The sequence below is a fragment of the Saccharothrix deserti genome, assembly GCF_009769385.1.
Classification (GTDB): Bacteria; Actinomycetota; Actinomycetes; order Mycobacteriales; family Pseudonocardiaceae; genus Actinosynnema; species Actinosynnema deserti.
Map to the genome: position 1 here is coordinate 504,025 of NZ_ML775959.1, position 51,774 is coordinate 555,798.

Annotated in this window: 59 protein-coding genes; 32 read left to right on the top strand and 27 right to left on the bottom strand. The window is 70.6% G+C overall.

What is annotated here, in order from left to right; genetic code table 11:
- Positions 1–35: 35 nt before the first annotated feature.
- Complete coding sequence (locus FM051_RS01845; protein ID WP_158839903.1) at positions 36–2,174, bottom strand: cellulose binding domain-containing protein; 2,139 nt, start codon at positions 2,172–2,174, stop codon at positions 36–38.
- 212 nt (positions 2,175–2,386) lie between these two features.
- On the opposite strand from FM051_RS01845, the gene FM051_RS01850 reads away from it, so the two are divergent.
- Both FM051_RS01850 and FM051_RS01855 read left to right on the top strand, forming a co-directional pair.
- Positions 2,387–2,983, top strand: coding sequence for a peptidoglycan-binding protein (locus tag FM051_RS01850; protein WP_158839905.1), 597 nt, complete (start codon positions 2,387–2,389; stop codon positions 2,981–2,983).
- Positions 2,984–3,138: 155 nt separating this feature from the next.
- A complete protein-coding gene (locus tag FM051_RS01855) occupies positions 3,139–4,446 on the top strand; it encodes a protein kinase domain-containing protein (RefSeq protein ID WP_158839907.1) in 1,308 nt (435 codons plus the stop codon).
- 51 nt (positions 4,447–4,497) lie between these two features.
- Here the strand turns inward: FM051_RS01855 and FM051_RS01860 are convergent, their stop codons facing one another.
- Positions 4,498–4,776, bottom strand: a complete 279-nt coding sequence (locus FM051_RS01860; protein WP_158839909.1) for a hypothetical protein — start codon at positions 4,774–4,776, stop codon at positions 4,498–4,500.
- A 161-nt stretch (positions 4,777–4,937) separates the two neighbouring features.
- Between FM051_RS01860 and FM051_RS01865 the strand changes: the two genes are divergently transcribed.
- Complete coding sequence (locus FM051_RS01865; RefSeq protein ID WP_158839911.1) at positions 4,938–5,330, top strand: hypothetical protein; 393 nt, start codon at positions 4,938–4,940, stop codon at positions 5,328–5,330.
- A gap of 36 nt (positions 5,331–5,366) precedes the next feature.
- Here the strand turns inward: FM051_RS01865 and FM051_RS01870 are convergent, their stop codons facing one another.
- Positions 5,367–5,921: a helix-turn-helix transcriptional regulator gene (locus FM051_RS01870; RefSeq protein WP_158839913.1), complete on the bottom strand. Its 555-nt coding sequence runs from the start codon at positions 5,919–5,921 to the stop codon at positions 5,367–5,369.
- Positions 5,922–6,035: 114 nt separating this feature from the next.
- Here FM051_RS01870 and FM051_RS01875 point away from each other — a divergent pair, with 114 nt between their 5' ends.
- From FM051_RS01875 to FM051_RS01895, 5 genes are all read left to right on the top strand, one after another.
- Positions 6,036–8,531: an AfsR/SARP family transcriptional regulator gene (locus FM051_RS01875; RefSeq protein ID WP_158839915.1), complete on the top strand. Its 2,496-nt coding sequence runs from the start codon at positions 6,036–6,038 to the stop codon at positions 8,529–8,531.
- Complete coding sequence (locus tag FM051_RS01880; protein WP_158839917.1) at positions 8,494–8,973, top strand: WD40 repeat domain-containing protein; 480 nt, start codon at positions 8,494–8,496, stop codon at positions 8,971–8,973. The genes FM051_RS01875 and FM051_RS01880 overlap by 38 nt, the downstream gene beginning before the upstream one ends.
- 371 nt (positions 8,974–9,344) lie before the next feature.
- Positions 9,345–9,833, top strand: coding sequence for a hypothetical protein (locus FM051_RS01885; protein ID WP_158839919.1), 489 nt, complete (start codon positions 9,345–9,347; stop codon positions 9,831–9,833).
- Between the two features lie 298 nt (positions 9,834–10,131).
- Positions 10,132–10,320 (top strand): hypothetical protein, encoded by a 189-nt coding sequence (locus tag FM051_RS01890; protein ID WP_158839921.1) that lies wholly within the window; start codon positions 10,132–10,134, stop codon positions 10,318–10,320.
- 65 nt (positions 10,321–10,385) lie between these two features.
- On the top strand, positions 10,386–11,321 hold the full coding sequence (locus FM051_RS01895; protein WP_158839923.1) for a hypothetical protein: 936 nt from the start codon (positions 10,386–10,388) through the stop codon (positions 11,319–11,321).
- Positions 11,322–11,532: 211 nt separating this feature from the next.
- Here the strand turns inward: FM051_RS01895 and FM051_RS01900 are convergent, their stop codons facing one another.
- Positions 11,533–11,982 carry an SgcJ/EcaC family oxidoreductase gene (locus FM051_RS01900; protein ID WP_158839925.1) on the bottom strand — a complete coding sequence of 150 codons (450 nt, stop codon included), beginning with the start codon at positions 11,980–11,982 and terminating at the stop codon, positions 11,533–11,535.
- A gap of 198 nt (positions 11,983–12,180) precedes the next feature.
- On the opposite strand from FM051_RS01900, the gene FM051_RS01905 reads away from it, so the two are divergent.
- Positions 12,181–13,491, top strand: coding sequence for an MFS transporter (locus FM051_RS01905; protein WP_158839927.1), 1,311 nt, complete (start codon positions 12,181–12,183; stop codon positions 13,489–13,491).
- 83 nt (positions 13,492–13,574) lie between these two features.
- On the opposite strand, the gene dmpG is transcribed toward FM051_RS01905, so the two are convergent.
- The 5 genes from dmpG to FM051_RS01930 are packed head-to-tail and all read right to left on the bottom strand — an operon-like array spanning position 13,575 to position 18,262.
- On the bottom strand, positions 13,575–14,588 hold the full coding sequence (dmpG, locus tag FM051_RS01910; RefSeq protein ID WP_158839929.1) for a 4-hydroxy-2-oxovalerate aldolase: 1,014 nt from the start codon (positions 14,586–14,588) through the stop codon (positions 13,575–13,577).
- A complete protein-coding gene (locus FM051_RS01915) occupies positions 14,585–15,526 on the bottom strand; it encodes an acetaldehyde dehydrogenase (acetylating) (protein WP_158839931.1) in 942 nt (313 codons plus the stop codon). Before FM051_RS01915 ends, dmpG begins: the two co-directional genes overlap by 4 nt.
- The gene (locus FM051_RS01920; RefSeq protein ID WP_158839933.1) at positions 15,523–16,320 is read right to left on the bottom strand and encodes a 2-keto-4-pentenoate hydratase; all 798 of its coding nucleotides are present in this window, start codon (positions 16,318–16,320) and stop codon (positions 15,523–15,525) included. The genes FM051_RS01915 and FM051_RS01920 overlap by 4 nt, the downstream gene beginning before the upstream one ends.
- A complete protein-coding gene (locus tag FM051_RS01925; protein ID WP_158839935.1) occupies positions 16,317–17,255 on the bottom strand; it encodes a 3-carboxyethylcatechol 2,3-dioxygenase in 939 nt (312 codons plus the stop codon). The genes FM051_RS01920 and FM051_RS01925 overlap by 4 nt, the downstream gene beginning before the upstream one ends.
- An 8-nt stretch (positions 17,256–17,263) precedes the next feature.
- Positions 17,264–18,262, bottom strand: a complete 999-nt coding sequence (locus FM051_RS01930) for a zinc-binding dehydrogenase (protein WP_158839937.1) — start codon at positions 18,260–18,262, stop codon at positions 17,264–17,266.
- A gap of 101 nt (positions 18,263–18,363) precedes the next feature.
- On the opposite strand from FM051_RS01930, the gene FM051_RS01935 reads away from it, so the two are divergent.
- The 8 genes from FM051_RS01935 to FM051_RS01970 are packed head-to-tail and all read left to right on the top strand — an operon-like array spanning position 18,364 to position 25,556.
- Complete coding sequence (locus FM051_RS01935; RefSeq protein WP_158839939.1) at positions 18,364–19,716, top strand: aromatic ring-hydroxylating dioxygenase subunit alpha; 1,353 nt, start codon at positions 18,364–18,366, stop codon at positions 19,714–19,716.
- The gene (locus tag FM051_RS01940; RefSeq protein WP_158839941.1) at positions 19,713–20,048 is read left to right on the top strand and encodes a non-heme iron oxygenase ferredoxin subunit; all 336 of its coding nucleotides are present in this window, start codon (positions 19,713–19,715) and stop codon (positions 20,046–20,048) included. The genes FM051_RS01935 and FM051_RS01940 overlap by 4 nt, the downstream gene beginning before the upstream one ends.
- Entirely contained in the window at positions 20,048–21,250 is a 1,203-nt protein-coding gene (locus FM051_RS01945) for an NAD(P)/FAD-dependent oxidoreductase (protein ID WP_158839943.1), read from the top strand. Before FM051_RS01940 ends, FM051_RS01945 begins: the two co-directional genes overlap by 1 nt.
- A gap of 13 nt (positions 21,251–21,263) precedes the next feature.
- A complete protein-coding gene (locus tag FM051_RS01950) occupies positions 21,264–21,830 on the top strand; it encodes a 3-phenylpropionate/cinnamic acid dioxygenase subunit beta (RefSeq protein WP_158839945.1) in 567 nt (188 codons plus the stop codon).
- A 17-nt stretch (positions 21,831–21,847) separates the two neighbouring features.
- Positions 21,848–22,711, top strand: a complete 864-nt coding sequence (locus FM051_RS01955) for an alpha/beta fold hydrolase (RefSeq protein WP_202918627.1) — start codon at positions 21,848–21,850, stop codon at positions 22,709–22,711.
- The gene (locus tag FM051_RS01960; protein ID WP_158839947.1) at positions 22,708–23,541 is read left to right on the top strand and encodes an SDR family NAD(P)-dependent oxidoreductase; all 834 of its coding nucleotides are present in this window, start codon (positions 22,708–22,710) and stop codon (positions 23,539–23,541) included. Before FM051_RS01955 ends, FM051_RS01960 begins: the two co-directional genes overlap by 4 nt.
- Before the next feature lie 13 nt (positions 23,542–23,554).
- On the top strand, positions 23,555–25,198 hold the full coding sequence (locus FM051_RS01965) for an acyl-CoA synthetase (RefSeq protein WP_158839949.1): 1,644 nt from the start codon (positions 23,555–23,557) through the stop codon (positions 25,196–25,198).
- A gap of 13 nt (positions 25,199–25,211) precedes the next feature.
- Positions 25,212–25,556 (top strand): hypothetical protein, encoded by a 345-nt coding sequence (locus tag FM051_RS01970; RefSeq protein ID WP_158839951.1) that lies wholly within the window; start codon positions 25,212–25,214, stop codon positions 25,554–25,556.
- A 149-nt stretch (positions 25,557–25,705) separates the two neighbouring features.
- On the opposite strand, the gene FM051_RS01975 is transcribed toward FM051_RS01970, so the two are convergent.
- Positions 25,706–26,512: an IclR family transcriptional regulator gene (locus FM051_RS01975; RefSeq protein WP_158839953.1), complete on the bottom strand. Its 807-nt coding sequence runs from the start codon at positions 26,510–26,512 to the stop codon at positions 25,706–25,708.
- A gap of 147 nt (positions 26,513–26,659) precedes the next feature.
- Here FM051_RS01975 and FM051_RS01980 point away from each other — a divergent pair, with 147 nt between their 5' ends.
- Entirely contained in the window at positions 26,660–27,256 is a 597-nt protein-coding gene (locus tag FM051_RS01980; RefSeq protein WP_158839955.1) for a helix-turn-helix domain-containing protein, read from the top strand.
- A gap of 145 nt (positions 27,257–27,401) precedes the next feature.
- On the opposite strand, the gene FM051_RS01985 is transcribed toward FM051_RS01980, so the two are convergent.
- Positions 27,402–29,078 (bottom strand): ribonuclease J, encoded by a 1,677-nt coding sequence (locus FM051_RS01985; protein ID WP_158839957.1) that lies wholly within the window; start codon positions 29,076–29,078, stop codon positions 27,402–27,404.
- A gap of 301 nt (positions 29,079–29,379) precedes the next feature.
- On the opposite strand from FM051_RS01985, the gene FM051_RS01990 reads away from it, so the two are divergent.
- Positions 29,380–29,574 carry a hypothetical protein gene (locus tag FM051_RS01990; RefSeq protein ID WP_158839959.1) on the top strand — a complete coding sequence of 65 codons (195 nt, stop codon included), beginning with the start codon at positions 29,380–29,382 and terminating at the stop codon, positions 29,572–29,574.
- A gap of 8 nt (positions 29,575–29,582) precedes the next feature.
- Here the strand turns inward: FM051_RS01990 and FM051_RS01995 are convergent, their stop codons facing one another.
- Positions 29,583–30,434: an NYN domain-containing protein gene (locus FM051_RS01995; protein WP_158839961.1), complete on the bottom strand. Its 852-nt coding sequence runs from the start codon at positions 30,432–30,434 to the stop codon at positions 29,583–29,585.
- Positions 30,435–30,681: 247 nt separating this feature from the next.
- On the opposite strand from FM051_RS01995, the gene FM051_RS02000 reads away from it, so the two are divergent.
- Positions 30,682–31,398: a DUF4386 family protein gene (locus tag FM051_RS02000; RefSeq protein WP_158839963.1), complete on the top strand. Its 717-nt coding sequence runs from the start codon at positions 30,682–30,684 to the stop codon at positions 31,396–31,398.
- Between the two features lie 406 nt (positions 31,399–31,804).
- On the opposite strand, the gene FM051_RS02010 is transcribed toward FM051_RS02000, so the two are convergent.
- Entirely contained in the window at positions 31,805–33,115 is a 1,311-nt protein-coding gene (locus FM051_RS02010; RefSeq protein ID WP_158839967.1) for an RICIN domain-containing protein, read from the bottom strand.
- A 227-nt stretch (positions 33,116–33,342) separates the two neighbouring features.
- Between FM051_RS02010 and FM051_RS53625 the strand changes: the two genes are divergently transcribed.
- The 3 genes from FM051_RS53625 to FM051_RS02020 all read left to right on the top strand — a co-directional run bounded on the left by FM051_RS53625 (position 33,343) and on the right by FM051_RS02020 (position 34,406).
- Complete coding sequence (locus tag FM051_RS53625; RefSeq protein WP_202918628.1) at positions 33,343–33,483, top strand: hypothetical protein; 141 nt, start codon at positions 33,343–33,345, stop codon at positions 33,481–33,483.
- Positions 33,480–33,656 (top strand): hypothetical protein, encoded by a 177-nt coding sequence (locus FM051_RS50370; RefSeq protein WP_202918629.1) that lies wholly within the window; start codon positions 33,480–33,482, stop codon positions 33,654–33,656. Before FM051_RS53625 ends, FM051_RS50370 begins: the two co-directional genes overlap by 4 nt.
- Positions 33,657–33,815: 159 nt before the next feature.
- Positions 33,816–34,406, top strand: a complete 591-nt coding sequence (locus tag FM051_RS02020; protein ID WP_158839969.1) for a TetR/AcrR family transcriptional regulator — start codon at positions 33,816–33,818, stop codon at positions 34,404–34,406.
- Positions 34,407–34,716: 310 nt separating this feature from the next.
- Here FM051_RS02020 and FM051_RS02025 read toward each other — a convergent pair whose 3' ends face one another.
- Genes FM051_RS02025 through FM051_RS02040 form a run of 4 tightly spaced genes read right to left on the bottom strand, consistent with a single transcriptional unit; the run spans position 34,717 to position 38,391 of the window.
- Entirely contained in the window at positions 34,717–35,709 is a 993-nt protein-coding gene (locus FM051_RS02025) for an acyltransferase family protein (RefSeq protein ID WP_158839970.1), read from the bottom strand.
- Entirely contained in the window at positions 35,706–36,668 is a 963-nt protein-coding gene (locus FM051_RS02030) for a D-alanine--D-alanine ligase family protein (RefSeq protein WP_158839972.1), read from the bottom strand. Before FM051_RS02030 ends, FM051_RS02025 begins: the two co-directional genes overlap by 4 nt.
- On the bottom strand, positions 36,665–37,783 hold the full coding sequence (alr, locus tag FM051_RS02035) for an alanine racemase (RefSeq protein WP_158839974.1): 1,119 nt from the start codon (positions 37,781–37,783) through the stop codon (positions 36,665–36,667). Before alr ends, FM051_RS02030 begins: the two co-directional genes overlap by 4 nt.
- A complete protein-coding gene (locus FM051_RS02040; protein WP_158839976.1) occupies positions 37,780–38,391 on the bottom strand; it encodes a M15 family metallopeptidase in 612 nt (203 codons plus the stop codon). The genes alr and FM051_RS02040 overlap by 4 nt, the downstream gene beginning before the upstream one ends.
- Before the next feature lie 238 nt (positions 38,392–38,629).
- Here FM051_RS02040 and FM051_RS02045 point away from each other — a divergent pair, with 238 nt between their 5' ends.
- From FM051_RS02045 to FM051_RS02060, 4 genes are all read left to right on the top strand, one after another.
- Positions 38,630–39,520 (top strand): zeta toxin family protein, encoded by an 891-nt coding sequence (locus FM051_RS02045; protein WP_158839977.1) that lies wholly within the window; start codon positions 38,630–38,632, stop codon positions 39,518–39,520.
- Positions 39,517–39,750: a hypothetical protein gene (locus FM051_RS02050; protein WP_158839979.1), complete on the top strand. Its 234-nt coding sequence runs from the start codon at positions 39,517–39,519 to the stop codon at positions 39,748–39,750. The genes FM051_RS02045 and FM051_RS02050 overlap by 4 nt, the downstream gene beginning before the upstream one ends.
- A gap of 329 nt (positions 39,751–40,079) precedes the next feature.
- Positions 40,080–40,472 (top strand): SDR family NAD(P)-dependent oxidoreductase, encoded by a 393-nt coding sequence (locus FM051_RS02055; RefSeq protein ID WP_274383431.1) that lies wholly within the window; start codon positions 40,080–40,082, stop codon positions 40,470–40,472.
- Positions 40,473–40,863: 391 nt separating this feature from the next.
- The gene (locus tag FM051_RS02060) at positions 40,864–41,364 is read left to right on the top strand and encodes a hypothetical protein (RefSeq protein ID WP_238412058.1); all 501 of its coding nucleotides are present in this window, start codon (positions 40,864–40,866) and stop codon (positions 41,362–41,364) included.
- A gap of 198 nt (positions 41,365–41,562) precedes the next feature.
- Here the strand turns inward: FM051_RS02060 and FM051_RS02065 are convergent, their stop codons facing one another.
- The 5 genes from FM051_RS02065 to FM051_RS51455 all read right to left on the bottom strand — a co-directional run bounded on the left by FM051_RS02065 (position 41,563) and on the right by FM051_RS51455 (position 44,988).
- Complete coding sequence (locus FM051_RS02065; protein WP_238412060.1) at positions 41,563–42,135, bottom strand: hemerythrin domain-containing protein; 573 nt, start codon at positions 42,133–42,135, stop codon at positions 41,563–41,565.
- A gap of 284 nt (positions 42,136–42,419) precedes the next feature.
- Positions 42,420–42,899 (bottom strand): SitI3 family protein, encoded by a 480-nt coding sequence (locus tag FM051_RS02070; RefSeq protein WP_158839985.1) that lies wholly within the window; start codon positions 42,897–42,899, stop codon positions 42,420–42,422.
- A 24-nt stretch (positions 42,900–42,923) separates the two neighbouring features.
- Positions 42,924–43,898, bottom strand: coding sequence for a WXG100-like domain-containing protein (locus FM051_RS02075; protein ID WP_476655312.1), 975 nt, complete (start codon positions 43,896–43,898; stop codon positions 42,924–42,926).
- Between the two features lie 33 nt (positions 43,899–43,931).
- Positions 43,932–44,261 (bottom strand): hypothetical protein, encoded by a 330-nt coding sequence (locus FM051_RS02080; protein WP_158839989.1) that lies wholly within the window; start codon positions 44,259–44,261, stop codon positions 43,932–43,934.
- Positions 44,262–44,316: 55 nt separating this feature from the next.
- On the bottom strand, positions 44,317–44,988 hold the full coding sequence (locus FM051_RS51455) for a YbaB/EbfC family nucleoid-associated protein (RefSeq protein ID WP_238412062.1): 672 nt from the start codon (positions 44,986–44,988) through the stop codon (positions 44,317–44,319).
- A gap of 179 nt (positions 44,989–45,167) precedes the next feature.
- Here FM051_RS51455 and FM051_RS53900 point away from each other — a divergent pair, with 179 nt between their 5' ends.
- Positions 45,168–45,770, top strand: a complete 603-nt coding sequence (locus FM051_RS53900; protein WP_202918631.1) for an MmyB family transcriptional regulator — start codon at positions 45,168–45,170, stop codon at positions 45,768–45,770.
- Here FM051_RS53900 and FM051_RS02095 read toward each other — a convergent pair.
- The 4 genes from FM051_RS02095 to FM051_RS02110 are packed head-to-tail and all read right to left on the bottom strand — an operon-like array spanning position 45,758 to position 49,106.
- On the bottom strand, positions 45,758–46,726 hold the full coding sequence (locus FM051_RS02095) for an aldo/keto reductase (protein WP_158839991.1): 969 nt from the start codon (positions 46,724–46,726) through the stop codon (positions 45,758–45,760). The two genes, FM051_RS53900 and FM051_RS02095, sit on opposite strands and share 13 nt — an antisense overlap.
- Positions 46,693–47,571: an NADP-dependent oxidoreductase gene (locus tag FM051_RS54440; RefSeq protein WP_202918632.1), complete on the bottom strand. Its 879-nt coding sequence runs from the start codon at positions 47,569–47,571 to the stop codon at positions 46,693–46,695. Before FM051_RS54440 ends, FM051_RS02095 begins: the two co-directional genes overlap by 34 nt.
- Complete coding sequence (locus FM051_RS02105) at positions 47,568–48,710, bottom strand: low temperature requirement protein A (protein WP_158839992.1); 1,143 nt, start codon at positions 48,708–48,710, stop codon at positions 47,568–47,570. The genes FM051_RS54440 and FM051_RS02105 overlap by 4 nt, the downstream gene beginning before the upstream one ends.
- Positions 48,711–48,716: 6 nt before the next feature.
- Entirely contained in the window at positions 48,717–49,106 is a 390-nt protein-coding gene (locus FM051_RS02110) for a nuclear transport factor 2 family protein (RefSeq protein WP_158839994.1), read from the bottom strand.
- Between the two features lie 148 nt (positions 49,107–49,254).
- Between FM051_RS02110 and FM051_RS53000 the strand changes: the two genes are divergently transcribed.
- The 4 genes from FM051_RS53000 (at position 49,255) to FM051_RS51470 (ending at position 51,116) form a co-directional block, all read left to right on the top strand.
- Complete coding sequence (locus tag FM051_RS53000; protein ID WP_158839996.1) at positions 49,255–49,410, top strand: hypothetical protein; 156 nt, start codon at positions 49,255–49,257, stop codon at positions 49,408–49,410.
- Between the two features lie 10 nt (positions 49,411–49,420).
- A complete protein-coding gene (locus FM051_RS02120) occupies positions 49,421–50,116 on the top strand; it encodes a type 1 glutamine amidotransferase domain-containing protein (protein ID WP_158839998.1) in 696 nt (231 codons plus the stop codon).
- A 128-nt stretch (positions 50,117–50,244) separates the two neighbouring features.
- Positions 50,245–50,673 carry a helix-turn-helix domain-containing protein gene (locus FM051_RS51465; RefSeq protein WP_238412063.1) on the top strand — a complete coding sequence of 143 codons (429 nt, stop codon included), beginning with the start codon at positions 50,245–50,247 and terminating at the stop codon, positions 50,671–50,673.
- Complete coding sequence (locus FM051_RS51470) at positions 50,622–51,116, top strand: MmyB family transcriptional regulator (protein ID WP_238412077.1); 495 nt, start codon at positions 50,622–50,624, stop codon at positions 51,114–51,116. Before FM051_RS51465 ends, FM051_RS51470 begins: the two co-directional genes overlap by 52 nt.
- A gap of 392 nt (positions 51,117–51,508) precedes the next feature.
- On the opposite strand, the gene FM051_RS02130 is transcribed toward FM051_RS51470, so the two are convergent.
- Positions 51,509–51,774 (bottom strand): hypothetical protein (locus tag FM051_RS02130; RefSeq protein ID WP_476655313.1); only part of this gene is annotated, 266 nt, incomplete at its 5' end.

A 51,774-nucleotide genomic window follows, 5' to 3' on the forward strand; every position in this document is an offset into this window, starting at 1 on the left:
CGCGTTGGTTGGGACGACGCGCGCGGACCGGGCTGTCATCGAGTGGTGCAGAGGGTGCCGTTCAGCCTGTAGGTCGTCGGCCGGACGTTGGGGCCCTGGTAGGCGCCGACGAAACCGGCCGTGGTCGTGGTGCCGGGGGTGAGGCGGGTCGTGCTCGACACGCGCACCTCGGTGCCGGTCTGGGTCCACGTGGCGTTCCAGCCGCTGGAGACCTGCTGCCACGTGGTCGGCCACGTGTAGCTCAGCGTCCAGCCGTCGAGGGTTTCGGCGCCGGTGTTGGCGATCTCGATGTCGGCGACGTAACCGCTGCCCCAGTTGGTGGTCTCGCGGAACGTGACGGCGCAGGTGGACGTGGCGGGTGTGCCCGTGGTGAACGTCAGCGGCGGGGAGGACCAGGAGACGCGGCCGGCGTTGTCGCGGGCCACCAGGTTCACCGTGTAGCGCGTGCCGGGCGTGAGGTTGGCCGCGGTGAACGAGGTGCCGGTCGTCTCGCCCCACTGCTCGTCGCCGACGCCCGCGTGCCGGTGGACCTCGTACTTCACGCCCGCGGGCGGTGCGGGCCACGTGAGGGTGGCGGTGGTGTCGGTGACGGCGCCGGCGGCGGGGCGTGGCGGCGCCGCGGGACCGGCGGTGGAGCCGGCCGGGCGCAGCAGGAGGGTGGTGATCGAGTACGGCGGGAGCGTGGCGGCCGACGGGGGTCCGGACGTCGTGTGGTTGGTCGCGGTCCTCATTGTTTCAACCGACGTTTCACCTCCTGATATAACAGCGTTTCCGGAGGTCGTCGGACCATGATCACCCGATCGTGTGTCCAGGCCCGGTGCGGGGAGGTCGGTGATGCCCGTGTCGCCGTTGGCGAACGTCAGCACCTGCGCGTCGGCGGCCGGCACGTAGCCCGCGTAACGCAGCGACACGGTCTTGGCCGCGTCGGGGGCCTGGTTCACCAGCATCACCGCCAGGCCGCCGTCGGCACGGCGGGCGGCGTGGGCGCGGACCAGCGGATCGGTGGCCGAAGCCGCCACGAACTGGTCGCCGGGGCGGGCGAAGCGGGAGACCATCGAGATCGCGTGGTACGGCGCGAACGGCGTGTTGAGCGCGGGCTGGCACGTCGTGCCGTCCGGGGTGCAGGTCGCGCTGGACAGCAGGCCGTAGTCGTCGTAGTCGGTGTGACCGGCCACTGTGGACACCCGGCCGATTCCGTTGTGGACGTTCCACCAGTCCACGGTGAACACGCCGTTCGCCATGAGCGTCGCGTACGCGTCGGCGGCGAACAGCGCGCCGGGCTGGGTGTTGCGACCGAACGACGTGTTGATCTCCGTCATGGCGATGCCGAGCTCCTTGCCCGCGAGACGGCGGGACTGCTCGCGCACGAGGCGGACCGCGTCGGCGATCCGGTCGGTCTTGGTCAGCACCTGCGCGGCCGTGTCCCCGCTCGGGTACCAGTGCAGGATCGCGAAGTCCACGACCGGCCCGGCGACGGACAGCACGGCCTGGTTCCACGGCCCGGCGTCGCCCGAAGCGGTGATGCCGTCGGGCCACTCGCCCGGGGTGGTGAGCACCGCGCCGACCTTGATGGTCGGGTCCACGGCCTTCATCGCGAGCGCGTAGTCCCTGACCAGGGTCGCGTAGCCGGTGGGGCTCTTGTCCGGGTGGTCGTCGGCTTCCCAGCCGGAGCCGTAGTGGCCGTTGCCGTACAGCTCGTTGCCGATCTCCCAGTACTTGACGCCGTAGCCCTTCTCCACGTTGGCGTAGCGCACCCACTCGGCGGCCTCGGCGGGCGTGCCCGTGCCGTAGTTCGCGGTGACGACGGCCTGCGCGCCCGCCCGCCGCACACCGGCCATGAAGTGGTCGAAGTCCGTGTTCGGCGCGACGTAGCCGCCGGGCGCGGTGTGGTCGCGCCAGTGGTAGATGTCGGAGTAGGAGCCGCCGGGGTAGCGCATGGCGCGCACCCCGGCGTCCTTCATCAGGTCGGCGACGGCGTCCGTGCCGAGTTGGGCGTCCCAGATGGCGTGGTTGACGCCGATCGCGGCCTCGTCGACGGTCTCCAGTCCCGCCTGCGCGTTGACGGTGACCGTGACGGCGGGGTCGGCCTGCGCGGAAGGGACGGTGAGCGGGACGGCGATCAGTCCGGCGAGCAGTGCGGAGAGCGCGGGTAACACGGCAGGGCGCGGTCTCATGGCGGTGTCCTCATCGACGATGATGATTGGGAGCGCTCCCAGATTCGGTGTGGTCGCGATCTTTGTCAATCGGCCCGTCAGCCGTCATGCCGGCCGACCGCCACCCGCCGTCACCCGGATGAGCGACCCACCGCGCGGAACGCGACCGCCGAACGGACGATTCCCCTGTTAGGCGGTCGTCGCACCCGGTGCGGCAGTGAGGAGGGTCGACGATGACCAACCAGCTCCGGGCGGGTGTCGGCGACAACCGCCCGAACCACCCCGAGGACGTCGCCCTGGTCCAGCTGTTCCTCAACGGCAACCCGAACGCGAAGATCGCGGTGGACGGCCGTTTCGGGCCGGCGACCCGGGCGGCGGTGGAGAAGTTCCAGAAGGCGCAGTTCGGGTTCGGCGACGGCATCGTCGACCCCGGTGACATCACGTTCCACCGGCTGCGCGGCAACGGTGAGGTGGAGTTCCGCACGTCCGCGCTGCTGCGCGCATTCGCGGTGCACAAGAGCGAGAGCACCGAACCGGACAGCGGCACGCTCAGCGACGAGCGCTTCACCGCGGACAGGCAGGGCGCGGTGTTCCGGTGGATCAGCCCGAACGGGGTCGCGCACATCTACACCCACCCCGTGCTCGGCACGTGGGAGGTGCGCGGGCTGATCCTGGTCCGCTACCAGGAGTTGGGGGAGGAGAGCAGCGGGCTGGGCCTCCCGATATCGGGTGAACGCGGTGCGCCGCCGGGCCGCGTGAGCTGGTTCGAGCACGGCCACATCGCGTTCTCCACCGCCGACGGCACCGTCCGCGAAACCATCCTCCCCTGATTGGGCACGTTCGGCCTGGTAGGAGGGCAGCCGTGCCGGTTGGGGCGGCCGGTCGGGCGTGACTGCCGATCGGGTTGGACAGTGCCGCGGATGTGCGAAAACTCCGGGGTCGTCGAAGGTGGCCAGTGGGCGGTTCGGCGCAGTAGCGTCGGCTTGTGCCGGAACAGGACGAGGTCATCGCCGGGCGTTACCGGCTGGTGTCGCTGGTCGGGCGTGGGTCGATGGGGGTCGTCTGGCAGGCGCGTGACGAGCGCCTCGACCGCGTGGTGGCGGTCAAGTTCATCGAAGCGGCCGTCGACTCCCCGGACGCCGTGGAGCGGATCGTGCGCGAGGGGCGGGTTGCCGCGCGGTTGCGGCACCCGCACGCGATCAGCGTGCACGACGTCGTCGAGCACGGCGGGAAGCCGTGTCTGGTGTTGGAGTACCTGCCGTCACGCAGCCTGCAGCAGTTGATCGCCGAACGCGGTCCGTTGCCGGAGGCGCTGGTGGCCGCCATCGGCAGCCAGGTGGCGTCGGCGCTGGCGGCGGCGCACGCCGAGGGCATCGTGCACCGGGACGTCTCCTCGTTCAACGTCCTGCTCGCCGAGGACGGCACCGCGAAGATCGCGGACTTCGGCATCGCCCGCGCCGTCGGCGAAGGCACGGTGAGCGATCCCCGTGCCATCGTCGGCACACCGGCGTTCCTGGCGCCGGAGGTGGCGGCGGGGGAGCAGGCGACGTTCGCCTCCGACGTCTTCTCCCTGGGCGCGACGCTGTACGCGGTGCTGGAGGGCAGCCCGCCGTTCGGGACGGTCGACAACCCCTACGCGTTGCTGCGGCGCGTGTCGAGCGGGGAGATCACGCCACCGCGGTCGACCGGCCCGTTGGCCGAGGTGCTGCTGCGGATCCTGCGGCGTGACGCGGCGCAGCGACCGACGATGGCCGAGGCCCACGCTCTGCTGGCCGCGGTCGCGCAAGGACGGCCGGTCCCGGACGCGACCCGGGCGTTCGGTGGCACGAAGCTGCTCCCCGCACCTCGCCGCGTGCGAGGGCGGACGATCGCGATGGCCGCCGGCGCCGTGGCGTTGGTCGCCGGTGGCGTGCTGATCGGCACCGCGCTGAAGGACGACGAGCAGGCCAGCGCCCAACCCTCGCCCTCGACGAGCACCACCGCGTCGACGCGCGGCTGCGACGCCCACTTCGAGGTGATCAACTCCTGGCCGGGCGGCTACCAGGCCCAGGTGACCGTGCGCAACGCCGGCCGGCGCGAACTCGCCGACTGGACGGTGACCTGGTCACAACCCGCCGGCCACAGCATCGGCAACCTGTGGGACGGCACGCTCACCCAGGACGCCACCTCCGTGACCGTCACCAACGCGCACTACAACGCCGTGCTGCCCGCGGAAGGCTCCACCACCTTCGGCTTCACCGCCAACGGCTCCCACCCACCGCGACCGGAAGTGACCTGCACGTCCGGCGGGTAGCGGTCAGTCGACGTGAGGAGGGCCACGTCGCGCTCCGGCCCGGTGCGGCTGTCAGACCTCGGCGACGAGTTCCCCGACCTGGACGCGGAAGTGGAAAGTGGACGTGCGGCCGTTCGCGATCACCACGTAGGAGCCGTCCGCCAGGCGCAGCACCTGACGGGAGCGGACCGACCACGGGTAGGCCGGGACGTATTCGCGGGCGAGCCGCAACGCCTCGGCCCGAGCCGCCTCGTGATCGCCGACGGCCTGGGAGTGGGAGAGCTTCCACTCGCGCCCGTCTCCCATGCCGCGGTTCTCCTCGACGACAACCCACCACTGTCCGGTGCCCATGTGGTTGGGACGATCGGCATCCGCCCGCGGTTCCGCCGGCCGGGCGCCGTCGGCAGCCGAGGGGTTCACCCGGCGAAGTGCGGCTCGGGGTGTTTGTTCTCGCCCTTTCGCCGGCGCCTGGTACTACGGTGGTGATCGGCCGGACGCGGGAGGCGACGACGGTGACCACCTGGACCGATGTGATCAACTACGTCCGCACGCGGTACGAGGTGCTGGAGGAGACCGACAGCTGGCTGCGTTTCCGGCTCGACACGGACGGCAGCCGCACCCAGCAGGTCGCGGTGCACCACGTGCCCGACGTCGGCGGCCGGGCGTGGCTCGAGATCTCGTCGGCGGTCGGCCGGGCCGACGCGATCGACCAGGGGCGGCTGCTCGAACTCGCCGGCACGTCACTCGTCGGCGGAGCGGCGGTGGTGGACGGCGTCGCACTGCTCAAGCACACCGTGCCGTTGGAGGACCTGAGCGTCCAAGAGGAGTTCGAGCGCCCGCTCACGATGCTCGTCGCCAGCGCGGACGCCTTCGAGCACGAGCTGACGGAGAAGGACCACTTCTGACATCGGTCCCCCATGCGGTGGCGGGAGGTCCGGGTCTCAGCGACACCAGACCTGCGCCACCAGCTGCGTGCGGTCCTTGCAGTCGAACTTCCGCAGCAGGTTGGAGACGTGGTACTTCACCGCGCTGACGGTGATGAACATCGCCGCGGCGATCTCGGCGTTCTCCCGGCCGTCGGCGAGCAGCCGCAGCGCCTCCCGCTCGCGGGCGGTCAGCGCGGGACCGGCCGGGCGGAGCACCGGCAGCATCCCGAACACCAGTCCGGTGAGCCGCGGCGAGATCCACCCGCCGAAGCGGTGCACGTCCCGCACCGCCCTGGCGAAGTCCTCGACCGGGTCGTCGGCGAGCACGAGCCCACTCACCCCGGCGTGGACGAGGGACTCGAGCAGCGAGCCGTCCGGTGAGTCGAGCACGGCGACCGTGGCCGACCGGGGCACGACGCGGACGGCGGCACGCGCGTCCAGCACCGTGACGCCCGCAGTGAGGTCCCTGGGCGAGCAGACCTCCGCCCATCCGGTGTTCCCGAGCAAGTCGTTGATCTTGTCCCGCAGCACCGGGCTCTCCAACGACAGAGTGACGCGAATCGTGTGCATGACCCCTCCCCGTCTCACGGCGAGAAGGCTGGGCACGGGCTGTTGTCCGCGCGTATGCCGGACGTATAACGCCTGGTTGGGCTATCGTGCGGCGGACTCGTGGGGGGTGCTGCGGTGGAGTTCCAGGTGCTTGGCCCGCTCGTGGTCACCGCCGACGGCGGGGTGCTGCCGTTGCGCTCGGCGAAGCAGCGGATCCTGCTGGCGGTACTGCTGCGGTACGCGAACGCGCCGGTGTCCCAGCACCGGTTGATGGAGGCGCTGTGGGAGGTGCCGCCCGCCTCGGCGGCGGAGAACCTGCGGCTGTACGTCTACCAGCTGCGACGGGCGCTGAACCTCGGCGACCGGATCAGCCGCCACCCGACCGGGTACGCGCTCACGGTGCGTGCCGGCGAGTTGGACTCGGACCGGTTCTCCGACCTCGCCGCGGACGGTGAGCGGGCGCTCGCCGAGGGCGACCCGGAAAAGGCGGGAGAGCTGCTCGCCGACGGACTCGCCCTGTGGCGCGGTCCCGCCTACGCCGACCTCGCGGACACGCCGGTCATCCGCCAGATCGCGCTGCGGCTGGAGGAGACCAGGCTGCACGCGGTGGAGGCGCGGATCACCGCCGACCTCGCGCTCGGCAGGCACGCCGCGGTCGTGGGCGAGCTGATCTCGCTCGCCGACGCCCACCCGTACCGGGAATCGTTGCGCGCCAAGCTGATGATCGCGCTGTACGGCTCAGGGCGGCAGGCCGAGGCGCTGGAGGTGTACCGGCGCACCAGGGAGCTCCTGGCCGAGGAACTGGGCATCGAGCCGGGTGCGGAACTGCGCGGGCTGCACGAGACCGTGCTGCTCGGTGAGTCGCCCGCCCGGCTGGTCGACGTGCCGGTCAAGCGGCGATCGCCGCGCAACGACGCGGAGTGCCCGTACCGGGGCCTGATGGCGTTCCAGCCCGAGCACCGCGCCTGGTTCTTCGGCCGGGACCGGCTGATCGAGGTGCTGGAGCGGCGGGTCGACCAGCACCCGGTGGTCGGTGTCTTCGGCGCGTCCGGCAGCGGCAAGTCGTCGCTCTTGCGCGCCGGTCTCATCGGCAGGCTGGCCGACGACCCGCGTTGGCGGTCCGTGCTGCTGACGCCGACAGCGCGGCCGATGGACGCGCTCGCCGCCGCGCTGGCGGAGCTGACCGGCAAGGACCAGACCCGGCTGCGCGCCGAGCTGGCCGCCGATCCGGCGCACCTCGACATCGCGGTGCGCACCGAGCTCGCCGCGGGACCGGAGGACGTCCGGGCAGTGCTGGTCGTCGACCAGTTCGAGGAGCTGTTCACGTTGTGCGGCGACGACGGCGAGCGGACGCGGTTCGTCGGCGCGCTGCTCGACGCCGCGCGTGGCCCGCACCGGCGCACCAAGGTCGTACTGGGGATACGCGCGGACTTCCTCGCGCACATCACCCAGCACCCCGAGCTGGTCACCGCGCTGGCGGACGAGGCGACCGTGCTGGTCGGCCCGCCGTCGTCCACCGACCTGCGTGAGATCGTCCTGCGCCCGGCGACGATGACCGGGCAGAGCGTGGCGGCCGACCTGCTGGCGACGGTGCTCGCGGACGTGGAGTCCGAACCCGGCGCGTTGCCGCTGCTGTCGCACGCGCTGGTCGAGACGTGGCGGCGTCGTGATGGCGGGACGCTCACGTTGTCCGACTACCGGGCGGGCGGCGGCGTGCGCGGTGCGATCGCGCAGTCCGCCGAACGGGAGTACGACGACCTCGACGCCGAGGGGCAGTCGGCGCTGCGCCGCATCGTGCTGCGGCTCACCGCGTTCGGTGACGGCACCGAGGACACCCGAAGACCCATCGACCGCGGTGAGCTCGCGGGTGTCGCCGCGCCGGCGGTGGTCGACCGCGTGCTGGACCGCCTGGTCACCGCCCGTCTCGTGGTGGTCGACGAGGACACCGTGGAGATCGCGCACGAGGTGCTGATCCGGGCGTGGCCCCGGCTGCAGCGCTGGCTCTCCGACGACCGCGCGAGGCTGTTGGTCCACCGCAGGCTCACCGCCGCCGCGCACACCTGGGCCGAGCTCGACCGCGACGAAGGCGCGCTGTACCGGGGTTCGCAGCTCGCGACCGCGCTCGCCTGGGTCGACGACCACGCCGGTGAGCTCAACGACGTCGAGGAGGCATTCCTGCGGGCGAGCCGGGAACGCGCCGAGGGCGAGCGGACCGCCACCCGACGTCGGACCCGGCTGCTCAAGCGGCTGGTTTCGATCATGGGTGTGCTCCTGCTGCTCGCCGTGACCGGCCGGTGGGATCGCGGTGTGGCAGAGCCGGGAAGCCCAGCTCCGCCAACGCGTCGACCAGTCCCACCGGATGGCGCTGACCTCCCGGCAGCTGCTCGACACCGCGCCCGACCTGGCCGGCCTGCTCGCCGTCGCGGCTTCGCTCGGCCGGTTCCGCTGGAACCTGCCCGAGCTGACTTCGCAGCCGTTCTCCGGTGGGCCGATCGTGGCCGGCGCGGTCGAGTTCACCCCGGACGGCGGGATGCTGGTGTCCGCCGACCCGGCGGGCGGCGTGCTGATCTGGGACGCCGTCGGGGACCGCTTGGTGCGCAGGATCAAGACCGGCCAGGGCGACGTCCGTGACGTCGCGATCAGTCCCGACGGGGCGGTCGTGGCGACGGCGGGTGCGGACCGGACCGTCAAGTTGTGGCGCACCGAGTCCGGGGACGAGATCACCACGCTGGTCGGTCACACGGCACCGGTGCAGGTGCTGGCGTTCAGCCCGGACGGCGCCACGCTCGCATCCGGCGGCGAGGACCACTCGGTCGTCGTGTGGAACCCGGCCACCGGCGCGGGAACCGCGCTCGCCGGCCACACGGGTCCGGTGCAGGCGCTGGCCTTCACGCACGAAGGCGAGCTCGTCTCCGGCTCCGACGACAGCCGCGTCATCCGCTGGGCGCTGTCGCCCGCCGCGGCGGTGGTGAAGATCTGTGCGGAGACCGGACGCGATCTCACCGCCGCGGAACGGTCCGCCTACCTCCCGGACGGTCCCGACGAACCCGTTTGTCCCGCGGTGCGGCGCTGAAGACTGGTCTCCGGACTAGGGCGCGAACGGGTGGTGCCGACGAAAGATCTCGGCCATGGATGACCGTTCACGATCGGTGTCGCGCCGGGGAGTTCTCGCCGCGGCCGCAGCCGGGTCCGCAGCCGTTCTGCTCGGTGGTGGCAGGGCGCTCGCGGGCGAGGTATCGGCCCTCGCTCTGGTGACGCAGAGCGAAATCAACTCACAGCCCACCTACTACGAACCGACCGGCGCCGCCACGTCGTTCCGGTACGAGCCGGGTTTCCACTCGCGGTTGGAGACCCTGGCACCAGGCGTTCCGCGCCTGGACGCCGTACCACTGGACGGCGCCGCACCGCATCTACTCCTACGGCGCGTACGTCAACAAGCCGGGCATGCACGGTGAAGGGCGGGCGTTCGACCTCGGTCGGATGCTCGTCACCAACCGCAACACCGGCGCGTTGTTCACCGGCTTCAACGGCCGCTACGACCAGTGGAAGAGCTACACCGGTGACGCGTTCACCATCGCCCGGACCCGGTACTGGGGCACCGCGGCGAGCCTGCACCACCACTTCCGGCACGTGATCTCGTACCTGGACAACACCGAGCACCACAACCACATCCACATCGACAACGCGGTGTCCGGCAGCGGGAACTCCAGCTTCAGCACGTCGTCGGTCACGCAGACCTACTACGTGCAGGCGGCCTGCCGCTACCTGTGGGGATACGACACCGGGATCGACGGCGACTGGGGTCCGCAAACCCAGAGCCACTCGTCCGCCGTGCTCACGCGGACCGGATCGGACGGCGTCATCACCACGCAGAGCCGCTGGCTGCACTTCTGCAAGCAGAGCGCGCTGCGCGCGTGGGCGCTCGCTCCGTGATCGACCCGAAAACCCGACTAGGAGGAATTGCCATGCGCAAGGCACTGAAGGCAACGGTGGCGGCGGCCACGCTCGGTACCGCGCTGCTCGCCGGCGCCCCCGCGGCCCAGGCCGCGGAGGACAACGGCGACGGCAGCGTGAGCTGCAACTACACCGAGATCTGCTTCCGGCGTGAGACCGGTTCCAACTCCCACATCAAGCAGTTCCACAACGGCGCCAACCACTGGTCCGTCTCCGGGGTGCACAGCCCCTACCAGTGTGGTACGTCACGGCGACCGGCACGCGCACCGGATACCTCATGGACAGCGCGATCGAGTTCAGAAACCGCGACTCCACGTGCACCGTGTACATCTGGGACGTCGACGGGGCGGGCAACTGGTACAAGTACGCGCACCAGCCCCGGAACTCGAGCTCCTGGTTCTACTCCCTGGACCGCCGGAACAACGGGCACTCGCGGTGCAGTGAAGGTGCTCCGATCAACAAGTGAGACCTCGGTGACGGGCCGGTGGGCAGCGGCACCGGTCCGTCACCCCGGACAGGAAGGGGAGTCGGGTGCGACAGCGAGCGACGTCGGTGCTGGCGGCGTGCGGTCTGGCCGGGATCATCCTGACCGGCTGCACGGCCGAGTCGACGCCCGCGGTGGGAACGGTTCCGCCGGCGGACGAGGTCTCCGAACCGTCCGAACCCGGGCAGCCGTTCGACATCATCCTGGGCAGGCAGGTCGGGTTGATCGACCACACGCACATGAAGATCCGGGACCGGTGCATGGCCGAGGCCGGCTACCGGCAGAACATCGACACCGCGCCGACCCGGCCGGAGGACCCTTTCTCCTTTCTCACCGTGTCCGTGCGCGACTTCGGCCCGACGAGCGAGGAGGAGGCGCGTCGCGCGGGCTTCGGGAGCGACACGCAGGCGGCTCCCGCACGCGTCGTGAGCACCGACGCGAATTTCGACAAGGCCGCCGACCGTTGCGCGGACCAGGCCTGGAACGAGTTCGGCCCGGGAGCCAGGCAGGCGGTCACCGACTACAGCGATCTGGTCAACGCCCTCGCCCCGTACCGCAAGGAGATCGACGCGGAGCTCGCCCCGGACCTCCCGGCGAAGATGTTCGACTGCATGGCGGAGCGCGGGTACCGGGCCCCGGACCGTGAAGCGTTCTTGAAGACCCCGCGCCACCAGCTCTTCGGGGTCGCCTACGGCCGATTGGACGGCGGCGCGGAGGACGCGTGGAAACCGGTGCGCAAGCCGGGCACGGTGGAGATCGGCCCCGCGATCCCGGTCCGGAAGTACACGCCGACACCGCAGGAGTCCGAGCTCGCGGTCGCCTGGTTCCACTGTGGACAGAAGACGGGGCGGACCGCGGCTCAGCTCGCGGCGGTGCAGGAGGTGCAGCAACGCTACGTGGACGAGCACCAGACCTGGATCGACGAGCTGAACCCGGTGATCGAGGAACTGGCTCGCCGCGCGTCCGCGATCGGTGGGTCCTGATGGCCGCACTTCGACCAGGCCCCGGTCGCCGGTGCGCTGTTCGGCCGGGAGGAGGTAGGTGCGCAGGCCACAGGCGGTGGCGCCGACCCTGTGAACACTTGTTGCGAGATATTTAGCGCCAACTTACCGTTAGGTCATCGTGACGCAGCGCACAGGGCGACGTCGAACGTTGGCAGTGGATCGTTCGAGAGCGCCGACGCGCGGAGGCGGTTCAGCTCCGAGGCCCGCCAGGAGCGGCGCCCGCACGGGCGGGGTCCACGTTGGTGTTGTGCAGGGCGCTGATCCACCAGGAGCCCTCGCGGCGCACCGCGAACACCGTTCCGTGGTTGGCGAAGCCGCCGTCCGGCGTGGTGGTCTCCTGCCGGAAGTGCACCAGGGCCGTGTCCGAGCCGGGCGACACGGCGCTCAGCATCACCACGCGCGTCGTCCACGTCGCGACGGCGTCGGCGAGTCGGGCGGTGTGGTAGGCGAACAGGTCGTCCCAGCCGCGGATCACCGTGCCGTCGGGGACCACGACGACGGCATCGGCGGTGAACGGCCGGTCGAGCACCTCGGCCACCTTCTGGTTGAAGCCGTGCTCCAGATCGGCGAGGAGATCCGCCAACGCGGCCACGTCCTCGTCGCCGAGCGGCGTGGTGAACGCGGCAGGCCTGTTTGTCATGTCGATTCCCCCAGGTGTGTCGGGCTTCGGAGGCTCCACGGTAGGGCGACGTGGACGGCCTCGGCATCTGTCGGCCGACTGGTCAGGGGCGGCGGCGACCCCGTGTGCCGGACAACGGCACGCGCGGTCGGCAATCCGGCGGAACGGACATTGGATGAGGCTCCCCGTCCCACCACACCACGAAAGCAGGCTGCAACGATGTCCCTGCCTTCCCTGACCGCGTCCCCAGCCGGGGTGCGTGATCATCGCGAGGCCCGGAAGGTCGCCCTCGCGAGCTTCGTCGGAACCGCGATCGAGTGGTACGACTTCTTCCTCTACGGCGCCGCGGCGACCCTGGTGTTCGGGCCGCTGTTCTTCCCCTCGAGCGATCCCGTGGTGTCCCAGCTGGCGGCGCTGTCGGCGTTCGCGGTCGGCTTCATCGCCCGCCCGATCGGGGGCATCGTCGCCGGGCACTACGGCGACAAGATCGGCCGCAAGCGGATGCTCGTGCTGAGCCTGCTGCTGATGGGTGGCGCCACGGTGGCCGTCGGCCTGCTGCCGACCTACGCCCAGATCGGCGTGTGGGCGCCCGTCCTGCTGGTGCTGTTGCGGCTCGCGCAGGGCTTCGGCGTCGGCGCCGAGTGGGGCGGCGCGGCGCTCATGGCGGTCGAGCACGCACCTCCGCACCGCCGCGGCCTCTACGGTTCGGCGGCGCAGATCGGTGTTCCGGTCGGCGCGATCGTCGCGAACCTCGTCATGCTGGTCTCGTCGAGCACGAGCAAGGAGGCGTTCCTCCAGTGGGGCTGGCGGGTCGGGTTCATCGCCAGCTTCGTGCTGGTGGCGTTCGGTCTGATCGTGCGCAAGGCGGTGACCGAGAGCCCGCTGTTCGAGCAGGCGAAGCAGAAGGAGCCCACGCGGTCGCCGTTGGTGCAGGTGCTGCGGCAGCGTCCGATGGCGCTGCTGCGGTCGGTGTTCCTGACCGCCGCGTGCACCACGTTCGGCTACCTGGTGCTGGTCTACGTGCTGTCCTACGGGTCCAAGCAGGTCGGGTACTCGCGCGAGTCGCTGCTGATGATCATCATCGTCGCGTCGGTCGTGCAGATCGTCGCCACCCTCGCGCTGTCCTCGCTGACCGACAAGCTCGGCAGGCGCCGGGTCGTGGTCGGCGGCGCGATCGGCCAGATCGTGGTCGCGATGGTGTTCTTCCTGCTGTTCGACACCGGCGTCGTCGCGCTCGCGCTGCTGGCGTGCGCGCTGGGCATGATCGTGGTCTCGGCCCAGTACGGCCCGCTGCCCGCGCTGCTCGCCGAGCAGTTCCCGACCAAGATGCGGTACAGCGGCGTGTCGTTGGGCTACCAGCTCGGCTCGGTCGTCGGTGGCGGCATCGGCCCCATCGCGGCTACCGCGATCTTCGCGGCGACCGGCAACTCGCTGTGGGTCGGCGCTTACGTGGCCGGACTGGCGGTGCTCACCATCATCGCCGCCCTCGCCACCGGCGAGACCCGTTCCGCGAAGCTCGAAGAGGTCTGACAAGCAACAACAAGAAGAGGCTCTTGCGCGATCCCCCGCGCAAGAGCCTCTTCTTGTGTGCCGGTTCCCGTGTGCCGGGAACGTCAGCGGCGAACCAGGTCGAGGGCGATGTCGACGATCATGTCCTCCTGGCCGCCGACGAGACCACGCCGGCCGACCTCCAGCAGGAGGGCCCGCGCGTCCACGCCGTAACGCCGGGCGGCGGCCTCGGCGTGCCGCAGGAACGAGGAGTACACGCCCGCGTACCCGAGGGTCAGCGTCTCCCGGTCCACCTGCACCGGCCGGTCCCGCAACGGGCGCACGAGGTCGTCGGCGGCGTCCTGCAGCGCGAACACGTCGCACCCGTGCTTCCAGCCCATCAGGTCGGCCACCGCGATGAACGCCTCGATCGGGCAGTTGCCCGCACCGGCGCCCTGACCCGCGAGCGACGCGTCGACGCGGGTCACGCCCTCCTCCACCGCCACGACGCTGTTCGCGACGGACAACGAGAGGTTCTCGTGCGCGTGCACCCCGATTTCCGTCGTGGGCTCCAGGACGTCCCGGTAGGCGCGGACACGTTCCCGCACGCCGTCCATCGTGAGCCTGCCGCCGGAGTCGGTCACGTACACGCAGTGCGCGCCGTAGGACTCCATCAGCTTCGCCTGCGCGGCGAGCTCGGACGGGGGCGCCATGTGGCTCATCATGAGGAAGCCCGACACGTCCATGCCGAGGTCGTGCGCCTTGCCGATGTGCTGGGCCGAGATGTCGGCCTCGGTGCAGTGCGTCGCGATCCGGATCGACCGCACCCCGAGGGCGTGCGCCCGCTCGATCTCCGCGATCGTGCCGATGCCCGGCAGCAGCAGGGTCGTCAGCACGGCGCCGCCGATCGCGTCCGCCGCCGCCTCGATCCACTCCCAGTCGGTGTGGCTGCCGGGGCCGTAGTTCACCGACCCGCCGGCGAGGCCGTCGCCGTGGGCGACCTCGATCGCGTCGACACCGGCGGCGACGAGTGCGGCCACGATGAGCCGGACGTCGGCGGGGTCGATGCGGTGACGGATGGCGTGCATCCCGTCCCGCAACGTGACGTCCTGGATGTACAGGTTCCGGTCGACGGTCATCGGGCGGCCTCCGCGGGCAGGCGACGGGCGATCGACTCGGCGACCCGCACGGCGGCCGAGGTCATGATGTCGAGGTTGCCCGCGTAGGCGGGCAGGTAGTGCGCGGCGCCCTCGACCTCGAGGAACACCGACACCCGCGTGGTCACGTGGACGCCGGGCGGCACGAGCGTGTGCACCGGTTCGTCCGGCGGGATCGGGGTGAACTGCACGTCCTGCTTGAGCCGGTAACCGGGCACGTACTGGGCGACCCGCTCGACCATCGTCGTGATCGAGGCCCGGACTGCGTCGTGGTCGGTGTCGCCGATCAGGCAGAACACGGTGTCGCGCATGATCAGCGGCGGCTCGGCGGGGTTGAGCACGATGATCGCCTTGCCCCGCGCCGCACCGCCGACGACCTCGATCGCGTGCGACGTGGTCTCGGTGAACTCGTCGATGTTCGCGCGGGTGCCGGGTCCGGCCGACTTGGACGCGATGGACGCGACGATCTCCGCGTAGCCGACGGGTGTCAGCCCGGAGATCGCCGCCACGATCGGGATGGTGGCCTGGCCGCCGCACGTGACCATGTTGACGTTGTCCGCGCCCGCGTCCAGGTGTTCGTCCAGGTTGACCGGCGGCACGACGAACGGCCCGATGGCGGCGGGTGTGAGGTCGATCAGCTTCTTGCCGTGCGGGGCGAGTTTGGCGGCGTTGGCGATGTGGGCCCGTGCCGAGGTCGCGTCGAACACGATGTCGATCTCGTCGAAGCCCGGCAGCGCGATGAGGCCGTCCACGCCGTCGTGCGTCGTGGGCACTTTGAGCCGGGCGGCGCGGGCGAGTCCGTCGGAGGTGGGGTCGATGCCGACCATCGCGCCCACCTCCAGGGTCTCCGACAGCCGCATCACCTTGAACATCAGGTCGGTGCCGATGTTGCCGGAACCGATGATCGCGACCTTGGTCATGACCGCACCTTCCGCGAGAACGTGGCGCCGACCTCGCCCAGCGAGCTGATCTCCGCCCGGATCCGGCAGCCGGGAGGTGCGGGCACCATCGGCCCGAGCGCGCCCGACAGCACGACCTGGCCCGCGCGCAGCGGATCGCCGAAGCCCGCCGCCGTCCGCGCCAGCCACGCCAACGCGGCCAGCGGGTCGCCCAGGCAGGCGGCGCCGGTGCCCTCGGAGGCGAGCTGGTCGTCCGCGTACAACCGCATGGTGACCTCGCGCGGCTCGAACTCGTCCAGCGTCAGACGCCGGTCGCCCAGCACGAACAGGCCGCTGGACGCGTTGTCGGCCACGGTGTCGGTGATCGTGATGTCCCAGTGGGCGATGCGGCTGTCGACGATCTCGATGGCCGCGACCGCGTAGTCGACCGCCGCCCGCACGGAGGCGGCGTCGAAATCGGTCACGTCGTGCTTGAGCACGAACGCGATCTCGGCCTCCGCCTTGGGCTGCAGGAGCCGGTCGGACGGCACCTCGGCCCGTGCCGTGACGTCCATGTCGTCGAACAGCACGCCGAAGTCGGGTTGGTCGACGCCCAGCTGCCGCTGCACGGCGGGGGAGGTGAGGCCGATCTTGCGACCCACCACCACGGCACCGTGCGAGGCCCGTTGGCGGGTCAACTCCCGCTGTACCGCGTAGGCGGCGGCGACATCGTCGCCGAGCAGGTCGCGGACGGGCGCCACCGGACGGTGTTCCCGCAGCGCCCCGGTGATGCGGGCGGCGGCCCGCGACACGGCGTCGGTGCTCACGGCGGTCATCGCGGCACCGCCGTCGCGACGGCGAACCCGGCGATCCACTCGGGGATCGCCTCGTAGAAGCGCGACGTCGGCTCGTAGGGGCCGGTCGCGGCCAGCGAGGCGAAGGCGGCGACCCAGGTGCGGACCTCGTGCGCGGAGCCACCGCCCTCCCGGCCCATCCACTCGACCGTCCAGGAGTCGAACTCCGCCAGCTGCCCCTTTTCGAGGTGGTCGAGCAGCAGGTTGTCCCACTCGGGGTTGATCGGGATCATCGTGGTCGAGCCGGCGGCGTAGTCGCGGCCCGCCTGGACGACGCGCAGCTCGCCCTTGGCGCGTTGCTCCGGCGTGGGCGGGTGGCCCTCGATCAGCGCGTCGGCCACGCGCGGCGGCGCGCCGTCCAGCACCGGGACCGGCGGGTCGTGCGACAGGCCACCGGAGCCCAGGAACAGCACCCGGCGGTCCAACTCGGCCGCGGCCTCGCCGATCGCGGTCCCGAGGGCGCGGATGCGGCTCATCGGCCCGAGCGGGGTGGCGACGCCGTTGACGAAGACGGGCACCACGGGCACGGCGTCGATGCCGCCGAACAGCACCTCCAGCGGTTGGGCGAACCCGTGGTCGACGGTCATCCGGGCCGACACGGTCAGGTCGATCCCGCGGTCGAGCACCCCTTGCGCCAGCGCCTTCGCGGCGGCCGTGTCGACCGACAACGGCCCGGCGCCCGAACCGAAGTCACCCACCGCGTGCGCCTCGGTGGCCAGGCAGAACGGCGGCATCTCCTTGTAGAAGAACCCGTTGTAGTGGTCGGGCGCGTAGAGGACGACCAGCTCCGGGTCGAAGGCGCGGACGAACGCCCTGGCGTACTCGACGGCCTCGTCGACGCGGGCCAGCACGTCCGGCGCGGGGTCGTTCTTGCCGATGAGAGGGGAGTGGGACAGTCCGACGGTTGCCGCGGTCATGGGCTTCCTCACTGCTGTGTCCCCACTTCCGGGGCAACGGGCGGGTGGACGACGAGCTTGCCGGTGAGGCCGCCGTCGATCATGAGCTGGAATCCTTTGTGGACGTCGCTGAGCGGCAGTGTCCGGTCGATCACCGGTCGGACCCCGGTGGCCTCCAGCATCCGCAGCATCGAGACGAGTTCGCCGCGCGTTGAGCCGGTCGAGCCGATGACGCGCTGCTGGAGGTAGAAGATCCGGCCGAGGTCGGCGGGCGGGTTCATGCCGCTGGTGGCGCCCGCGATGACGACCGTCCCGCCGGGGCGCAGCGATTTCAGCGAGTGCGACCAGGTCGCCTCGCCGACCGTCTCGATCACGACGTCGACCCGTTCGGGGAGGCGTTCGCCGGTGGGGAACGCGGCACGGGCGCCCCACTCCAGGGCTTCGGCGCGCTTGTCCTCGCTCCGGCTGGTCGCGTAGACGACGGCGCCCGCCGCCACGGCCAGCTTGATCGCGGCCGAGGCGACACCACCGCCCGCGCCCTGCACGAGCACGCGGTCGCCGGGCGTGATCCGGGCCTGCGTGAAGAGCATCCGGTAGGCCGTGGTCCACGCGACGGGCAGGCACGCGGCCTCGTCGAACGACAGCCACGCGGGCTTGGGGACCAGGTTGCGGGTCGGGACGGTGAGGTACTCGGCGAACGCGCCGTCGTGCCGTTCGGACAGCAGGGCGCGGTTCGGGTCGAGCGTCTCGTCGCCCATGCCCGCGTCCACGTCCGCGATCACCGGGTGGACGATCACCTCGTTGCCGTGCTCGTCGTAGCCCGCCGCGTCGCACCCGAGCGTGATGGGCAGGCGGTCCGGGGGGTGCCCGACGCCGCGCAGCGTCCACAGGTCGTGCATGTTCAGCGAGGAGGCCACCACCCGGACGATCGACCAGCCGGGGCGGGGAACCGGTGTGGGGGCGTCGCGCAGGACCAGACCCGACAGCGGGTCGGTGGCGCTCTGGGACACCGCGGTTGCAGCGAGCATGGTGCCAACCTCGCGCGGGCCCGGTGCCGTCCCCTAGCCGGTGTGCCGCCGTGCGGAACGGCCCCTGGAGCCGGGGGCCCGCGCCCGGTTCGCTGTGGCCCATGACGTCCACCACCGAACCCGGTTGCGGGGCCACGGCGACACCGCGCGGCGCCTTGCGGCGTCCCGCCGAGATGACGCGGAACGTCGACGTCTCCGGGCTGGTCGACACCGCGGGGGGGCTGCTGGACCGGGCGATCTTCACCGATGACCGGATCTACCGGCAGGAACTGCGCCGCGTCTTCGCGCCGAGCTGGCTGTTCCTCGCGCACACCGACCAGTTCCACAAGCCGGGCGACTTCTTCACCACGTACATGGGCGAGGACCCGGTCATCGTGACGATGGACAAGCACCGGCGGATCCGCGCCTACCTGAACTCCTGCCGGCACCGGGGCGCGCGGGTGTGCCGGGCGGACTTCGGCGCCACCCGCAACTTCACCTGCACCTACCACGGTTGGTCCTACGACCTCGAAGGCAAGCTGGTCAGCATCCCGAACAGGGACGGCTACCCGGAGTCGTTCAAGGCCGGCGACTGGGGCCTGGTCGAGGTGCCGCACGTCGACAGCTACCACGGTCTGGTCTTCGGCACCTGGAACCCGCAGCCGGTGTCCCTGCGCGAGTCGCTCGGTGACATGGCTTGGTACATGGACGCGATGCTCGACCACGACCCCGAGGGCACGGCCGTCGTCGGCGGGGTGCACAAGTGGGTGCTGGAGGGCAACTGGAAGCTCGCGGCCGAGCAGTTCGCCACCGACTGGTACCACGTGAACATGAGCCACGCGTCGGCGCTCATGCTGCTGTCGCCGATCGGCAAGGGCCCCAAGGACGAGATCGTGCACCGGACGGGACGGCAGTACGTCGACCCGAACGGGCACGGCGCGGGCTTCCCGGTGCACCCCAAGAACCGCTTCGACGCGCGGACCGTCCACCAGTGGATGGACTACGACGCACTGCGCGCACGTCTGGGTGACGCCCGCGTGGAGGGACCGCTCACCAACGGTCACGCCACCGTGTTCCCGAACTTCTCCTACCTGCCGGTCAACGGTTCCATCCGGATCTGGCACCCCAAGGGGCCGGACCGGATGGAGGTCTGGGCGTGGACGATCGTCGACAAGTCCATGCCGCCGGAGGTGCGGGAGGCGCAGCGGCTGTACAACCTGCGCACGTTCGGTCCCAGCGGCATCTTCGAGCAGGACGACGGCGAGAACTGGAGCGAGGTGCAGGCCGTCTCCAACGGCTTCATCACCAACGGCGTGCCGCTGAACTACCAGATGGGCATGGGTTCCGAGCGCGAGGACGGCCGCTTCCCCGGCACGACCAGCGAGCTCTACAGCGACGCCGCCGGCCGCTCCTTCTACGCGCGGTGGCGCGAGTTGATGAACACCCCGGCGTGGCACGAAGGAGGAGACCGATGAGCACCGGCATCCGCGTCGCGTCGCTGGAGGACATCCCCGAGGGCGAGGGCATCGCCGTCGCCAAGGACGTCACCGGCACCGCCGACGACATCGCCCTGCTGCGCGACTACGACGGCTCGGTGTGGGCGCTGGACGACACGTGCACGCACGAGACCGCGTCGCTGGCCGACGGCTGGGTCGAGGGCGGCTACGTCGAATGCCCCCTGCACTCCAGCAAGTTCTGCCTGAAGAGCGGCGAGGTGCAGGGCCTTCCGGCGACGAAGAGCACGTGCCCGCACCGGGTCGAGATCCGTGACGGCGAGGTCTACCTGTTCCCGAACGAGGCGCCCTGATGCGCCGGGCGGTCGTCGTGCGCCGGATAGTCGTAGTGGGGGGCGGGATCGCCGGCGTCGGCACGGTCGCGGCGCTGAGGGCGGGCGGCTTCGACGGTGACCTGACGTTGGTGGACGCGGGGGAGTTCCCCTACGACCGCCCGCCCTTGTCCAAGGACTTCCTCAAGGGCGACAAGGACATCAAGGACATCGCGCTGCAGCCGCAGCAGTGGTACGACGACCAGGCCGTGCGGCTGGCCTCGCTGACCACGGTCACCGCGCTGCGGCCGGACGTCGGTGGTGTCGAGCTCTCCGACGGCACGACGCTCCCCGCCGACCGGGTGGTCCTCGCGACCGGTGGCCACGCGGCCCGGCCGCCGATCCCCGGCGTGGCGAGTCCGCTGGTGCACGTGCTGCGCACGGCGGAGGACGCCGATCGGCTGCGGTCGGCCTTGACGCTGGGCGCGCGGGTGCTCGTGGTCGGCGCCGGGCTCATCGGGGCCGAAGTCGCGTCGACCGCACTCGACCTCGGCTGCGATGTCGTGCTCGTCGACCCCGTGCACCCACCCCTGGCCCACGCGGTCGGCGCAGACGTCGCGACCTGGCTGCACGACCTCCACACGCGGTGGGGGATCCGCACCGTCCACGCCGGCTTGGAGTCCCTGGTGGACAGGGGAGCCGAAGTCGAGGCACCCGGAATCGGCGTGTTCGACGTCGTCGTGCTCGGTGTGGGCATGGCCCCGGACACCGCACTGGCGCGGGCGGCCGGACTGGACGTCGACCGGGGCGTCCTCGTGGACGAACGGCAGGTCACCTCCACCCCGGCCGTCCTCGCCGTCGGCGACTCGGCACGCCTGCGGGACGGCACCCGGACCGAACACTGGGAGGCGGCCCAGCACGACGGACAACGTGCCGCCGCCACGATCCTCGGCCTCCCCGCGCCCACGACGACCGCGCCGTGGTTCTGGACCGACCGCCACAACCTGCACGTCGAGGTCGTCGGGGACATGGCGGCGGCGGACGTCACCGTGATCCGGGGTTCGTTCGACACACCGCCGTTCGCGGTGTTCGGCCTGCGTGACGGGCGGGTCGTCGGCGCGGTGGCGGTGGACGACTCCACCGCCGTGCGGGCCGCCCGCCGCATGATCGACCGCACCCTCGCGGTCGATCCAGGCAGGCTCGCCGACACCGCCGTGGACCTCCGCAAGCTGCTGCGCGGCTGACGAAAGGGAACGAGTGACCACCACGACCGAGCGCGGGCGGGCCGGGCAGCGCGCGGACCGCGACACGCACTTCGAGGTCGAGCAGTTCTACTACCACGAGGCCGAACTGCTCGACGACGGCCGCTACACCGACTGGCTGGACCTGCTCGACGAGGACCTCGACTACTGGATGCCGACCCGCACCAACCGGTTGCGACGGCAGCAGGCGATGTCGGTCGCCGCCCGTGGCGAGGCCGCGTTCTACGACGAGACCAAGGAGAGCCTCGCCTGGCGCATCCGCCGGTTCGACTCCGGCATGGCCTGGGCGGAGGACCCGCCGTCCCGCACCCGGCACCTGATCACCAACATCGCGGCACGTCACGTCGACCCCGCCGACCACCCCGGCTTCACCGAGGACGACCTCGTGGTGCGGTCGGCGTTCCTGGTCTACCGCAACCGCCTGGAACGCGAGGAGAACGTCTTCGCGGGAGGCCGCACCGACGTGCTGCGCCGTGCCGGCTCCGGCCTCCTGATCGCCCGCCGCACGATCCTGCTCGACCAGAACACCCTGCTGTCCAAGAACATCTCCACCTTCTTCTGACCGGCGATGGGACGAACGTGACCGAGATCGACCTCCAGCCCAAGCAGCACCACGTCGCGACCACGCTCGGCGAGATCGCGGTCGCCGAGATCGGCGACGGACCGGTCCTGGTGATGCTGCACGGCGGCGGCCCCGGTGCGTCGGGGCTGAGCAACTACCACCAGAACCTGCCCGCGCTGGCCCGCCGGTTCCGCGTGCTGCTCCCGGACCAGCCGGGCTTCGGCGGCAGCTACCGCCCCACCGAGGCCGACCTCGACGCGCGGTCGATCACCGAGATCACCGTCGACGCGCTGTTCCAGGCGCTCGACTCGCTCGGCGTGGACCGGTTCCACCTGCTGGGCAACAGCCTCGGTGGCGCGGCGGCGATCGCGATGGCGCAGGCGCGGCCGGACCGCGTCACGGGACTGGTCCTCATGGCGCCGGGAGGCGGGTGGCTGCCGTTCGGTCCGACGCCCACCGAGGGGCAGAAGGAGATGTTCCGCTACTACAACGGCGGCGGGCCGTCCGAGAAGAAGATGGCGAACTTCATCCGCACGATGGTGTTCGACCACCGGCAGTTCGGCGAGGACGTCGTCAAGGCCCGCTACGAGGCGTCGCTGGACGAGAGCCACGTCGAGTTCTACCACCGCTACAACGCCGCGTTCGCCAAGCGGCACGGCATGGACCCGCTGTGGCGGGACCTGCACAAGATCAAGGCCCCGACGCTGCTGCTGTGGGGACGTGACGACCGGACGATCACCCTCGACGGCGCCCAGATCATGCTCAAGCAGATCCGCAACGTGCAGCTGCACGTGTTCGGCAACTGCGGGCACTGGGTGCAGTTGGAACGGCAGCGCGAGTTCGAGCGGCTGGTCGCGGACTTCCTCGGTGACCTGGCATGACCGGCTGGCTGGACGGCTACGTCGCGCTCGTCACCGGCGGCGGGTCCGGTATCGGCCGGGCCGTCGCCGAGCGGTTCGTGGCGGAAGGCGCGTCCGTGACGATCCTCGGCCGCAACCTCGACCGGCTCGCCGACGTGGTCGCGTCGTCACCGGACCCGTCGCGGATGCACGCCGTCGAAGCCGACGTGCGGGACTCGGCGCAGCTGCACGCCGCGGTCGCGGACACCGTGGCCCGGTTCGGGAAGCTCGACACGCTCGTGGCCAACGCGGGCGTGTGGGACTTCCAGCGGCAGCTCACCCGGCTCACCGCCGAGGAGCTGGGAGCGACCTTCGACGAGCTGTTCTCCATCAACGTCAAGGGCTACTTCCTGGCCGCCGAGGCGGCGTGGCGGGAACTGGTCAAGACCCGCGGCAGCATCGTCATGACGCTGTCCAACGCCTCGTTCCACGTCAACGGCGGCGGCCCGGTCTACACCGCGAGCAAGCACGCCTGCCTCGGCCTGATGCGGGAGCTGGCCTACGAGCTCGCGCCCAAGGTCCGCGTGAACGGCGTCGCCTGCGGCGGCATGAACACCGACCTGCGCGGACCTGAAGCACTGTCCCTGCACGAGCGCTCCATCGCCGCGTCGTTCGCCAGGAAAGGCCCGGACGCGCCACCACCGCCCATCCCGCTGCACGATTCGAGCACCGACCCGCGTGACTTCACCGGGCCGTACGTGCTGCTCGCCTCCCGTGAGCAGAGCGGCCCGATCACCGGACAGGCGATCTCGGTCGACGGCGGCATCGGCGTCCGCGGCTTCGCCACCGCCGCCGGCGGCGACCACCTGTGAGGAGGCCCCAGTCATGACCACCGCAGCCCTGACCCCCGCTGTCACGACCACCGCTGTCACGACCACCGCTGTCACGACCGCCGGACACCCCGCCAACTCCGGCACCGCGGTGAACGTCAACCCGGCCACCGCGATCCACCGCAACGCGCTCGACCAGCCCGACGCCGTGGTGATCCGGTACGCCGGGGGAGACCTCACCTACGCCGCGCTCGACGACCGGGCCGCCCGGTTGGCGTCCGTCCTGGTCGACGGCGGCGTCACCGAGGGCGACCGCGTCGCGTACCTGGGGCTGAACAGCCCGTCGTTCCTGGTCACCCTGCTCGCCGCCGCACGACTCGGCGCCGTCTTCGTGCCGGTGAACTTCCGGCTCGCCGGGCCGGAACTGCGCAGCGTCCTGCACAACAGCGGCGCGACGACGATCGTGTGCGAGGACGGGCACCGCGCCGTGGTGGACGAGGTGCGCGACGACACCGCCCTGAAGCGCTTCCTGCTGATCGACGACGACCCGGAGGTGCCGGTCACCGTCGCCGACCCGGCGGGCTGGGAGCCGTGGTCGGGGTTGCTGGCGAACGCGTCGCCGACCACCGCGATCGCGCACCGGGGCTTCGACGACCCCGCGATCCTGATGTTCACGTCCGGCACCACCGGTCTGCCCAAGGGCGTGGTGCTCACCCACGGCAACATCTGGTGGAACTCGGTCAACGTCGACTCCCGGATCGACACCCGGCGCGGCGACGTCACCCACGCCGCCGCCCCGATCTTCCACGTCGGCGCGCTCAACAGCTTCCTGGTGCGCACGATCGTGCGTGGCGGCACGGCGGTGCTCCGCCGCGCCTTCGACCCACGAGGGCTGCTGGACGACCTGGTCCAGTACCGCGTCAACTCGTTCTTCGCCGTGCCCGCGATGCTGGCCGCGCTGGCGCGAGTGCCCGGTGTGTTCGAGACGGACCTCTCGCACGTGCGCTCGATCGTCGTGGCCGGCGCGCCGGTGCCGCCTTCGCTGATCAAGCAGTACGCCGACCACGGCATCTGGTTGCAGCAGGCGTGGGGCCTGACCGAGACCGCGCCGTTCGCCACGCACCTGCCGGTCGAGCGCACGCTGGACAAGCTGGGCTCGGCGGGCATCGCCATGCCGCACACCGAGGTGCGCGTGGTCGACACCGTGTCCAACACCCCGGTGGGGCCAGGTGTCTCCGGCGAGGTGGTGGTGCGCGGACCGAACGTCACGCCCGGCTACTGGGAGAACCCCGAGGCGACGCGCGCGGCGTTCGACGACGAGGGCTGGTTCCACTCCGGCGACATCGGCTACCTGGACGAGGACGGCTGCCTGTTCATCGTGGACCGACTGAAGGACATGATCATCAGCGGTGGTGAGAACGTGTACCCGGCGGAGGTGGAGCGCGCTCTCGCCGACATGCCGGGCCTGTCGGACGTGGCCGTCGTCGGCGCTTCTGACGAGGAGTGGGGCGAGACCGTCGTGGCCGTGGTGTCACTCGCCGGGGGTTCCCAGGTGACCTTGGACGAGGTGCGGGAGCACGCCGCCGCCAGGCTGGCGCGGTACAAGCTGCCGCGCCAGTTGCGGATCGTGCCCGCCGTGCCGCGCAACGCCTCCGGCAAGCTCGACAAGCGTGCCGTGCGCCGGATCGTCGAGTCCTGAGGTGGACGCGGACGTGACCGTCGAGGTGGAGCGCTGCTCGGCGGGGCCACTGCGCGACGCCTACCCGATCGCCGCCAACGACGTCGAGGTTCGGGTGACGGGCGCGTCCACCTCGGAGGTGCTCACCAACGTGCTCACGACCTTGGTCGGCGAGGTGCTGACGGCGGACCCGCGATGCCGACGCGTCGTGTTCGCCGCGCCGGCAGGCGACCACGACACGGTGTCGGCAGCCGAAGCGGCAGGCTTCCGCTACGTGCTGGACGTCGACCTGCCCGGCGCCGAACTGAGCCTGCTGGTGGCCGAACCAACCTGGGTCACGCGGGTGGACATGGACCTGGACCGAGTACCCGGCACCTAACCCACCCGCGTGTGTCCTACACCCAGACCGCGTGTGTCCTACACCCAGACCGCGAGAGTCCTACGTTCAGACCGCGAGAGTCGAACGTTCAGGAGCCCCGAGTTCTACGTTCAGAACGCGCAAGTCCTCCGCCCGAAGCGGCCGGGACGTCAGGCGATGCGGTCGCGTGGCGTCGGAGTGCCGAGCCGCGCGCAGGTGAGCGCACGTGTGGCAGCGGCGCTGACGCGGCGCAGGTGTGCGCCCTGGCGTCGCGTGTCGATCCGGCCGGTCGCGCCCGCGACGGAGAACGCCGCCACCGGCTTGCCTCCCGGCCCCATGACCGGCACCGCGACGCAGCTCAGCCCGACCTGGCTCTCCTCGTCGTCGAACGCGATGCCGTCACGGCGGATGGCGTCCAGCTCGGCGGCCAGTGCCACCGGGTCGGTGATGGTGTTCGCGGTGAACGCGCGCAGCGACGTGGACAGCGCATCGGCGGCCGCGTCGGGGTCGTAGGCCAGCAGCACCTTCCCGACGGCCGTGCAGTACGCGGGCATCCGCCCACCGATCCTGGACGGCGCGGGCGCCGGGCGGTGGCCGTACAGCTTCGCCAGGTACACCACCTCGGTGCCGTGGAGCGTCGCCACGTGCACCGTCTCGCGGGTCAGCTCGTAGAGGTCGGTGAGGAACGGGATCAGCAGGTCCCGGACCCGTTCGTGGCCGGGCGCGTACACGGTGCGGCCGAGTTCGTGCAGGCGCGCCCCGAGCCGGTAGTTCCTGCCGACGCGCTCCACGACCCCGTTGCGCTCCAGCATCCCCAGCACGCGGAACGCCGTCGACTTGCTCAACTGCGCACGGCGGGCCAGCTCGCTGACACCGACGCCGGTGCTCCCGTGGTCGCCGAACGAGACGAGGAGGCTGATGGCCTTGTCCACGGCCGCCCGGTCGTCGCGGCCGTGCTCGGCGATCGAGACGGTCATGCTCGTCCACCTCTGCTCTGAGGATCGACTGTCGACTCCACCGTCAACTTCAGTGTGCCGAACGGTCACTTGAATGTGACAATGATGCGAATCGAGGGGGCGTTCGTCAACAATGACGGACCGGACATTAAAAGTGACGGTGCCAGCATGACCGACAGCAATCAGCTCGTCGCGCGCAACGTGCGGCGCTTCCGCCAGGAGCGCGGCCTGTCACTGGGCGAGCTGGCCCGGCGCTCCGGCCTCTCCAAGCAGACCCTGTCCAAGATCGAGCAGGGCGTCGGCAACCCCACGGTGGAGACGTTGTCGCTGCTCGGCTCCGCGCTGGACGTGTCGGTGCGGCGGCTGCTCACCGAATGGGGCACGCCGGTGTTCGTGCAGCGGCACACCGAGAGCGAGTGGGTCGACGGCGGGAACTGGTCGGAGCGACTCCTCGACGAGGTCTACGGCTCGGGCTACGTGCGCACGCTCGTGCTGCGGCTGGAGCGCAACGGCCCGGAGCCGAAGCCGATCGACCCCCACCCGGTCGGCACGCTCCACCACCTCTACGTCATCACCGGCAAGCTCCGCACCGGCCCGCTCAGCGAACCGGTCGACCTGGCCGCCGGTGACTTCGTGCGCTTCCCCGGCGACATCCCGCACCGCCACGTCTGCCTCAGCGACCGCGTGGTGGCGCACATGGTCACCACGGTCCCGCAGGTCCGCCAGTTCGGCCCGACCGTCACCAGGGGCGGGCAGACCAGCTGAGCAGTCACGTCAATCGCGGGCGCGGGGAAGGCTGAGCCGGAACGTCGCGCCGCCACCGGGGTACCCGTCCGGGGCGTGGGCGCGGACTCGACCACGACCTCCGCCCCGGCGGGTGCCGAGCGCGCCGCGCGGTGCTCGATCGACCTCAGGCCTCGACGACCACCGGGATGACGACCGGTCGGCGGCGGTAGGTGCGTTGGGCCCACATCTGCACTTCGCGGCTGATCAGCCGTTCCAGTTCTTCGATGTCGGTGACGCCGCGTTCACTGGCGCCGGCCAGGGCCTTTTCGATCGCGGAGGTCGTGGGCCGGAACGTCGTGCCGTCGTGTTCGAAGCCGTGCGCGATGTAGTCCGGTGCCTCGGCGAGCCTGCCCGTGTCGGTGTCGATGATCGCGACGACCGTGATGACGCCTTCCTCGCCGAGCGTCCGGCGCTGGGCCAGCGACGCTTCGGTGACGCCGCCCACGGTCTGCCCGTCGACGTAGACGTTGTGGATCTCCACCTTGCCGGTGAGCCGGACCCGTCCGTCCTGGAGGTCGATCACGTGGCCGTTGGCGGCGATGGGCACCCGGTCGCGGTCCACGCCGGTGCTGACGGCCAGTTCGGCGTTGGCCCGCAGGTGCCGCGCCTCGCCGTGCACGGGCAGCACGTTGGCGGGTTGCACGATGTTGTAGCAGTAGACGAGTTCGCCGGCGCTGGCGTGGCCGGAGACGTGCACCTTGGCGTTGCCCTTGTGCACGACCTTCGCGCCGAGGTCGGTCAGGCCGTTGATCACCCGGTAGATGGCGTTCTCGTTGCCGGGGATCAGCGAGCTGGCCAGCAGGACGGTGTCGCCTTCCTCGACCTGGATCGAGTGGTCGCCGCTGGCCATCCGCGACAGCGCGGCCATCGGCTCGCCCTGTGAGCCGGTGCACACCAGGGTCACCTGGTGCGGTGGCAGCCTGTCCATGCGCTTGATGTCCACGACCAGACCGTTCGGCACCTTGAGGTAGCCCAGCTCGGTGGCCACGCCCATGTTGCGGACCATGGAACGGCCGACGAAGGCGACCTTGCGGCCGTGGGTGTGCGCGGCGTCGAGGACCTGCTGGATGCGGTGGACGTGGCTGGCGAAGCTGGAGACGATGACCCGGCGCGGTGTGGTGCGGAACACCTCGTCGATGGCGGGGGCCAGGTCGCGTTCGGCGGTGGTGAAGCCGGGCACGTCGGCGTTGGTGGAGTCGACCAGGAACAGGTCGACGCCCTCCTCGCCGAGGCGGGCGAAACCGCGCAGGTCGGTGATCCGACCGTCCAGCGGGAACTGGTCCATCTTGAAGTCGCCGGTGTGCAGCACGAGACCGGCGGAGGTGCGGATGGCGATGGCCAGGCCGTCGGGGATGGAGTGGTTGACCGCGAGGAACTCCAGGTCGAACGGGCCGCGCGCGAGCCCCTGCCCTTCCTCGACCTCGATCGTGACCGGCGTGATGCGGTGTTCGAGCAGCTTGGCCGAGAGCAGGCTCAGCGTGAGCCGCGAGCCGACGATCGGGATGTCGGGTCGTTCCCGCAGCAGGTAGGGCACCCCGCCGATGTGGTCCTCGTGCCCGTGGGTCAGCACGACGGCGACCACGTCGGCCAGCCGGTCCCGGATGCAGCTCCAGTCCGGGAGGATCACGTCCACACCGGGCTGGTGCTCCTCGGGGAAGAGGACTCCGCAGTCGACGACGAGCAGCTTGCCCTCGTGCTCGAACACGGTCATGTTCCGGCCGATCTCACCGAGCCCGCCCAGGGCGACGACACGCAGGGCGTCAGGGGCGAGGGGCGGCGGAGGGACGGAGGTTCGAGCCATGGTCACACTCTCACGCTACGTGAGTGCAGTTTCCCGCTGAACACGGCCGGCTACCTGACGCACCTGAACGGCGGCATCCACCTCTCGACCGCGATCTACGGAGAGTCCGGATGGTGGGGGCATCCGCCGGGATGTAGACCGGAACGGGGCCCGCCGAGGCGGCCCCGACCCGTCAGCTGCACCACCTGAAGAAGTCCGACCGGATCCAGACGCCCGTCCGGCCACCGTAGAGGTCGCCCTTCCACCGGACATCCGGCAGGACGCGCGGAAGGTCGCCTCCTTCGGCGGTTTCGCCGGCTTCGTGACCGCGATCCGCCATCGACGCGACACCGGCGAGTTCGTCGCGTTCGACCAGGATGGGCAGGCGGTGTGGACCCTGCGGCTGAACGTGGCGGACGTACGCGCGACGCTGTGCCGCGAACCCGGCACGGAGCTCACCGACGAGGAGTGGAACGAGCACCTCCCCGGCGTGACGCGGCAGCCCGTGTATGAGTGACGCCGAGGTCACTCGGGGCGGATCGAGTACGCCCGTGGGTACTTCCTGCCCGGTGTCGGTGTGGGCGATCCGGTGAACGACACCGGCGTCCCGGTGGGGAGCACGGTGTGGCCTTCGGGCAGGTCGTCGCGGGAGACGAACCACGAACCGCCGCGCGTGTCGGTGATGAACCCGTGCGGCTGGCCGACCCGCCAGCCGGTCACGGTCCCGCGACGGCGACCACGCGGTGAGCCCACAGGGGAGGCCACCACCTCGCTGGAACGCACGAAGGACGGCCGCAACGGGTAGTCGTAGCGGTCGGTGGGCGCGAACAGCGCGTCGAAGGCAGGCGTCAGGCTCGCCGCGGCCCGCAGCGGTGCGGCGGTGCGTGGCGTCCAGGCGGGCGGCGGCGAACCCGGGGCCGTCAACTGCACGTCGACAACCGGCACGACGACGCGCACACCGCGACCGGTCAGCCGGGTCACCAGCGGGGTGAAGTCGGCGTCGCCGGTGACCAGCACGACCCACTGCAACGGCGCGGTGGTGGCGCGCTCCCACACTTCGAGTGCGAAGTGGACGTCGACCCCCTTCTCCTTGCCGCCGTGGAGCGGGAGGTCGTGCCGGGTGACCCCGGCTGCGGCCAGGGCCCCGTCGAAGGAGGCGGCCGGGGTCTCGATGCGACCACGCACGTAGTGCGCCTCGTGCACCCGGCAATCGTCGAGGGCGCGTCCCGTCTCGGTGTGGACGTACCAGCGCAACGCGTCGTGAAAGCCGTCGAGCGAAATCCGGGCCGCACGTTGATGCGCGGTGGCGTAGAAGTCACTCAGATACGCGAACCACGTACCGTCGTAGAACACACCGATGCGCACGATCTCCCCCACCCGAACGACCTTACCGGCTACGGCACGTCGACCGAGCGGCCCGTTTCGCACGCTCCGTAGCGACATGTGCACACTGTGGAACGGGATCGGCACACCAGTGGGTGTTCGCGGCGTCGAGCCGACACCTGCGGCATGACGTCGGGTCAGGGGACCGACCAGCCCGGATGCCGGATGCCCATGCGGGGTCCACCATGGAGGCGTCTTGCCACCGTGCACCGGATCGACCGCTGCGCGAGGAGGAGGCGTCATGCTCAACCCCATCGATTCCCGCAACTTCCACCGCACCTTCCAGGCCCTGGCCCTGATCGTGGGGCCGCTGTTGCTGCTGGCCGCGATCCTGATCGACGCCGCGGTGTTCACCGGGGACGACGTCGCCGAGCGGCTGCCCCAGATCCGCGAGAACGGCGGTCTCTACCTCACCTCGTCCTGGCTGTTCCTGCTCGCCGGGCTGGTGCTCGTGCCCGGCATCGTGGGTCTGATCCACGTGCTGCACGGGGCCCGCATCACCGTGGGCGAGGTCGGCGGCTGGCTGATGCTCCTCGGCGTCATCCTCACCATCGGCTTCTTCGTGGCCAGCATGTTCGAGTACACGCTGGCGCAGACCAACGCGGTGCCGGAGGGCACCGCGGTCACGATTCTCAACGAGTTCGACAACAGCCCGGCCGGCTTCGTGGTCTTCATCGCGTTCGCGGTCGGTCTCGGGCTGGGCGCCATCCTGATGGCCATCGGCGCCTGGCGGCACGGCCTCCTGCCGGTGTGGGCCGCCGTCGCGCTCGCCCTCCTCGGGCCGCTGTCCCTCGTGCCGGTGGACTGGGAGCCCGCCGGCGCGCTGTCGATCGTGCTGTTGCTGATCGGCTTCGGCATGGCCGGGCTGCGGATGCTGCGCATGCCCGACGCCCAGTTCGAGAAGTGGGAGCCGTTGCCGGAGGCCAGGCACAGGGCCACGCCCGGAGCCGCGGCCTAGCTGGTCGTCCCGGACGGCGTCGACGGCTACCTCAGCGCGTCGGCGTGGGCCGCACCGCCGGCCGGGTGGTCTCAGAGAACAAGTCGAGGATGCGGTCGAGCAGGGGTCTCCCGACGGGTGACAGACGACGGATTGGGTGAGTCGGCTCGTCGACCACCGCGCCGACCAGGTCGACCACCGCCGCTTGCGGGTGGTTTCGCCACCCACAAGCGGCGGATCGCCGTGCGGTCGGTGTTACGGGGCGGGCTCCCCGGACGGGACGGCGAGCCTGGTGCCCAACGCGGCCGGGGTACCGAAGTTCGGTGTCCCGTCGGCGTTCCAGGTGATCTTCTGGGCACGGGTGGAGCGGTTCATGTCGCGACCGCCACGACAATGCCTGTGGCAGGGTGCCGGCGCTCGTCCGCGGTCAGGCGGTGGCCTTGCCCCACCGTTGGTTCGCGCCACCGGTGCAGGCCCACTGGACGAGACGGGTCCCGCTCGTCGTGCCGGCCGAGGGGACGTCGAGGCACTTGCCGCTGGCGCGGTTGACCAGTGACACGGTGGTCGCGTCGTGCTCGCGCACGGTCCACTGCTGGTTGGTGCCGCCGTGGCAGCGCCATTGCAGGACGCTCGCGCCGTCCGCGGTCGAGCTGCTGGACACGTCCAGGCAGGAGCCGGTGGCGCGGTTGAGGACCTCGACGTAGCCGCCCGGCTTGGCGCGGAGCTGCCAGTGCTGGGACTGCGCGGTCGACGCGGTCGCCTGCTGGACCGCCGAGCCCGAGGTGTCCAGCCGCAGGCCGCTGTGCTGCGCGGTGAAGGTGGCGAACGGCCCCACACCGCCCGCGGTCTGCACCACCGTGCGGATCGTGCCGTCCGGGTTGTGCTGCAGGCGGTCCATCACGACCGACCTCTTGTAGCCACCGCCGCCCTCACGGGCGTTCTTGTGGTACGCGACGTACCACTGTCCCTGGTACTGGAAGAGCGAGTGGTGGTTGGTGTCCACGTTGACGTAGTCCAGGAGCACGCCGCGGTAGGTGAACGGACCCAGCGGCGACGAGCCGGTGGCGTAGTGGATCTGGCCGGGCCAGCCGGTCGAGTACGAGAAGTAGTAGGTGTCGCCGACCTTGTGCAGGTGCGGCGCCTCGCCGTACTGGGTCGCACCGGTCACGTCGATGTCGGTGATCGGCCCGGCCGTGGACACCATGTCCGCGCCCAACCGGACCACCTTGGGCGTCCGCGTGCCGAAGTACAGGTAGGACGAACCGTCGCCGTCGGTGAAGATCATCGGGTCGATGGGCTCGTCGCCGACGCCTGTGTCGCGGGCGCGGTCCACCAGCGCGCTGCCCCGCGCGTCGGTGAACGGGCCGGTCGGCGACGACGAGACGGCGACGCCGATCTTGGTCCGGTCCACGGGGAGGTAGAGGTAGTAGCGGCCGTTGCGCTCGGCCGCGCCGGGAGCCCACGCGTACTGGCTCGCCCAGGAGAAGCCCGCGATCGAGAAGATGTCGCCGTGATCGGTCCAGTCCACCAGGTTCGCCGACGAGTAGGACCGCCAGGACCGCGAGTCCCAGTAGGTGCCGCTGTTGGTCTGGTCGTCGGTGACGTAGAGGTGCACCCGCCCGTTGAACACGTGCGCCGAGGGGTCCGCGATGAAACGGTCGGGGACGATCGGGTTGGCGGCGCTCGCCGACTGCGCGCCGGCCACCACGGAGCCCGCGAGCAACCCGGCGACGACCACGCCGCGCAGTGCACCCTTGCGCCTGCCGCGTGCAGGTCGCGGGCGCGAGGGACCAACGTGTGACGTGTCGATGGTGATCACTTCCGTCCTGGTGGTTCAGGTGCGAAAGGCGGCGTGATCAACAGGCTAGAGATCCGGAGAGGCTCGCCGAAACCCCCGATCGAACGTGCCGTGCGCCGGCTTGTTGCTTGTAGGCCCGCCGTGCCGGGCGCTGCCTGTCGGAGGCGGTGCTCAGTGACCGGCTCCGGAAGTTGACCGCGACGGGCATCATGCGGCCCGTCCCGTACCGGGAGCCGGGCAGCCGCTCCCGCAACGAATACCGCCTGACCCGAAAGGGCTGGACCTGTGGCCCGTGGTGGCGGCGTTGAGACAATGGGGCGAGACGTACGCCGGCGAGCCGGAGGGGCCGGTCATGGACATCCGCCATGACGAGTGCGGAGCCCCGGTGCGTGTCGTGGTCGAGTGCACCGCCGGTCACGCCGCCCTGCCGCCTTCCGAGGTCACCGCCCGGCCCGGTCCGGCGGCCCGACCCCGGGCGTGACCTCCACGCGCTGAGACCGCACGCTCGCCGCACGGAGCTGGCCCGGTGACGATGGTGGTCTGGTGGCGGTAGTCGATCTTGGTCATGTCATACACTCTAGGCACACTCGTGCACTGAGTGTAAATTGCTTCATTGGGTGAATCTCCGTACCGTTGGTGCATGGCCCGGAAACCGACGCCTCTGCGTGAGCAGACCCGCACCGTGGTCCGCTCCCTGCTCGCCCGGACCGCTGTCGAGCTGTTCGCCGCCAAGGGGTACGACGACACGACGCTCGACGAGGTCGCCGCGGCCGCGGGTGTCTCCCGACGGACCCTGTTCAACTACTTCCGCAACAAGGAGGACCTCGCGCTCGGCGGCCTGTCCGAACAGGGCGAGCTGATCGCCGCGCGCTTCGCCGAGCGCCCGGCCGACGAGGACGCCTGGGCGTCACTGCGCGCGGCGTTCCAGGTGCTCGAAGAGATCGGGATGACGGCCGAGCGGCGGCTCGAGATGATCACGCTGCTGTTCGGGAACGAGGCCCTGCGCGCCGGCCACGCCGAGAAGCAGGCCCGCTGGCAGGACCTGCTCGCACCGCTGATCGAGCCGCGGTTGCCCGACTCCGACCGCCGCGCCCTGCAGGCGCGCGCGATCGCGGCCGCGGCGATCACCTGCCTCCAGGCGGCGAACGAGGAGTGGGCGCGCCTGGGCGGACAGGTCGACCTGTTCGACCTCTACGACACCGCCGTGCGAGCCATCCGCCGCCCCGCCTGAAACCCGGCCCCGCCGGCCCCCACAGCGCGACGAGCCAGAACGACACCAGGCCCGCCGCTGTCTTCGGCGACCGCGGAAAACCTGTGCCGCTCGAAAAGTCATCGCCGCAGGTCACGCGGCAGGTTTGTACTCGTTGACGAGTCCGCCCATGATCCGGGTGCGAAGGAGTCCGCGGGTACCGAGATCGTGCACTGCGGTGGGGTGCTCCTGGGCTTCGGGCGGTAGTTGGAAGCGCACCAGCCCCGGCAGCGGGAACTGCTCACCTTCCTGTTCGGAGCCTGCCGCGTTCGGGAGCGGCGTTCCCCTTCCGCTACCGCCGATCCGGTTCGGCGGCGGGTCGCCTGCCGCGCATGACGGGTTCCTCGATGTACCGCCAGCTCAGTGCCGCGGCGATGATCGTCAGCACCGCGGCCAGCGGTCCGGCGACCGCACCGAGCGAGGGGCGCAGCCACAGGGTCAGCGGGTAGTTCCACAGGTAGGCGCCGTAGGACAGGGTTCCCAGCATCGCCAGCGGACGGGAGAACCGTCCCAGGTTCTGCCAGTGCGACCAGGAAAGCAGCAGCACCGCCGTGCACCCGGCGATGGCAGGACCCCCGATCAGGTAGGTCAGCTCGTGGCCGCGCAACGGCACGACCGACAGCACCGCCAGCGCCACGAGCGCCACCGGCACCGCCCAGCGCGGCACGTGCCTGCCACGCAGGCGGGTCGCGGCGCCGATCACGAAGCAGACGAACCACGATGTCGGCAGCGCGTAGGCGTTGTCGGCGTTCGGCCACAGCCAGATCAAGGTCGCGACGCAGGCGGTGAGTGCGGCCAGACCGGTGGCTACCAATGCCACACCGACCCTGCCGCGCACCCAGGCGAACGTCAGCAACGCGGGCCAGAGCAGGTAGAACTGCTCCTCGGTGGCCAGCGTCCAGCCGTGGAACGCCGCCGCGCTGACGCCGCCGATCGGCAGGTTGCCGGTGAACGTCAGCAACACCGCCGCGGTCAGTGGCAGCCGGTCGCGGTCGCCCAGCGGGTCGAACACCCACGTCACGACGGCGAACACCAGCACCAGCGCGACCAGCGCGGGCAGCAGCCTGCGGGCCCGGCGCAGGTAGAACCGCCGGTAGTCGACCTTTCCCGTGCGCTCCAGCTCCTTGGCGAGCACGCCGGTGATCAGGTAGCCGCTGAGCGTGAAGAACATGACCACGCCGACCACCCCGGCGCCGGGGAAGATGTCCGGGAAGGCGTGCCGCAGCATCACCAGCAGGATGGCGATGCCGCGCATCACGTCCAGCCCGGCGATCCGTCCGCTCACCTGGCCGCCGCCGAACGGATGAGCCGGTCCAGCAGGTCCGGGTAGGACAGCCCGGCGGCGGCGAACATCTTGGGCACCTGTGATTGGGCGGTCATGCCCGGCATGGTGTTGACCTCGTTCAGCACGAATCCCTCGTCGGTCAGGAAGAAGTCGACCCTGGCGATGTCCCGGCAGCCGAGCACCTCGTACACGCGCAGCGCCGCATCGCTCAACGCCTTCGCCTCGACATCGGTCAGCGGGGCCGGAATCACGAAGTCGGCGCTCCCGTCGTACTTGACCGTCGTGTCGAACAGGCCCGACGACACCACGATCTCCAGCGGTGGCCCGGTCCGGCGGCCTTCGTCCGGGTCGTCCAGCACCGCGATGTCGATCTCCCGACCGGTGATGACCTCTTCGACCAGCACCCGCTCGTCCAGCTCCAGCGCGGCTTCGATCGCCGGCCCGAGGTCCTCCTCGTGCTCGACCAGGCGCACGCCGAAGCTCGACCCGGCGGCGACCGGCTTGACCACGACCGGCCCGGTGAAGTCCACAGTGGATGACCTGGTGACCAGCCTGCCGGGCGCCGTGCGCACCCCGACGGCCTCCGCGACCAGCTTGGTGGCCCACTTGTCCATCGCGAGCGCGCCCGCCCGCACCGGCGATCCCACGTACGGCACCCCGGCCAGCTCGCACAACGCGGCGAGCGTGCCGTCCTCGCCGAGCGGTCCGTGCACGAGCGGCAGGACCACGTCGCAGGTGGCCAGCACGTCCACCGCGGCGGCGAGGCTGCCCGACGTCGACGGGTCGAGCGGTTGGCCGCCCGGCCCGTGCCAGGTGCCGTCGCGGCCGATCGTCAACGACACCGCGTCGTACCTCGACGGGTCGAGCGCCGCGCGGACCGCGGCTGCGGAGGCGCAGGAGACGTCGTGTTCGCAGTTCTGCCCGCCGCCGATCACGGCGATCCGCGCCCGCTTCCTCATCGGACACACCGCCCCACGCGTGGACCGATGCCGGTCACGATCTCGTGCGCGATGGTGCCCGCCCAGCGCGCCCAGTCGTCCACCGTCGGTTCGCCGTCGTCACCCGGCCCGAACACCACCGCCTCGACGCCCGGCACGACCGGGTCGTCACCGACGTCGACCACTGCCTGGTCCATCGACACCATGCCGACCACCGGGCGACGCCTGCCGGCCAGCAGCACCTCGGCCCGGCCGGACACGGCGCGCCGCAGTCCGTCGGCATAGCCGACCGGCAGCAGCGCCAGCGTGGTCGCCCGCTCGGTGACGTGCGTGTGGCCGTAACCGACCCCGGTGCCCGCGGTCACCCGCCGCACCTGCACGACCGGTGCGGTGAGCCGCAGCGCCGGGCACAGCCGCGTGGTCCCGGAGGGGTCGATGCCCACCAGCCCGGCGCCGATCCGGACCAGGTCGAGGTGCGTGCCGGGATCGGTCAGCGTGGCGCTCGTGGCCGCCAGGTGCCGCACCGACGGCCGAAGTCCGGCCTGTCGCGCCATCTCGACGCCGCGCAGCATCGCCTGTCGTCCGCCCGCGTTCGCCGGGTTCCCGGGCTCATCGGCCCGCGCGAGGTGACCCATCACGCCGACGACCCGGACGCGTCCGGCGACCTCCGCGCGCCGGGCGGCGGCCATCAACGCGAGCCAGGTGTCCGGGGCGGCGCCGTCGCGGGCCATCCCGGTGTCGAGCTGGAGGTGAACGCGAACCGGCCGCCCGGGGTGTTCGATCGCGGCGAGGTGTTCCAGACTCGGCACGCTCAGGTCGATCCCGTGCCGCCACGCCGCGGACACATCGGCATCGACCCGGTTGAGCCAGCTCAGCACCGGGGCGTCCACACCGGACTCCCGCACCGCGACGGCCTCCGCGATCGACGTGACCCCGATCCAGGTCGCGCCGTTGGCCAGCGCGGTCGCGGTGACGGCGGCCAGGCCGTGCCCGAACCCGTCGGCCTTCACGACGGCCATCACCTCACCCCGCGCGGTCCGGACGAACCGCCGGGTGTTGGCCGCCACCGCATCCAGGTCGACCTGCAGCTCCGGACCGGCCGACACCTGCCTGGTGCCGGCCACAAGGGCGCTCATGCCGGCACAACCGCCTCGACCGGCACGTACAGGGCGTGCTCGGCGCCGGTGAGCAACGCCCAGTACCGATCGCCGTAGGACCAGTGCCACCACTCCGTCGGGTAGTTGACCAGCCCGGCGGAGCCGAGCGCCTCGGCGAGCACCGTCCTGTTGCGACGCGCCTCCGCGTCCACGTCGGCCTCGAACCAGCACGCTCCGTCGCTCTGTTCCGGTGTGTCGTCGACCGCGGTGCCCATCCACAACTCGGCGCCGTCGGCGCCGACGAGGGTGAGGTCCACCGCCGCGCCCGCCACGTGCGGCGCCACGGACACCGGAGCGACGAACCTGCTCGACAGCCGCTCCAGTTCGACGGCGTCCGCGGACGGGTGAAGCACCCGCAGCTCACCGGTGTACTCCTCGATGATCGCGCGCTGGGCGGCGACGCTGCGGTGACCCTCGATCACCTTGAAGTCCACTCCGCACGGCAGCGCCGCTCTGGCCTCGATCAGCCGCTCCGCGAGTCCCGACCGCACCAGCACGCCCGGCTCGAACGCCAGTGGCACCAGTGGATCACCGTTGTCCCGCACATGCACCGCGTGCACCCTCGGATCGGCCAGCAGGATCGTCATGCCCGGCAGGTTAAGGAAACGCCCGCACGCCGCGAAAGCCTCCGGGGCAACTTCCGATGATTTCTGGTGACTGTCTCATATGGACTGACGCAAACCCGGCAAAGCGGTCGTGCTGCCCGTTGCGGCAGCCTCGCCATCACCAGGCTGTCACGTCACGTCACCGTCACGTCACCGTCACGTCACCAGGAAGAGTGGTCCTGGCCGTTCGCACTGCGACCGTTGCCCTGCCGCGGCCAGCATGTCGACTGTGCTGAACCGTGCGTTCCGGGTCCTTCTCGCCGTCCTGACCGCGACGGTGCTGGTCGCCGCGCCCTCGGTCGCGTCCGCCGCCGTCGAACCCCTCACCGACGAGCAGTGGGCGGCGTACGTCGAAGCCCTTGACGCCGCCGTGGAGCAGGCGAAGCGGGACGGGCGGACCACCGATGTGCTGTACACCGTGAACGGTGACGGCGTGCGCTGGTTCTCGGCAAGGGTGATCCAGCAGCGCCTCGCCGCCGACGCCTTGTACGCCAAGGGTTACGAGGTGCCCGACGAGGGTCGGGCCGTGCTGACCGGCGGCCTGCCGGGCGCGGGCAAGACCACCGCGTTGACGAGCAGTCCGTTCATCGACATGTCGAAGTACCTGGTGTTGAGTTCCGACGACGCCAAGGAAGTGATGTGCGAGTACGGGATGATCCCCGAACTCGAGGGGTTCGCGCCGATGGAGACCGCGGACCTGATCCAGAAAGAGTCCTCCCTCATCACGAGGATGGTCGCGGACCGGGCGTACCGGGAGCGGAAGAACGTCATCTGGGACACCACGATGTCCTCGGTCGACGCGGTGGACCGGCGCGTCGCGCCGCTGCGCGAGGCCGGGTACGACGAGATCGCGGCGGTGTTCCTGGACGTGCCGATCGAGGTGAGCGTGCAGCGGGTCGACCGGCGCCACCGCGTCGGCTACGAGCGGTACCGCAACGGCGAGCGGTGCGAGGGGCGGCACGTGCCGGCCGAGTTCGTCCGCAAGCACGCCGACGCGGAGTGGGGCAGCGTGAACCGCAAGTCGTTCGAGGCGACCAAGCCGCGGTACGACCGTTGGTACTTCTACGACTCCACCGAGCTGCCGCCCGTTCTGGTCGACCAGGGTCCGTGAGCGAGGTCGCCGACCTGCTCGCCGCGTTGCGCGACGGCACGCTGGACCTGGAGACCGTGGCGCGGCGTTTTCGGGAGCGGAGTTGGCCCACCCCACCGGATGACGACCCCGTGACGACCGTGCCGGAGTCGTTCGAGGAGGTCGTGCTCGCCTACGCACGTGGTGACCTCACCGACGAGCAGTACACGACCCTGCTGTACGCAGCCGTTTCGGCGGCCGGAGGTCCTTGACGTCACGTACAAGGAGCTCGGGTCCGCGATCGGGCTGAAGGACATCGAGCTGCGCAACGAAATGCGTCTGGTGCTAGAACAGCTGGCCAATGATTGCCACACGCCGGGGAGCGTCCGATGACGGCGCTGGTGATCGCCTACGCCGAAAGGCCGAGCAACGGTGAACGTGCAGCCGCTGCGGCGGAAGCCACCGCGAGTCGGTCACCACGACAGGACCCGGCCTCGACGGGGGCATCGCGGTCGCGAGCGAACTGCGCTGAAGGTCAAGCGTTCCCTGGTATGCGTTCGGGGGGCATGCCGGGCCCGATCGTGGCCTGGATCCCGGCCGGGTGTCCACGCGACGCAATGTCTTCGGCGTCCACGGCGTGACACAGGCCTTCCTGCCCCTGCTGGCCCGTTCGCGCGGTGCCATCGTCAACAACCTGTCCACAGCGGCCCTCGTCCCGATACCGATCGTCCCGGCCTGCTCGATGTCGAAGGCGGCGGCGCTCTCCCTGACGCAGTCGCAGCGGATGCTCCTCGCCGATCAGGGCGTAAGAGTCCACGCCGTTTTCACCGGCCCGACCGACACCGACATGAACCGCGAGTTCGACTTCCCGAAGGCCTCGCCGGAATCGGTAGCGCGAGCCATCTTCGACGGTGTGGAGAACCAGGAGGAGGACATCTTCCCCGACTCCATGTCGCAGACCATGGCCGCCGGTTGGCGGAGTGGTCCTGGGTGAGTGGGGTCCCATGGGCTCACGTGGGTCTCCTCGGTCGTTGGTTCAGGAAATCGGCTCGGCGGCTTTCTCGATCAGTCGGGCGACGGCGTCGGGTTGCGAGACGCAGGCGGCGCGGCTGCCGGGCGTCTCGACCGTCGTTGCGCCGGCCCGTTCGGCTGTCGCTCGCTGGGCGGGTGGGGAATCATGCGGTCCCTTGGGTGGGACACGGGGGCTACCCGGCCTGGGCGGGCGACTCGGCGTGCCGACTCGGCCACATCACCCTTTTTGTGATCTTCCTACAGCCGTACCGTGTGCCCCGAACGCGCGGCTGGCGGTTGCTTTCGTGAACGGTCGTCGGCCGCTGGCAACGCCGGACAAAGGGGCTCGCACAGTGCCTGTCGACCTTTCCCCCGTGATCGCGGCCACGACCCAGTGGCTGGTGCGGGCCTACCCGGCCGCGAGGGGTGGGAGCTTCAGCGACACCTTGGTGAAGGTGCAGGCGCGACAGGCGGTGACGGTCGCGGCCTGGCTGCGCTACCCCACCGCGCTCGATGCGGCGTTCCTGGAGATGGCGGGTCCGGGCGGGGCGGACGGGCTGGACCGGCTCGTGGGCGCCGACGTGGAGCCCCTGGACGACCAGGGGTGGCGCAGCTGGGTGGACGAGGTCGTCGCGAGCTGGGCGGCGTGCCTGCTGATCGACCCGGAACTCGCGGCGAGCGCGGTGGAGGCCCTGGACGTGACCGATCACGGACGCGAGTTCGAACGGGATTTCCGCCGGCTGACCCGACCCGACGACCGGGACCGGGAGGCCGCGGCCCTGCTCCGCCACCCGGATCTGCCGGCACCGGTGGCGGACCTCCACCGCGGTCAACTGCTCGAGCGCCTCGGCGCGGGCAGCCTCGACGCTGCCTGACCGACCCGCGAACCAGGGCAGCGTGCCCCAGGCCCCGGCGATGGGGCGAGTGCCACCAGTGTCAGGCGAGGCGGGCTCGGCTCCGCGCTCTGCGGGGCCGGGCCCACCCGGCTGAAGCGTGCACGGGGGTGCTGGTAGGGGACCGTGTCCCGTCGAGCCCGAAGCAAGCTCCGCCGACGCGCGACGGCCTGACCGATGTCAGCGCTCGTCGTGGGACTGACGCCAGTCGCGGACCGCGTCCCGCACCCGGTCGAAAACCGCCATGGGCGGCCCGGCCAGCATCTGCGTTATCGCCGATTCGCCGACACCGGGGTGGGGACGCGTCGGGGCGATCGCCTCCGCCGCCCGCACCGCGCCCGCCATGCGCCGCAGCTGGTCCTGGTCCAGGTTTTGCCGCAGGAAGATGAACTCCTCGTTCTCCTCTCGTGTGGCGTGCTCGATGACCGCCTGTGACAGCATCATCAGCTTGGCGTCGAACTCCGGGTGGTCCACGCCCATGTCGTGCAGCTCGGCCAGGGCGGTCTTCGCCTCGTCCTCTTCCTCGAGGCGGGCGTCCACGACCTGCTCCCCGCCTTCGATCCGACGGCGGGCGGTGGGGTGGACGACCTCCTCCTCGGCGCTCTCGTGCACCGCCAGCAGCCGGACCAGATCCTCGAACAGTTCCCGCTTGCTGTCGCCCGTGGCGGTCCTGAGCTGCTCGAACAGCCTCTTGATCTCGTTGTGCTGGGCGAGCAGCAGTTCAACCACGTCCTGTTCCTGCGCTGTGGTCACGCCGATCACCTCCTGGGTCAGACGGCAGACTCGCTCTGGACTTCCCCAGGGGGCGTGCGTCCATGCGCGGCGTGCGCATGGACGCACGGGGCTCAAGGTGAGCGGGCCGCGGCGGACGGGCGGTTCGGTCATGCCTGCTGCGGGCCTGCCTGGACGAACAGGAGCCGCGCTGCCGCGCACCTCATCATCGCTGGAGGCAGGGCCTCACGTTTGCCGGCGCCGTCGGCGCGAGGCTTCGGGTTCGTCGGCACCTTCCGTCGCGGTTCTCGTGGTGTTCGTCGGCGTCACCCGGTGAACGCGAGGGGCTTGCGGTGGTGGGGAGGGGCGAGCAGGGACGTGCGGTGTGGTGGCCACAGGTCGTCCTGGTCGCTGATGACCGTCTCGTCTCCCGAGCGCAGCAGCCAGACCTCCTCGAGGTCGCAGTGCAGCACGAGGTCGCCCGGTACGCGGCCGAGCAGATCGGAGACCAGTTTGATCATGTCGTCGGTCTGCGTGTCGATGTCGCCGAACTTGTCGAATCGGAAGACCGCGGTGACCGTGGGGCGGAAACCGAAGCTGGTGAGCGCCGGGGGCCAGGGGCTGGGGGGTGTGGCGATCACGCGGAACCAGGTGCCGGACGTGGTGACGACGCCGGGATCGAGCACTCCGGTTTCGCTGGTGGACGCCGCGAGCAGCCCGACATCCACGGCCACCCGGTGGAGTTCGCCTGCCACCTGTGCCGCGGACAGCGGTGTCTTCACGTCGAGGGTGTAAGAAATGGCCATGTGCCTGTCCTCGTCCAAGGTGGGCTAGGGGTACAACCGTACCAAGTTTTTGTTCTTGTCGATGCCGACCACTTCTTTCAATCCCTCGACCTCGTAGTTGTGCAGGTTGTCGCGCACGACCTGCGGGTCGACGTGGCTGTCACCGAAATTGACCACGACGCGGTCGACCTGTCCTGAGGCCACCTTCTTCTGGATGTTGTCGTGAATGCCTCTCTCGGATGCGGCCCCTGGTGCGTAGTTGTCGAAGTACTTGCCTTCGATGAGGTAGTCGGGCGCTTTGCCGTTGGGCTTCACGGCTGGGTTCTGCTCGACGTCGAAGCCCTGTTTGGCCAGGACTTCGGCGGACTCGTTCTCCCTGTTGTCGCTCCGCTGCCGTTCTGCGCTCGCCTTGGGATCGCTCACGGTCGGAGTGCCGTGGGGCCGGGCGTCGGGGTCGGGTTGCCGTGACGGCGGTGTGTACCCGGGAGCGGTGTCCGGAAATTCGGCGCGGGGTTTCCCGCGTTCGTCATCGCCGCGCGCGGCGATCCGGTCCGCCATCGTGGTGATGAATTGGTCCACCGAGGTGGCGACCGAGTCCACGAATGCGTCGAGAGGCGTGGGGACCGCGATTCCACCGACATCCCTCTGGAACGCCGAGTTGAGCAGGTACAGCGGTTCGAGGGACTCCACGTGTTCCTTGATGGCCTCCTTCGTGTACCTGATGTCCGAACCGAACGCCGAGGACAGCCTGCCGAGTCGCTGCATCCTCTGGCCGGTGCGCAATGTCGAACCGCGCTGCTGGGCCGTCCTCAGCCGCAACTCGTCACCTCCCTGGTCACCCCAGGCCGACTTCGGCGGCTCTTCACCGGATTGGCCGCCATGGTCGACGAAGACGTCACCGGCCCCGCTCCACGCGAGGCCGAGCCCGTCCATCTGCTCCTCGACGGTCGTGGGCCACCGGTGTTGCATCCGGTTCTTGACCTGGAGCCAGAGACGCGCGGTGGGCTCGGGAATCGGCATGGCCGTGTGCTCTCCTGATCGAGGTTGGTCGCCCTAGCGGGGAGGGGAGAAGCCGTCCCGGCCGGCTTGGTCGTGGGCCAGGTACGTCTCCACACCCGCCTGGGCGGCGTCGGCGAGTTCCTCGTACCTGACGGGCTCGTGTTCGGCGGTCGTCCGGAGCGCTTGGGCGGCCGCGTCGTAGCTGTTGCGGAACGTCCGGGCGAGGAGGTCCGCCGGATCGCCGATACCGCCCTCCTCGGTGTCGATCGCGGCTTTCGCCCTGCTCCACGCGTCCGCCAACGCGGCGGCGGTCACGCGCAGCGATCTCACCGCGTCCTCGACCTCGGGCGTCGCCATGTGGACGAACCCGCCTAGTTGACTCACTTCCACCTCCGTGTCGGGTCGGTGCGCGCACCCGGTCGTGCGCGGGAACTCCCGTTCACGAGCGCCGCCGCGGCGAACGGCCGGCCCGGATCCGCGCACTCGCGGCCGACACCTCGTCCCTCGCCCGCTCGGCGGCTTCGCGCACGGTGCCGGTGATGTCCGCGGCGAGCCGACCCGAGTCGGTCACGCGGTAGAGCCTGGGGTTGAGCCCGAGGTCGCGCAGCCGGCCGTGGCCATCCGTCGTGGCGGTGATCAAGCCGTCACCGGACACGGCCGTGCCGCTGATGCCCGTCACCTGCGCGCGCAGGTCCAGCAGGTTCTGCCGGAAAGCCCCGAGGTCGAGGTTCATCTCCAGGGCCGGCAGGGAGGGGGCGTCGCGACGGGGTCGGGGCGGATTCGCGATCAGGCGGTCCAACTCGTCGATCAGCGGGTCGAAGACGAGATCGACCTCGTCCGGGTCGCGGCGGCCGGGCAGCAGCACGGCGGCGACCTCGACCGCCTCGCGGTGCGCGACACTCTCGGCCGCCCGGACCGTCGCCACGACACCGCGGGCCAGGTCGTCGACCTCCAGGTTCCGGTAGACACGTGGCTCCAGGCCGAGTTTTAGGAGCCTGCCGCGGTGATCGACGACTGCCGTGATGAGACCGTCGCGGGACTGCGTGCGCGCCCGGACATCGGCGAACTCGCGGAACACCCGGTCGACCCGCTGGGCGGGTGTCTCGATCATGCGCACAGCATGGTGAACCCGCGTGGCGGGCGGACCGGGCTGACCTGTTGCTGCCAGGAACCCACCCGGGCTCGACCCCGCCCGACCGCCACCATCAGCGGGACGGAGCGCCTTGCCGGCGAATCGGTCGGTCCGGCAGGTTGTGGGCTCTGAAGGTATCTGGATGCCACGGCCGGGACATGTCAAGCCCGAGACGGCGACCGCGCCGGCGCACCGCGCAACAGGCGCAGCCGCAGCTGCGTCGACTGCTCGACAACCTCACCACGATTCCCGGCATGGTGCTGGGCCGCAGCACGGACATCCTGGCGTGGAACCCGCTCGCCGCCGCCCGTACGGTCGTCGCACATCTGCGGACGCGCGCCGCCAAATACCCCGACGACCCGCGGTTGGCCGTCCTCGTCGGCGAACTGTCGATGCGGAGCCCTGAATTCCGGAAGTGGTGGGGAGCCCACCCCGTGGCCGCCCGCACCATGAGCACCAAGGCGCTCAACCACCCGGTCGTCGGCACCCTCACCCTCGACTGGAACCTCCTCGCCAGTGGCACCGACGCCGGCCAGGAACTCGTCATCTGGACTGCCGAACCCGCACGCCTTCCTACGAAAGTCTGCAGATCCTCTCCTCCTGGAACGCGACCGCGACGGGCAGTGCCACCTTGTGACCTACTGCGTGTCCTTCGCGCCGGCGGAGTTGCTCCTCCCAGGCGGGTTTGGTTCGCGAGAACGGAAGCCCATGCTTGTCGCTTTCAGCATGACTTCCGCCTGCACGTTCCTCACCACCAGTAGTTGTCCTGGGGCGTGTAGGACGCCTCCAGTTCGGTGGTCTCAGCGTCGGTGAGTGAGAGATCGAGGGCGGCGACGGCGTCCGCCAGGTGGTTCGGCTTCGTGGCGCCCACTACCGGGCAGGACACGACCGGCTTGGACAGCACCCAGGCCAGGGCCACCTGAGCCATCGGAACGCCGCGAGCTCGGGCGATCTCGTGGATGGTGTCGACGACCGGCTTGTCGGCGTCCCGGTCGAAGGTCTTGGCGACGCTGTCCGACGAGGAGCGTGCGGTTTGTTCGCCCCAGGGGCGGGCCGCGCGGCCCTTGGCCAGCGGGGAGTACGGGGTCAGGCCGACGCCCTGGTCGAGGCACATCGGGATCATGTCCCGTTCCTCTTCCCGCTTGAGCACGTTGTACTGGTCCTGCATCGCCGCGAACGTGGTCCACCCGTTGAGCACCGCGGCGTGCTGCATCTTCGCGAACTGCCACGCCCACATCGACGACGCACCGAGGTAGCGCACCTTGCCCGTCCGGACCAGGTCGTCCAGGGTCGCCATGGTCTCCTCGACCGGTGTCTCGGGGTCGAAGCGGTGGAGGTAGTAGAGGTCGATGTAGTCGGTGCCCAGCCGCCGCAACGAGGCGTCCACCTGTTCGAGGATCGCCTTGCGGGACAGGCCGCTGCCGCCGGGGCCCTCGTGCATCTTCCCGCTGACCTTGGTCGCGAGCACGACGTCCTCGCGACGGGAGAACCTGCCGATCGCCCGGCCGACGAACTGCTCCGAGGTGCCGCCCTGATAGACGTTCGCGGTGTCCCAGAACGTGACGCCCAATTCGACGGCCTGCCGGAAGAACGGGGCCGCGGCGTCCTCGTCCAGCGTCCACCGGTGCATGCCGGCGCCGGCATTGCCGTAGCTCATGCAGCCCAGCCCGATCCGGCTCACCTTCAGGCCCGTACGGCCCAGCCGTGTGTACTCCACCTCAATGCCCTTTTCTGCGTTTGACCCACGATGCGGACGGAGGCCGTCGACCTCATGTTCGCAGGACGACCTTGCCCTGGACGTGGCCGGCTTCGACGAGCCGGTGGGCCTGGGCCGCGTCGGCGAGGTCGAAGACCTGGGCGACCTCGGGAACGACGGCTTTCACCGCGGCGAGGTGTGTGATCTGTTCGAGCCATGCTCGCTCGGTGTGGACGGCGGTGGTGGCGACCCGGACACCGGCGGCCTCGGCTGCCGCTCGCAGGTCGTCGGCCGCGCAGCCAGTCGTGCTTGGCCGCGCCCGCCACCGCGGTGACCGTGGCGCCGAGGTGGTGGGCGATCTGCACGGCGAAGTGACCGACACCGCCGCCGGCACCGGTGATGAGGACGCGTTGGCCCTTCGTGACGCGGGCGGTGTCGGCGAACGCCTGCCAGGCGGTCATCGCCGCCAGGGGGAGTGCCGCCGCGGCGTCGTCGGTGAGCGTGTCCGGGGTGGGTGCGAGGTCGACGGCCGGGACGATCGCGTACTGGGCGTACGCGGCGCCCTCGCGGGGGAAGCGGGCCATGCCGAACACGCGGTCGCCGACGGCCAGGGTGTTCACCTGGCTGCCGACCGCTTCCACCGTGCCGGCGAGGTCCCAGCCCGGGGTGAACGGCAACGAGATGACGCCGGCCGCGGCCATGCCACCGCCGGTGCGGGTCATCACGTCGATCGGGTTGACCCCCGCGAACGCGACGCGGACGAGGACCTCATCGGCGGCCAGCGCGTCCGGGGTTGGGGGCGCCTGTTCCACCAGTTCGAGGACCTCGGGCCCGCCGAACCGTGTCTGGATGATCTTCGTGCTCATGCGGTGGGCCTTTCTGCGTTCATGTACGGGAGGTGCCGCTCAGGGTCTTCATGCCGGTGCGCGATCCGGGCCTCCCACACGTTGAGGGCCACCAGCACGGCGACGAGCGCGGCCATCGCGGCGAGCGCCGGCACGTACCCGGCCGGCGGCAGCAGGGCCAGGCACAGGACGGCGGCGCTGAGCCGGGTGGTGGAGACCGTGTGGAACATCCGCCACCGGGTGTAGCCGAACGTGGCCAGGTAGAGCGCGGCGCCTCCGAACAGCAGGGCCGCGGCGTCGGTGTGCAGGTGTGCGAGCGGGTGCGTGATCACTTCGCCGGTGGCGGCCGCGATCGCGATGGTGCTGCCGATGAACGCGAGGTGCCCGTACGGCAGTACCGGCCGGATCACCTCCATGGCGACCTCGGCGGTGCGCAGCGCGTGCCGGATGGCACCGGCGGCGAACACGAAGTACACCCACCACAGCGCGCAGACCAGCGCGAAGGCCACGGCGACCGCGGCGAGCCGGTCCGGTGTCAGCGGTTGGTGTCCGGCCACCACACCGGTCTTGGCGACCGACTCGCCGAGTGCGATGATCAGGAACAAGCCGAACCGTTCGGGCAGGTGTGACGGCTCGTACGCGATCCGGGCCATCCGCCGCCGCGCGAGCAACGGAACGAGCAGGTCCACCCCGGCCGCGAGCGCCCACAGCGCCACCCGCACCCCGCCGTCGGCCAGGCCTCCGAGCGCGAGCAGCGGGCCGCTGACGAACGCGGCCGCGGTGAAGGGGTTGAACCCGACGCCGCGGTAGCTGCGCCACATCAGCGCGTAGAGCACCAGACGAGCGACCCAGTAGCCGGCCCCGAACAACAGTCCGCGTGACCCGTACGCCTCCGGCAGCGCCAAGGCCATGAACAGGCCGCACAACCCGACAGCGAACACACCCAGCCGGGCCCGGGTCCGATCGACGTCGTGCAAGTTGGCGTGCATGGTCATGCCCACCCACGCCCAGTAGATCGGGATGAACACCACCAGCGCCCGCGCCGCCCCCGACCAGGAGTGGTCGGCGTGCAGCAGGCTGGTCACCTGCGTGATCGCGACGACGAACACCAGGTCGAAGAACAATTCGACCCAGGTGACTCGCTTCTCCTGGTCAGGCACAGGGCGTCAGCCGTTGAGCGCGCGGTCGACGACGAGGCTGTCGGCGGCCTGTTGCAGTCGGGCGAGCTTGCCGTCGCGGACGGTCCACAGGTGGATGAACCGCACCTGGACGCTCGTGCCCGTCTTGGTCGATCCCTCGTAGTGCCCGAAAGCGATGACGCGGTCGCCGTCGGCGTAGAACTCCTCGCCCACCGCGTAGAAGACGTCGAACCGCCCGAACAGCGGGCCGAAGAAGTCGTTCACGACGCTGTCGAAGCCGTGGTAGACGCCACCGCCCGGAAAGCCGGGTGTGATGTCCCAGACGATGTCCGGCGCCATGACCTCCTGGGCGACGACCGGGTCGCCCTTGGACTCGTACATGCGCCGGACGACGGCGATGTTCGCGGAGTCGGACACGTCATGTTCCTCGACGGGTTGCGGTCAGGTCCTTGCAGCATGCAGCGGCCGTCGCCGGAGCCGGGAGGGACAGTTTTCTCCCTGGATGGATCGCTCCCCGGATGAAACTCTCCCTTTCACGGGCGCCCGGACGCGGAAAGACTCAGCGATGGAATGCGGCGTCGGCACGCTCGGCGAGATCGCGTACGCCTTCGACCACCTGGGCGTGGACGGTGTGGCCCTGATGACCAACACCGGCGGCGCGTACCTGGGCGACCTGCGCCTCGCCCGCCGGAATCCCGCCCCCGTAGATCCACAACCCTAGGGAGACACCCGTGACGAAGGTCCTCTTCGTGATCACCGCCGCCGACCACTGGACCCTGGCCGACGGCACCGGACATCCGGCCGGCTTCTGGGCCGAGGAGGCGATCGGCCCGTACCAGGTGTTCAAGGAAGCCGGCTACGAGATCGCCGCGGCGACCCCGGGCGGCGTGCCGCCCACGGCCGACGCGCTGAGCCTCACCCCCGACTTCAACGGCGGCCCCGAGGGTGCCGAACGGATGAAGACCGCGCTGCGCGAGGCGACCGAGCTGGCGCACCCGATGCGCATCGAAGACGCGGACCACCGCGACTACGACGCCGTCTTCTACCCCGGCGGCTGGGGACCCATGGAGGACCTGCCGGACAACGCCGAGTCCGGCGAGCTGCTCACCGAGCGGCTCGCCTCCGGCAAGCTGATCGCCCTGGTCTGCCACGGACCCGCGGCACTGCTGGCCACCGCCGACGCCGACGGCAGGTCCCCCTTCGCCGGCTACCGCCTGACCGGTCTCAGCAACGCCGAGGAGATCCAGAACGGCCTGGCCGACCGTGCCAAGTGGCTGCTCCAGGACCGGCTCGTCGAGCTGGGCGTGGACTACCGCGAAGGCGAGCCGTACCAGCCGCACGTCGAGGTGGACCGCACCCTCTACACCGGACAGAATCCGGCGTCGGCCGTTCCGCTGGCCCAGGAGATCGTCAAAGCCCTGAGCTGACACATGAGCGTTCGACGGCCTGGGGGCGCATACCCGGGCCGCCAAGCCGTCCCCCGCAGGCCTGACGAGAGGTAGCGTGTCGGTGAGATCCTCCCGCACAGCGCAAATTCCGTACGAGGCTGACAGTCATGACCCGCGATCCGAACCGCAACGACCTGGGCGAGTTCCTCAAGGCCCGCCGCAGCGAGCTGAACCCCGCCGACCTCGGCCTGCCCACCGACGGCCAAGCCAGGCGGGTCGCCGGCCTGCGCCGTGAGGAGGTCGCCCTGCTCGCCGCCATCAGCACCGACTACTACACCCGCCTCGAACAAGGCCGTATCCAGGCATCCCCCTCCGTCCTGGCCTCGCTGTCCCAAGTGCTGCGCCTGGACCAGGACCAGCGCGCCTACCTCCACGAACTCGCCGGCCGGCACAGCCACCGTCCAGACCACCGTCCAGCCGGCTACCAGGCCGAGCCCCAGCTGCAGCGGATGCTCGACGACATGGCCCACACCCCGCCTTCGTCATCGGCCCCCGCACCGAGGTCGTCGCGTGGAACACCATGGGCGCCGCACTGATCACCGACTTCTCCAAGCTCCCGGACGAGCGGTACTACATCCGGCTGCTGTTCACCGACCCGGCGATGCGCGACCTCTACGCCGACTGGGAAGGCGTCACCCGCCTGGCCATCGCCCAGATGCGCAGGCACAACGCCGCCAACCCCGGCGACCCCCGACTCACCGCCCTCGTCGACGAGTTGTCCGCCCACCACCCCCAATTCCGGCAATGGTGGGCAGACCACGAGGTGGCCACCCGCGGCACCGGCACCAAACACCTGCACCACCCGGTCGTCGGCGACCTCACCCTCGACTGGAACGCGGTCACCTGGGCTGCCCAGCCCGACCTGCAGATCATCGTCTGGACCGCCGAAGCCCGCAGCCCGTCCAGCGACGGCCTGCAGTTGCTCGCCGCCTTCACCGCCGACAACGCCGCTCGCACGACCGGTGCGAACGCAGGCTGATCTCACGAGTCGCCGGGGCCGCCGCCTGGTCTTACCGGCCGCACGGGGGGCTACCGGCGACGACGTGTGGGTGGGGCTCCGCTGGACAGCGGATCGTCGACTCGCCGGCAGGACCGGCTCGTGGAACGTAGCGCAGACGATCTTCCGGTGTCGTCGTCCACAATGGGCGGCGGCCTCGCTGTGGGACGTCGGCCAAGGTCTTCAATCGACAGCGTCTAATTCGGACACTGCAATCCACAGTAAGCCGCCGGGCCGACCTGTGGCTGACGGCTCGTCAACGCGGGTGAATTTTTGGCCCGCTCGGACAACGCCAGATCCATAATGGACTGAAGGCGCAGCCGCCCTCGCGGGTCAAGGGTCATTCCCCCGAGGACCGCTTCGACACCAGTCACCTAGCAGGTGCCGTCCGACTCCTTCATGCCCGTGTTGGCGCCTGCCGTCCGGCTCACGATGTTCGGTACGCAGTTGGTCTGGTCGAGCTTGTAGCTGTAAGGGATGTTGACCGTGGTGGTGGACTTGGGGTCCGGACCTGCGGGGTTGGTCTCGCTGTCGGGGCTGGACCAGGTCACGTTGTCGAAGATGTTGCCGCTGACCTGCCAGTACCCGGCCTGGTCGGTGTAGAAGGTGCCGAGGACGTCACGGGAGTTCTTGAAGTAGT

What these genes read in the sequence shown, in the direction of transcription:
- FM051_RS01845 (WP_158839903.1), bottom strand. Translation starts at nt 2,174, where the DNA reads ATGAGACCGCGCCCTGCCGTGTTACCCGCGCTCTCCGCACTGCTCGCC.
- FM051_RS01850 (WP_158839905.1), top strand. Translation starts at nt 2,387, where the DNA reads ATGACCAACCAGCTCCGGGCGGGTGTCGGCGACAACCGCCCGAACCAC.
- FM051_RS01860 (WP_158839909.1), bottom strand. Translation starts at nt 4,776, where the DNA reads ATGGGCACCGGACAGTGGTGGGTTGTCGTCGAGGAGAACCGCGGCATG.
- FM051_RS01870 (WP_158839913.1), bottom strand. Translation starts at nt 5,921, where the DNA reads ATGCACACGATTCGCGTCACTCTGTCGTTGGAGAGCCCGGTGCTGCGG.
- FM051_RS01885 (WP_158839919.1), top strand. Translation starts at nt 9,345, where the DNA reads ATGCACGGTGAAGGGCGGGCGTTCGACCTCGGTCGGATGCTCGTCACC.
- FM051_RS01890 (WP_158839921.1), top strand. Translation starts at nt 10,132, where the DNA reads ATGGACAGCGCGATCGAGTTCAGAAACCGCGACTCCACGTGCACCGTG.
- FM051_RS01900 (WP_158839925.1), bottom strand. Translation starts at nt 11,982, where the DNA reads ATGACAAACAGGCCTGCCGCGTTCACCACGCCGCTCGGCGACGAGGAC.
- FM051_RS01905 (WP_158839927.1), top strand. Translation starts at nt 12,181, where the DNA reads ATGTCCCTGCCTTCCCTGACCGCGTCCCCAGCCGGGGTGCGTGATCAT.
- dmpG (WP_158839929.1), bottom strand. Translation starts at nt 14,588, where the DNA reads ATGACCGTCGACCGGAACCTGTACATCCAGGACGTCACGTTGCGGGAC.
- FM051_RS01915 (WP_158839931.1), bottom strand. Translation starts at nt 15,526, where the DNA reads ATGACCAAGGTCGCGATCATCGGTTCCGGCAACATCGGCACCGACCTG.
- FM051_RS01920 (WP_158839933.1), bottom strand. Translation starts at nt 16,320, where the DNA reads ATGACCGCCGTGAGCACCGACGCCGTGTCGCGGGCCGCCGCCCGCATC.
- FM051_RS01925 (WP_158839935.1), bottom strand. Translation starts at nt 17,255, where the DNA reads ATGACCGCGGCAACCGTCGGACTGTCCCACTCCCCTCTCATCGGCAAG.
- FM051_RS01930 (WP_158839937.1), bottom strand. Translation starts at nt 18,262, where the DNA reads ATGCTCGCTGCAACCGCGGTGTCCCAGAGCGCCACCGACCCGCTGTCG.
- FM051_RS01935 (WP_158839939.1), top strand. Translation starts at nt 18,364, where the DNA reads ATGACGTCCACCACCGAACCCGGTTGCGGGGCCACGGCGACACCGCGC.
- FM051_RS01940 (WP_158839941.1), top strand. Translation starts at nt 19,713, where the DNA reads ATGAGCACCGGCATCCGCGTCGCGTCGCTGGAGGACATCCCCGAGGGC.
- FM051_RS01945 (WP_158839943.1), top strand. Translation starts at nt 20,048, where the DNA reads ATGCGCCGGGCGGTCGTCGTGCGCCGGATAGTCGTAGTGGGGGGCGGG.
- FM051_RS01960 (WP_158839947.1), top strand. Translation starts at nt 22,708, where the DNA reads ATGACCGGCTGGCTGGACGGCTACGTCGCGCTCGTCACCGGCGGCGGG.
- FM051_RS01965 (WP_158839949.1), top strand. Translation starts at nt 23,555, where the DNA reads ATGACCACCGCAGCCCTGACCCCCGCTGTCACGACCACCGCTGTCACG.
- FM051_RS01975 (WP_158839953.1), bottom strand. Translation starts at nt 26,512, where the DNA reads ATGACCGTCTCGATCGCCGAGCACGGCCGCGACGACCGGGCGGCCGTG.
- FM051_RS01980 (WP_158839955.1), top strand. Translation starts at nt 26,660, where the DNA reads ATGACCGACAGCAATCAGCTCGTCGCGCGCAACGTGCGGCGCTTCCGC.
- FM051_RS01985 (WP_158839957.1), bottom strand. Translation starts at nt 29,078, where the DNA reads ATGGCTCGAACCTCCGTCCCTCCGCCGCCCCTCGCCCCTGACGCCCTG.
- FM051_RS02000 (WP_158839963.1), top strand. Translation starts at nt 30,682, where the DNA reads ATGCTCAACCCCATCGATTCCCGCAACTTCCACCGCACCTTCCAGGCC.
- FM051_RS02020 (WP_158839969.1), top strand. Translation starts at nt 33,816, where the DNA reads ATGGCCCGGAAACCGACGCCTCTGCGTGAGCAGACCCGCACCGTGGTC.
- FM051_RS02030 (WP_158839972.1), bottom strand. Translation starts at nt 36,668, where the DNA reads ATGAGGAAGCGGGCGCGGATCGCCGTGATCGGCGGCGGGCAGAACTGC.
- alr (WP_158839974.1), bottom strand. Translation starts at nt 37,783, where the DNA reads ATGAGCGCCCTTGTGGCCGGCACCAGGCAGGTGTCGGCCGGTCCGGAG.
- FM051_RS02040 (WP_158839976.1), bottom strand. Translation starts at nt 38,391, where the DNA reads ATGACGATCCTGCTGGCCGATCCGAGGGTGCACGCGGTGCATGTGCGG.
- FM051_RS02045 (WP_158839977.1), top strand. Translation starts at nt 38,630, where the DNA reads ATGTCGACTGTGCTGAACCGTGCGTTCCGGGTCCTTCTCGCCGTCCTG.
- FM051_RS02070 (WP_158839985.1), bottom strand. Translation starts at nt 42,899, where the DNA reads ATGGCCATTTCTTACACCCTCGACGTGAAGACACCGCTGTCCGCGGCA.
- FM051_RS02075 (WP_476655312.1), bottom strand. Translation starts at nt 43,898, where the DNA reads ATGCCGATTCCCGAGCCCACCGCGCGTCTCTGGCTCCAGGTCAAGAAC.
- FM051_RS51455 (WP_238412062.1), bottom strand. Translation starts at nt 44,988, where the DNA reads ATGATCGAGACACCCGCCCAGCGGGTCGACCGGGTGTTCCGCGAGTTC.
- FM051_RS53900 (WP_202918631.1), top strand. Translation starts at nt 45,168, where the DNA reads ATGTCAAGCCCGAGACGGCGACCGCGCCGGCGCACCGCGCAACAGGCG.
- FM051_RS54440 (WP_202918632.1), bottom strand. Translation starts at nt 47,571, where the DNA reads ATGAGCACGAAGATCATCCAGACACGGTTCGGCGGGCCCGAGGTCCTC.
- FM051_RS53000 (WP_158839996.1), top strand. Translation starts at nt 49,255, where the DNA reads ATGGAATGCGGCGTCGGCACGCTCGGCGAGATCGCGTACGCCTTCGAC.
- FM051_RS51465 (WP_238412063.1), top strand. Translation starts at nt 50,245, where the DNA reads ATGACCCGCGATCCGAACCGCAACGACCTGGGCGAGTTCCTCAAGGCC.